At 65.0% G+C, this 57,194-nt stretch carries 52 protein-coding genes and 4 pseudogenes (2 of these 56 only partly in view); 36 read left to right on the forward strand and 20 right to left on the reverse strand.

The window, feature by feature from the left end; translation table 11 throughout:
• The 3 genes from CKO40_RS07185 to CKO40_RS07195 all read right to left on the reverse strand — a co-directional run.
• Positions 1-571 carry the 5' portion of a hypothetical protein gene (locus tag CKO40_RS07185; protein ID WP_200345521.1) on the reverse strand. The gene continues 710 nt to the left of window position 1, outside the view, so 571 of the gene's 1,281 nt are visible here — the first part of the coding sequence; it begins with the start codon at positions 569-571; its stop codon lies beyond the left edge, outside the window.
• Between the two features lie 76 nt (positions 572-647).
• Positions 648-1,913 carry an arginine deiminase gene (locus tag CKO40_RS07190; protein WP_200345522.1) on the reverse strand — a complete coding sequence of 422 codons (1,266 nt, stop codon included), beginning with the start codon at positions 1,911-1,913 and terminating at the stop codon, positions 648-650.
• A gap of 19 nt (positions 1,914-1,932) precedes the next feature.
• Positions 1,933-3,363 carry a basic amino acid/polyamine antiporter gene (locus CKO40_RS07195; protein ID WP_200345523.1) on the reverse strand — a complete coding sequence of 477 codons (1,431 nt, stop codon included), beginning with the start codon at positions 3,361-3,363 and terminating at the stop codon, positions 1,933-1,935.
• A gap of 258 nt (positions 3,364-3,621) precedes the next feature.
• Here CKO40_RS07195 and CKO40_RS07200 point away from each other — a divergent pair, with 258 nt between their 5' ends.
• Positions 3,622-4,419: a response regulator transcription factor gene (locus tag CKO40_RS07200; protein WP_200345524.1), complete on the forward strand. Its 798-nt coding sequence runs from the start codon at positions 3,622-3,624 to the stop codon at positions 4,417-4,419.
• 328 nt (positions 4,420-4,747) lie between these two features.
• Here the strand turns inward: CKO40_RS07200 and CKO40_RS07205 are convergent, their stop codons facing one another.
• The 3 genes from CKO40_RS07205 to CKO40_RS07210 form a co-directional block, all read right to left on the reverse strand.
• Positions 4,748-5,695: a YihY/virulence factor BrkB family protein gene (locus CKO40_RS07205; protein WP_200345525.1), complete on the reverse strand. Its 948-nt coding sequence runs from the start codon at positions 5,693-5,695 to the stop codon at positions 4,748-4,750.
• Entirely contained in the window at positions 5,695-5,826 is a 132-nt protein-coding gene (locus CKO40_RS24880) for a hypothetical protein (RefSeq protein ID WP_276570793.1), read from the reverse strand. Before CKO40_RS24880 ends, CKO40_RS07205 begins: the two co-directional genes overlap by 1 nt.
• A 119-nt stretch (positions 5,827-5,945) precedes the next feature.
• Positions 5,946-6,632: an urease subunit gamma gene (locus CKO40_RS07210; protein ID WP_338074138.1), complete on the reverse strand. Its 687-nt coding sequence runs from the start codon at positions 6,630-6,632 to the stop codon at positions 5,946-5,948.
• 331 nt (positions 6,633-6,963) lie between these two features.
• Here CKO40_RS07210 and CKO40_RS07215 point away from each other — a divergent pair, with 331 nt between their 5' ends.
• The 14 genes from CKO40_RS07215 (at position 6,964) to CKO40_RS07280 (ending at position 26,387) form a co-directional block, all read left to right on the forward strand.
• Positions 6,964-8,952, forward strand: coding sequence for a DUF1576 domain-containing protein (locus CKO40_RS07215; RefSeq protein WP_242476888.1), 1,989 nt, complete (start codon positions 6,964-6,966; stop codon positions 8,950-8,952).
• Positions 8,949-9,344 (forward strand): monovalent cation/H+ antiporter complex subunit F, encoded by a 396-nt coding sequence (locus tag CKO40_RS07220; protein ID WP_200345528.1) that lies wholly within the window; start codon positions 8,949-8,951, stop codon positions 9,342-9,344. Before CKO40_RS07215 ends, CKO40_RS07220 begins: the two co-directional genes overlap by 4 nt.
• A 30-nt stretch (positions 9,345-9,374) precedes the next feature.
• Positions 9,375-9,758: a monovalent cation/H(+) antiporter subunit G gene (locus CKO40_RS07225; RefSeq protein ID WP_200345570.1), complete on the forward strand. Its 384-nt coding sequence runs from the start codon at positions 9,375-9,377 to the stop codon at positions 9,756-9,758.
• Positions 9,755-10,729: a hydrogenase subunit MbhD domain-containing protein gene (locus tag CKO40_RS07230; protein ID WP_200345529.1), complete on the forward strand. Its 975-nt coding sequence runs from the start codon at positions 9,755-9,757 to the stop codon at positions 10,727-10,729. Before CKO40_RS07225 ends, CKO40_RS07230 begins: the two co-directional genes overlap by 4 nt.
• Positions 10,726-11,211, forward strand: a complete 486-nt coding sequence (locus CKO40_RS07235) for an NADH-quinone oxidoreductase subunit K (protein WP_200345530.1) — start codon at positions 10,726-10,728, stop codon at positions 11,209-11,211. Before CKO40_RS07230 ends, CKO40_RS07235 begins: the two co-directional genes overlap by 4 nt.
• The gene (locus tag CKO40_RS07240) at positions 11,208-13,100 is read left to right on the forward strand and encodes a complex I subunit 5 family protein (RefSeq protein ID WP_200345531.1); all 1,893 of its coding nucleotides are present in this window, start codon (positions 11,208-11,210) and stop codon (positions 13,098-13,100) included. The genes CKO40_RS07235 and CKO40_RS07240 overlap by 4 nt, the downstream gene beginning before the upstream one ends.
• Positions 13,097-14,797 (forward strand): complex I subunit 5 family protein, encoded by a 1,701-nt coding sequence (locus CKO40_RS07245; protein ID WP_200345532.1) that lies wholly within the window; start codon positions 13,097-13,099, stop codon positions 14,795-14,797. The genes CKO40_RS07240 and CKO40_RS07245 overlap by 4 nt, the downstream gene beginning before the upstream one ends.
• A 256-nt stretch (positions 14,798-15,053) precedes the next feature.
• The gene (locus CKO40_RS07250) at positions 15,054-16,187 is read left to right on the forward strand and encodes an efflux RND transporter periplasmic adaptor subunit (RefSeq protein ID WP_200345533.1); all 1,134 of its coding nucleotides are present in this window, start codon (positions 15,054-15,056) and stop codon (positions 16,185-16,187) included.
• A 5-nt stretch (positions 16,188-16,192) separates the two neighbouring features.
• Complete coding sequence (locus CKO40_RS07255; protein WP_200345534.1) at positions 16,193-19,351, forward strand: efflux RND transporter permease subunit; 3,159 nt, start codon at positions 16,193-16,195, stop codon at positions 19,349-19,351.
• Positions 19,352-19,673: 322 nt separating this feature from the next.
• Entirely contained in the window at positions 19,674-20,276 is a 603-nt protein-coding gene (locus CKO40_RS07260; RefSeq protein WP_200345535.1) for a DUF3611 family protein, read from the forward strand.
• Between the two features lie 207 nt (positions 20,277-20,483).
• Positions 20,484-21,566 (forward strand): esterase/lipase family protein, encoded by a 1,083-nt coding sequence (locus tag CKO40_RS07265; protein ID WP_338074139.1) that lies wholly within the window; start codon positions 20,484-20,486, stop codon positions 21,564-21,566.
• Between the two features lie 540 nt (positions 21,567-22,106).
• Complete coding sequence (locus CKO40_RS07270; protein ID WP_200345537.1) at positions 22,107-22,616, forward strand: DUF1269 domain-containing protein; 510 nt, start codon at positions 22,107-22,109, stop codon at positions 22,614-22,616.
• Entirely contained in the window at positions 22,613-23,101 is a 489-nt protein-coding gene (locus CKO40_RS07275; RefSeq protein ID WP_200345538.1) for a hypothetical protein, read from the forward strand. Before CKO40_RS07270 ends, CKO40_RS07275 begins: the two co-directional genes overlap by 4 nt.
• A gap of 406 nt (positions 23,102-23,507) precedes the next feature.
• Positions 23,508-26,387, forward strand: a complete 2,880-nt coding sequence (locus CKO40_RS07280; RefSeq protein ID WP_200345539.1) for a mechanosensitive ion channel domain-containing protein — start codon at positions 23,508-23,510, stop codon at positions 26,385-26,387.
• 734 nt (positions 26,388-27,121) lie between these two features.
• On the opposite strand, the pseudogene CKO40_RS25300 reads toward CKO40_RS07280, so the two are convergent.
• From CKO40_RS25300 to CKO40_RS07300, 6 genes and pseudogenes are all read right to left on the reverse strand, one after another.
• Positions 27,122-27,313: pseudogene (locus CKO40_RS25300) on the reverse strand (hypothetical protein); the annotation flags it as partial.
• A 166-nt stretch (positions 27,314-27,479) separates the two neighbouring features.
• A complete protein-coding gene (locus CKO40_RS07285) occupies positions 27,480-28,082 on the reverse strand; it encodes a DedA family protein (RefSeq protein ID WP_338074140.1) in 603 nt (200 codons plus the stop codon).
• A 486-nt stretch (positions 28,083-28,568) separates the two neighbouring features.
• Positions 28,569-29,678 carry an AI-2E family transporter gene (locus tag CKO40_RS07290; protein ID WP_200345541.1) on the reverse strand — a complete coding sequence of 370 codons (1,110 nt, stop codon included), beginning with the start codon at positions 29,676-29,678 and terminating at the stop codon, positions 28,569-28,571.
• 542 nt (positions 29,679-30,220) lie between these two features.
• Positions 30,221-30,481 carry a cupin domain-containing protein gene (locus tag CKO40_RS24230; RefSeq protein ID WP_420827371.1) on the reverse strand — a complete coding sequence of 87 codons (261 nt, stop codon included), beginning with the start codon at positions 30,479-30,481 and terminating at the stop codon, positions 30,221-30,223.
• An 18-nt stretch (positions 30,482-30,499) separates the two neighbouring features.
• A pseudogene (locus CKO40_RS24235) lies at positions 30,500-30,933 on the reverse strand (cupin domain-containing protein).
• A 332-nt stretch (positions 30,934-31,265) separates the two neighbouring features.
• Positions 31,266-31,484 carry a hypothetical protein gene (locus CKO40_RS07300; protein ID WP_200345542.1) on the reverse strand — a complete coding sequence of 73 codons (219 nt, stop codon included), beginning with the start codon at positions 31,482-31,484 and terminating at the stop codon, positions 31,266-31,268.
• A 718-nt stretch (positions 31,485-32,202) separates the two neighbouring features.
• Here CKO40_RS07300 and CKO40_RS07305 point away from each other — a divergent pair.
• Both CKO40_RS07305 and CKO40_RS07310 read left to right on the forward strand, forming a co-directional pair.
• Complete coding sequence (locus tag CKO40_RS07305; protein WP_200345543.1) at positions 32,203-32,652, forward strand: hypothetical protein; 450 nt, start codon at positions 32,203-32,205, stop codon at positions 32,650-32,652.
• 1,113 nt (positions 32,653-33,765) lie between these two features.
• Entirely contained in the window at positions 33,766-33,954 is a 189-nt protein-coding gene (locus CKO40_RS07310) for a hypothetical protein (protein WP_242476891.1), read from the forward strand.
• 320 nt (positions 33,955-34,274) lie between these two features.
• Here CKO40_RS07310 and CKO40_RS07315 read toward each other — a convergent pair whose 3' ends face one another.
• The gene (locus CKO40_RS07315; protein WP_200345544.1) at positions 34,275-34,691 is read right to left on the reverse strand and encodes a hypothetical protein; all 417 of its coding nucleotides are present in this window, start codon (positions 34,689-34,691) and stop codon (positions 34,275-34,277) included.
• A 554-nt stretch (positions 34,692-35,245) separates the two neighbouring features.
• On the opposite strand from CKO40_RS07315, the gene CKO40_RS07320 reads away from it, so the two are divergent.
• Positions 35,246-35,524, forward strand: coding sequence for a hypothetical protein (locus tag CKO40_RS07320; protein WP_200345545.1), 279 nt, complete (start codon positions 35,246-35,248; stop codon positions 35,522-35,524).
• Positions 35,525-35,908: 384 nt separating this feature from the next.
• Here the strand turns inward: CKO40_RS07320 and CKO40_RS07325 are convergent, their stop codons facing one another.
• The 3 genes and pseudogenes from CKO40_RS07325 to CKO40_RS07335 form a co-directional block, all read right to left on the reverse strand.
• Positions 35,909-36,394, reverse strand: coding sequence for an AI-2E family transporter (locus CKO40_RS07325; protein ID WP_200345546.1), 486 nt, complete (start codon positions 36,392-36,394; stop codon positions 35,909-35,911).
• Between the two features lie 477 nt (positions 36,395-36,871).
• Positions 36,872-37,066: pseudogene (locus CKO40_RS24240) on the reverse strand (transposase); the annotation flags it as partial.
• A gap of 397 nt (positions 37,067-37,463) precedes the next feature.
• Positions 37,464-37,850, reverse strand: coding sequence for a hypothetical protein (locus tag CKO40_RS07335; protein ID WP_207173472.1), 387 nt, complete (start codon positions 37,848-37,850; stop codon positions 37,464-37,466).
• A gap of 207 nt (positions 37,851-38,057) precedes the next feature.
• Here CKO40_RS07335 and cas6 point away from each other — a divergent pair, with 207 nt between their 5' ends.
• From cas6 to CKO40_RS07385, 10 genes and pseudogenes are all read left to right on the forward strand, one after another.
• Positions 38,058-39,056 (forward strand): CRISPR system precrRNA processing endoribonuclease RAMP protein Cas6, encoded by a 999-nt coding sequence (gene cas6, locus CKO40_RS07340; RefSeq protein ID WP_200345549.1) that lies wholly within the window; start codon positions 38,058-38,060, stop codon positions 39,054-39,056.
• A gap of 343 nt (positions 39,057-39,399) precedes the next feature.
• Positions 39,400-40,635: a CRISPR-associated ring nuclease Csm6 gene (gene csm6, locus CKO40_RS07345; protein ID WP_200345550.1), complete on the forward strand. Its 1,236-nt coding sequence runs from the start codon at positions 39,400-39,402 to the stop codon at positions 40,633-40,635.
• Positions 40,636-40,649: 14 nt separating this feature from the next.
• Positions 40,650-41,831 carry a Card1-like endonuclease domain-containing protein gene (locus CKO40_RS07350; RefSeq protein WP_200345551.1) on the forward strand — a complete coding sequence of 394 codons (1,182 nt, stop codon included), beginning with the start codon at positions 40,650-40,652 and terminating at the stop codon, positions 41,829-41,831.
• Positions 41,832-41,950: 119 nt separating this feature from the next.
• Complete coding sequence (gene cas10, locus CKO40_RS07355; protein WP_200345552.1) at positions 41,951-44,665, forward strand: type III-A CRISPR-associated protein Cas10/Csm1; 2,715 nt, start codon at positions 41,951-41,953, stop codon at positions 44,663-44,665.
• Between the two features lie 12 nt (positions 44,666-44,677).
• Complete coding sequence (gene csm2 / locus CKO40_RS07360) at positions 44,678-45,172, forward strand: type III-A CRISPR-associated protein Csm2 (protein ID WP_200345553.1); 495 nt, start codon at positions 44,678-44,680, stop codon at positions 45,170-45,172.
• Positions 45,173-45,197: 25 nt separating this feature from the next.
• On the forward strand, positions 45,198-45,908 hold the full coding sequence (csm3, locus tag CKO40_RS07365; RefSeq protein ID WP_200345554.1) for a type III-A CRISPR-associated RAMP protein Csm3: 711 nt from the start codon (positions 45,198-45,200) through the stop codon (positions 45,906-45,908).
• A gap of 12 nt (positions 45,909-45,920) precedes the next feature.
• Complete coding sequence (gene csm4 / locus CKO40_RS07370; protein ID WP_200345555.1) at positions 45,921-46,916, forward strand: type III-A CRISPR-associated RAMP protein Csm4; 996 nt, start codon at positions 45,921-45,923, stop codon at positions 46,914-46,916.
• Positions 46,913-48,580, forward strand: a complete 1,668-nt coding sequence (locus CKO40_RS07375; RefSeq protein ID WP_200345556.1) for an RAMP superfamily CRISPR-associated protein — start codon at positions 46,913-46,915, stop codon at positions 48,578-48,580. Before csm4 ends, CKO40_RS07375 begins: the two co-directional genes overlap by 4 nt.
• Before the next feature lie 97 nt (positions 48,581-48,677).
• Positions 48,678-48,914 (forward strand): hypothetical protein, encoded by a 237-nt coding sequence (locus CKO40_RS07380; RefSeq protein ID WP_200345557.1) that lies wholly within the window; start codon positions 48,678-48,680, stop codon positions 48,912-48,914.
• 143 nt (positions 48,915-49,057) lie between these two features.
• Positions 49,058-50,267: pseudogene (locus CKO40_RS07385) on the forward strand (ISNCY family transposase); the annotation flags it as partial.
• Positions 50,268-50,456: 189 nt separating this feature from the next.
• Here the strand turns inward: CKO40_RS07385 and CKO40_RS07390 are convergent.
• Both CKO40_RS07390 and CKO40_RS07395 read right to left on the reverse strand, forming a co-directional pair.
• Complete coding sequence (locus CKO40_RS07390; RefSeq protein WP_200345558.1) at positions 50,457-50,897, reverse strand: putative toxin-antitoxin system toxin component, PIN family; 441 nt, start codon at positions 50,895-50,897, stop codon at positions 50,457-50,459.
• Entirely contained in the window at positions 50,894-51,130 is a 237-nt protein-coding gene (locus tag CKO40_RS07395) for a ribbon-helix-helix protein, CopG family (protein ID WP_200345559.1), read from the reverse strand. Before CKO40_RS07395 ends, CKO40_RS07390 begins: the two co-directional genes overlap by 4 nt.
• A gap of 102 nt (positions 51,131-51,232) precedes the next feature.
• Between CKO40_RS07395 and CKO40_RS07400 the strand changes: the two genes are divergently transcribed.
• From CKO40_RS07400 to CKO40_RS07410, 3 genes are all read left to right on the forward strand, one after another.
• The gene (locus CKO40_RS07400; RefSeq protein WP_200345560.1) at positions 51,233-52,057 is read left to right on the forward strand and encodes a hypothetical protein; all 825 of its coding nucleotides are present in this window, start codon (positions 51,233-51,235) and stop codon (positions 52,055-52,057) included.
• Between the two features lie 10 nt (positions 52,058-52,067).
• A complete protein-coding gene (locus CKO40_RS07405; protein ID WP_200345561.1) occupies positions 52,068-52,274 on the forward strand; it encodes a hypothetical protein in 207 nt (68 codons plus the stop codon).
• A 592-nt stretch (positions 52,275-52,866) separates the two neighbouring features.
• Positions 52,867-53,091 (forward strand): type III-B CRISPR module-associated Cmr3 family protein, encoded by a 225-nt coding sequence (locus CKO40_RS07410; RefSeq protein ID WP_338074141.1) that lies wholly within the window; start codon positions 52,867-52,869, stop codon positions 53,089-53,091.
• Between the two features lie 2 nt (positions 53,092-53,093).
• On the opposite strand, the gene CKO40_RS07415 is transcribed toward CKO40_RS07410, so the two are convergent.
• The gene (locus CKO40_RS07415; protein WP_200345562.1) at positions 53,094-53,555 is read right to left on the reverse strand and encodes a type II toxin-antitoxin system VapC family toxin; all 462 of its coding nucleotides are present in this window, start codon (positions 53,553-53,555) and stop codon (positions 53,094-53,096) included.
• Positions 53,542-53,763 carry a DUF2281 domain-containing protein gene (locus CKO40_RS07420; protein WP_200345563.1) on the reverse strand — a complete coding sequence of 74 codons (222 nt, stop codon included), beginning with the start codon at positions 53,761-53,763 and terminating at the stop codon, positions 53,542-53,544. Before CKO40_RS07420 ends, CKO40_RS07415 begins: the two co-directional genes overlap by 14 nt.
• Before the next feature lie 346 nt (positions 53,764-54,109).
• Here CKO40_RS07420 and CKO40_RS25305 point away from each other — a divergent pair, with 346 nt between their 5' ends.
• From CKO40_RS25305 to CKO40_RS07440, 5 genes are all read left to right on the forward strand, one after another.
• Positions 54,110-54,538, forward strand: a complete 429-nt coding sequence (locus tag CKO40_RS25305; RefSeq protein ID WP_420827368.1) for a hypothetical protein — start codon at positions 54,110-54,112, stop codon at positions 54,536-54,538.
• Positions 54,539-54,622: 84 nt separating this feature from the next.
• Positions 54,623-55,405 (forward strand): TIGR02710 family CRISPR-associated CARF protein, encoded by a 783-nt coding sequence (locus tag CKO40_RS25310; protein ID WP_420827369.1) that lies wholly within the window; start codon positions 54,623-54,625, stop codon positions 55,403-55,405.
• Positions 55,406-55,472: 67 nt separating this feature from the next.
• Positions 55,473-55,757: a CRISPR-associated endonuclease Cas2 gene (gene cas2, locus CKO40_RS07430; protein WP_200345564.1), complete on the forward strand. Its 285-nt coding sequence runs from the start codon at positions 55,473-55,475 to the stop codon at positions 55,755-55,757.
• A gap of 8 nt (positions 55,758-55,765) precedes the next feature.
• Positions 55,766-56,746 (forward strand): CRISPR-associated endonuclease Cas1, encoded by a 981-nt coding sequence (gene cas1 / locus CKO40_RS07435; protein ID WP_200345565.1) that lies wholly within the window; start codon positions 55,766-55,768, stop codon positions 56,744-56,746.
• On the forward strand, positions 56,743-57,194 hold the 5' portion of the coding sequence (locus tag CKO40_RS07440) for a CRISPR-associated endonuclease Cas1 (RefSeq protein WP_200345566.1). Its footprint extends 400 nt past the window's final position; the window shows 452 of its 852 coding nt (coding positions 1-452); the start codon lies at positions 56,743-56,745; its stop codon lies beyond the right edge, outside the window. Before cas1 ends, CKO40_RS07440 begins: the two co-directional genes overlap by 4 nt.

A 57,194-nucleotide genomic window follows, 5' to 3' on the forward strand; every position in this document is an offset into this window, starting at 1 on the left:
CGAGATCGTCCGTCGCGATGTAGCCCAATCCGCCGCCGATCCGTGCATTCCAGAACCAGTCACGGGCGGGGTCACCGCCCAGCGCGTTGGTGGTGCGGGTGACGTTCTCGCGGTAGAAGCCGGCGCCGGTCTCGGCATAGCCAAAGACGCTCAGGCGTTCGCCTCGCTTGTAGTTCTGCCCTGCCCGGGAGTAGACCTCGGCCTGCTCGCGCAGGTCCGGCGGCAGGTTGTCGAAACGCAGAACCTGCTCGAACTCGAGCACCGCCTTGGCGTACTCGCCCTTCTCCAGATAGGCCTGGCCACGCTCGAGATGGCTGTCGATTGGATCAGCCTCATCAGCGAGCGATGGGTTGAGCTCAGGGCTCGATGCCAATCGCGATTCCCTGTTCAGTGGTGCGACCGGCGCGCCGTCGGTGGCGCGACTGTCGGCCCGACTGATGGTTGCCGGAACCATCAACAATGCCGTGATGCCGGCGATTGCAAGCCACTGGATCAGCAGCTGACCATCATCATGCGGACCCACATTCGGAACCGCGGGCCGCAGGTCAGCGCCCTTGCGCTCTAGAGCCATTGAACCTCCAAGATCAAGCTTGCGAGCATCGCGCGCGGCGAGGTGCTCGAGGATCATGGGCAGGGCAGAGGCCAGGTCAGAAGTCGACCGCGTCGCGAATCAACGGACAGGTCATGCAGTGACCGCCGCCGCGCCCGCGCCCGAGCTCAGCGCCGACGATGGTGATGACCTCGACCCCGGCCTTGCGCAGCTCGGTGTTGGTCCAGGTGTTGCGGTCGTAGGCGACGACGACGCCGGGTGAGAGCGCGACGAGGTTGTTGCCGCTGTCCCACTGCGCTCGCTCCGATGCGTAGTGGTCACCGCCGGTCTCGATCACCCTGAGCTTCTTGAAGTTCAACGCCTCGGCGACGACGTCACAGAACGGGTCTTTCTCCAGGGTCGCCTCCAACCCATCGGCATTGTCGCTGGGCCTGAGCGAGATCGTGTGTACTTGATCCATGATCGGTCGATAGAGGGTGACCAGATCGCGATCAGCGAAGGTGAAGACGGTGTCCAGGTGCATTGCCGAGCGTAGCTTCGGCATGGCGGCAACGATGACGCGCTCGGCGGCGCCGTTCGCGAACAGCGCCTGCGCGACCTGTGAGATGCCCTGACGGGAGGTACGCTCGCTCATACCGATCAGCACCACACCATTGCCGACCGGCATTACATCGCCGCCCTCGACTGTCGAGCGCCCGAAGTTCTGATCGGGATCGCCCCACCAGACCTGGATATCGGCGTTGGCGAAGCTCGGATGGAACCTGTAGATGGCCGAGGTCAGCAGCGTCTCCTCCCTGCGCACCGGCCAATACATCGGATTCAGCGTGACGCCACCGTAGATCCAGCAGGTGGTGTCGCGCGTATAGAGCGTGTTTGGCAGTGGCGGCAGCAGATACTCGGTTACCCCGTGTGCCTCGCGAACAAGCTCCAGGTAGTCGGAGGTCGCGAAACGCTCTGGCACGTCCACCACCGACACGCCACCGATCAAGAAATCTGCGAGCGGCTTCGGTGGCAAGCTCTCCAGGAATGCTCGCGTATCATCGATCAGCCCCAGTCCGACGCTGTTCCGGGTGACCTTGCGATCGAGCAGCCAAGCCTTGGCCTCGGGGATGGCGACGGTCTCGGCGAGCAGCTCGTGCATCTCGACCACCTCGACGCCGCGCTCACGCATCTTGATCATGAAGTCGTAATGGTCGCGTTTGGCGTTGGTGACCCAAAGCAGATCATCGAACAGCAGGTCATCGTTGTTGGTCGGTGTCAGCCGGGTGTGCGCAAGCCCGGGTGCGCAGACCATCACCTTGCGTAGGGTTCCGACCTCAGAATGCACGCCGTAGACGGGTGCGGAATCGTTGGCTTGACTCATGGTGGACGCTCCTGTGGTTCTAGATGGTGATCATGCCGGTAGCAAGGCCGTAGACGCCGGCAGCGGCGCCGGCGACGAAGACGCCGAGTAACGCGAGCTCCCAGGCACCGAACAGCCGCTGTTTCTGCTCGCGCCTGGAGAGCACGAAGAGGATGGTCCCCGGCGCGAGCAAGATGCAGGCGAGCACCAGATGCTTGAGTCCACCCGAAAGCAGCATGAAGATCGTGTAAACGGTCGCGATCAGCGCCCAGGTCATATCCGTGCCCCAGCCCTGGCCGTCCGGGTGATAGGTCTCGCGCGTCAACACCAGCTTCAGCGCATAGCCGGCGACCAGGGTGTAGGGGATCAGCGTCAGGGCGCTGGTCATCTCGAGCGACAGGTCGAAGGCGTACTGCGAGAAGATCGAAACGATCAGGAACAGCTGCACCAGGATGTTGGTGATCCAGAGCGCGGCCGAGGGCACCTGGTGCTTGTTCTCGTGGGCAAAGACCTTGGGTACCAAGCCGTATTTGGCGGCCGAGTAGAGCACCTCGGCAGCGAGCAGCGACCAAGCCAGGAAGGCGCCGAGCACGGAGACGATGAGACCAGCGCTGACGAACTTGAGCCCCCAATCACCGACGACCGCTTGCAGAGCGCCGGCCATCGACGGCTGGCGCAGCTCGGCCAGCGCTGGGCGTTCGAGCACGCCATAGGGCAACAACGTGACGAGCACCAAAAGGCAGAGGACGCCGACAAAGCCCATCACCGTTGCCCAGCCGACGTCCTCGCGTCGCTTCGCGTAGCGCGAGTAGACGCTCGCGCCCTCGATGCCGATGAAGACGAAGACGGTCACCAGCATGGTGCTGCGGACCTGATCGAAGACCTGAGCGCTGCTGTAGTCGCCGCCGCCCCAGAAGCTGGAGGCGAACAGGTCGTAGTCGAAGGCGAAGGCCATGAACGCAATGAAGACGAAGATCGGGAGGATCTTCGCAACGGTCACGACCTTGTTGATGAAGGCGGCCTCCTTGATGCCACGCAAGATCATGAAGTGGAAAGACCAGAGTACGATCGACGAGACGATCACCGCCTGTGGCGTGTTGCCATCGCCGAAGATCGGGAAGAAGGCCCCAAGCGTCGACTTGATCAGCACGAAATAGGTGGTGTTCCCGAGGCAGGTCCCGATCCAGAAACCGAAGGCCGCGGCAAAGCCCAGGTAGTTGCCGAACCCCTCCTTGGCGTAGGCGAAGATACCCGCATCAATCTCCGGCTTGCGCACCGCCAGAGACTGGAACACGAAGGCCAGCATCAGCATGCCGCCACCGGCGATGATCCAGGCGACGATGGCGCCGAAGGGGCCGGTCGCTGCGCCGAAGCGGGCCGGAAGGGAGAAGATGCCTGCCCCGACCATGGAGCCGACGACCATCGCCGTTAGCGTGAGCCGGGAGAATTTTTGCGCGTCTGCATCTGCCATGCGAGTACCCCCTGTTGACCAAGATCCGCTCGCAGCCATGATCAACGAGGCAGTGACGCAGAAGTAGGCTAATGCGCACGAAAACTGTGCATGGAACGATGCTTGATGTGGCGCACCAAGAGGATGATAGGGGCCGAGTGCGTATGGGCTGGGCTGACCGGAGGTGGGAGACTTTGCAGCCTCAGCATAAGACTGTGCCGCGAGCCGCAGTCCGCTGCGATTGCCGGTTTCGCTCGGTTAACATCGACCGCAGTTTCGATGGCTGCAGAGTCCATGAGCATGGCCGACAACCTGGCGCGTATCTTGATCGTCGATGATCAGCCGGCATCGATCGGTCTGCTGATCGCCTATCTGCAGGGGCGCGATATCGACCTCCTCGTCGCGCAGACCGGCGAAGACGGTTTGCGGATCGCCGCTGAGGGTCAGCCCGATCTGATCCTGCTCGACGTGCGCATGCAAGGGTTGGATGGCTTTAGCGTTTGCCGACGCCTCAAGGCCTCGCCGAGCACCCGCTCGATCCCGGTGATCTTCCTTTCCTCGGCGATCGAAACCGAGGATAAGCTGCGCGGATTCGCCGCCGGCGGTGCGGATTACATCACCAAGCCGTTCTCTGAGCAGGAGGTGCTGGCGCGGGTCTATCTGCAGATCGGTGGGCCTGAGCAGCTGAGTGCGCTGAGCAGTCAGGCGCTCGATGAGCTGGAGGACATCCCGCTGTCGGCCTCGGCGAATCGGCTCGATCAGCGTCTGTTCACGGATGCTGTCGCGGTGCTGACCAAGCGGCTCGTCGACCCGCCGAGCGCGGTTGAACTGGCGCATCAGGTCGGCACCAATCAACAGCGGCTGACGCGCATCTTTCGTGAGCAGGTGGGGATGAGCGCCTACGAATATCTGCAGGAGATGCGCCTGGAGCGGGGGCGGAGTCTGTTGCTGGAGACCGATCTTCAGGTCCAGTTGATCGCCGATCGGGTCGGCTACCGCAATGCCGGGGATTTCACCCGCGCCTTTCGCCGTCATTTTGGAGTGACGCCACGGCAATACCGGCAGGGTCGATTGTAGCCCGATGACGTTGATGACCAGGGCCTCGCCACGCGCATGCCGGCGATGCGGCAGGAGCATCTGATCCTCTACGATAAGTAAGATCAATGGATTCCCGCGGGGCATCTCGAGCGCATCGCCGAGCGTCTTCCGAATGCCCGACTCGAACGCTTCGCCGAGGTTGGCCACTCGATGAACCTAGAGCAGCCCGAGCGCTTCGCGCGGATCTCCGCGGACTATTTCAGCCAGCTTTGAGCGGCAGGTCGTATTCCTCTGCCCGCCACGTTGCAGAGGCCAACGCAGCGAGCAGGGTGCGTCGCGGTCCCCCGATAGCCGCGAATGACACCGGTCAGACGACCTGTTGCTGAACCACCCTCACCGCCGATGGACGCGGCACGATGTCCCGATTGCGGGCGCTCAGCTCGGCCCGAGTCAACGCCACGCCGAGCAACAGCAACAAGGCAGAGAAGTAGACCCAGAACAGGATGACCAGCAGCGAGGCCGCTGCACCATAGGTCGAAGCAATGGCCGTCTCGGCGAGATAGGCAGCGATGCCATAGCGGCCGAGGGTCAGCAGCAGCGCTGTGACCAACGCCCCGGGCAGAACGTCACGCCATGATAAGAGCACGTCGGGCAACACTCTGAACAACGCGGCGATAAACAGTACCGTGATCAGCACTGCTATTCCGCCGCGTGCGGCGCTGGAAAGCAGATCCGGCTGCAGGACCTGCAGCAGGCCGATGGGGTGGAGGGCGGCGACCAGGGCCTGGATCGCGATGACAGCGATGAAATAGAGCAGCAGACCCAGGCCGATCAGCAATACGACAAGCAGCGCCAGCAGCCGGGTGCGCATCATCTGCCAGAAGGGTTCAAGCCGAGTCCGGCCGGGCCTCGGGCGCACTCCCCAGAGTAGATTCATCGAGTAGCGCAGTTGACCGAACACCACGGTCGCCCCGATCAGGATGGCGCCGATGCCGATCAGTGTCGGCATCAGCCCGGCCTCCTCGGGCCGCGACCTCAGGATTGCCTGCTCGATGGCGGCGGCTGCCTCGGCACCCAGCGTATCCTGCAGCTGGGCGACGATCTCGCCCTGCGCCGCCCCCTCGCCGAGGACGACGCCGATCAGTGTTACCGCGATGATCAGGGTCGGCGCGAGCGAGAAGATCGTGAAGAAGGCCAACGCGCCCGCCTGCATGAACGGATTGTGCTCAAGCCAGAGGTTGAAGCCCCTGACCGCGATGGTTAGCAGCTGGCGTAGAGACCTTAATGCAGGCCCAAGGAACCGCTCTCTCGTCATTACAACGGCGCCGGATCAGCGGTGAAGGTGATGGTGAGCCAGCGGTCCGGGCCGACGCCTCCGGTCGCATGGCCGATCTCATCGCGCAAGGCGTCGATCTCGGTCAGCGTCAGCGCTCGATCCGCTGGCACCAGGACCGAGATCTCGATGAAGCGCGCGCGTCCGGCCTTGGCGAGATAGCTGCGATAGTCAAGAAGCGGCGACCTTCTCGGCCAACGCGGTATTGATGAATTGGTTCAGACTGACGCCGTCACGTGCCGCAGCGCGACGTGCGGCCGCGAGGATGCTCTCGGGCGCTTTCAGGGGGTAGTTGCTCTTGCTCATAGATGCCCCGGCTGCACTCATGATGCCGGCGGCAACGACATCGGTGTCGAGTGTCAACAACATATGGCATAGCATATCCCATAGAGCGAAGGTTGCAACAGGACAAGCTGTGGGGGAGGCAGGTTGCTGTCGGTGGAGAGAGTTTGGCGCCGATCGCCTCTTCGCGAACGATAGCCCTGCACTCGTGCAGCTTGGCCTTGACTTGGGCTGTTTCGTGCGCAAGCACCTTGATGATCAGCCCGGCCTCGTTCGGTAGCCGGCAGGCGCCGAAGGCCAGGCCGCTGACCTGGTCGACGGCGGCGCCGAGGCGGGCATCGACGCGCTCGGCGACCGCGGGCGCTGTCAGCAGGACCAGGTTGCCGAAGACGTCGAACCTATCCATGACCCCGGTGTCGAGCGCGACCGAGGAGACCCGTGCGACGGCCTCTGGTTGGTTGAGCTTGATGCCCTTGTCTCGGCGCTTCTGGGAAACGTCGGCCATCATATATGGAACAAGAGCTTGTCGAATTCCGGTGGCGTTAGGTGCATCGCGCCTCCTCGTCGGGCAATGAACGGGCCAAGTGGGGCACATGCAGGCGCAGCAAGGTCTAGCCCTTGATTCGATGTCCGTCATTATCGTCTGAGCAGCTCCGGAAAATGAGCAGGAAGGAGGTCATTCTTAGCTTGATGATGGCGTCGACGATCTCGTTGCCAGGCCATTCCTGTTTATTCGTTTGCGCATTCCGAGCGACACCACTAGACTTGCCGGTCGCGCGTCCTGTTATTCCTGGTTCGAAAAAGGTGATTCGAAAAAGGGCGCTCCAATCACGCCAAGCTGAGTGACGGCGCGAAGAGTCTTTCGGTGGACAATGAGGCGGGAGTGAGGTGTGATCGAGATGCCCAGCGATTATCGGACGCCAGTAGAGCGCAGCCCACCTAGGCCGCTCGCGGATAGACAGATCCTAATGATCGTCGCCGCTTACGCGCTGTCGTTCGTGGCCTTCGGGTTCCTTGTCGACAGTCCAGCCGAGATTTGGCACGGGCTCGGAGCGATCCTGATCTCGCGCGATAGTCTGCTCACCGACTACATGGGCCTCGGGGGTGTCGGTGCGGCCCTGGTAAGCGCCGGATTGCTGACGCTGAGTGCCTGTCTCGTTTACTACCTTGCGCGCGCCAAGATCAACGGTACTGCTGTTGCCGCCTTATTCCTAGTGCTGGGTTTCGGGCTGTTCGGAAAAAACCTGATCAATGTCTGGTTTATTGTCCTAGGCGTGGCGCTTTACTCGCGCTATCGCGGGCAGGCGTTTGCGGTCAACATCAATACGGCTTTCTTCGGGATTGCGCTCTCGCCTGTCGTGAGCGAGATACTATTCAGCTCTTCGCTGCCGATTGAATTTCGCGTGCCGCTTGCGGTTGGGACCGGCCTACTGATGGGGTTTGTCTTGCCGCCGGCCGCGGCTCAACTGTTCAAAGCGCACATGGGCTTCGCGCTCTACAACATGGGATTCACGGCAGGGCTGGTGGGAACCCTGATCGTCGCACTGTACAAGTCGTATGGCTTCGTTCCAGACCCCGTCTTTATCTGGACCAGTGGCAATAACCTTCTACTCGGGTCCTTTCTGTCGACGCTGTTCGTGTCGATGCTGATCTTGGGGTTCGCGCTCGACCGTCATGCCTTCTCGCGGTTCCTGCGGTTGACGCGCGAGTCGGGACAGGCGCCTAGCGATTTCATTGCCATTGCGGGGCTTGGCGCGACCCTGATCAATATGGCCCTCAGCGGCACGGTCGGGATGCTGTATATCCTGGCTATTGGCGGCGACCTAAACGGACCGACGATTGGTGCGTTGCTGTCCATCGTCGGTTTCGCAGCCTTTGGCAAGCATCCGAGGAACATCATTCCCATCATGCTCGGCGTCTTCATCGGCTCGCTCGCAAAGCCCTGGGGCGCCGCCGACCCCTCGATCCTGCTCGCGGCGTTATTCGCGACCAACCTCGCGCCGATCGCGGGCCACTTCGGCTGGCATTGGGGCATCGTGGCCGGGTTCATCCACTCGTCGGCCGCGCTCAGCGTTGGTACGGTGCACGGTGGCATGAATCTCTATAACAACGGCTTCGCCGCCGGTATCGTCGCCTCGATCCTGGTGCCGGTCATCCTCGCGATCCGTGCTGGCCGCGGCGATGCCGGCGTCGACGCCAAGGCGCAGCAATCCGGCCAAGGGCCTGCTGGCTCTGCTCGGCCTGCAGCCGACAATCAGGCTCGCCTGTCCTCTGCCAGGGTTTCAGGTGCGGTCGTCGAGACGCCCAGTGGAACTCGCGTTGGTGTTGGCCCTGAGACTGAGAGACCTCACTCAGCTCAGCTCACTCGAGGGCGATGGGTCGGTGCGGTGCTGGGACGGGGCCTGCTCTTCGTTGGGTTCTGGTTGTTGCTCTCGGCGCCCGACTTCGATGCACTCGCTATCGACCCGCTAAGCGCCAGCGCTGATCTCGGCATCGCGCTGGCCGCGACCCTGCTCGCGACCTGGGCGAGCATGCGGCTGTGGCCGCCGGGCCCGAAGGCACCGAGGATCGGCGCCATGCTTGGACTGATCTGGCGCTTTCTCGTGCAATCGGTTCTCGCTGGCGTCGATATCGCACGCCGGGTCTTCGACCCGCGCCTGCCGCTTAAACCGGGCTTCCTCGCGTTCCCGGGACGCATCCGGACGCAGCCGCGCCTTGGGGTCTTTGCGACCTTGAGCAGCGCGACACCGGGCACGATGGCGGCTGGGCGCAATGCCGATGGCCATCTCGTCTACCACTGCCTGGATACTCGGTTGCCGGTGGTCGACGGACTGGCGGAGGATGAACGACAGCTGCTACGGGTGCTCGGCGAAGAGCGTCTGGAGGCCGGCTCGGATCAGGGCAGAGACCAACAGCGCGAGGCGGGGGCCGCGGGTCTGCGAGGGGGCGTGACGTGATAACGACCTTTCTTCTGGTTGCCGCGGTGCTCTTGCTCGTCATCGTGACGATCGCCTTGGGCCGGTTGCTGCTCAGCGCCCAAGCCGTCGACTGGGTCATGGCTGGTCAGGTGCTGGGTACAGGAGGGATTGCAGTGCTGCTGCTGTTCGGGGTCGCGAGCGCGAGTCCAGGCGTCATCGACATGGCGCTGCTGCTGGCGTTGCTGGCCGCCTTTGCGACGGTCGCCTTTGCGGCTCGCCTTGGCCTTGACCGCAGGCGCTCGGATCAGCCCTGCGCAGGGGCGCCGGCAATCCAGCCCAGGACAATCCGGCCCACGGTGGACGCTGTGGACGCGGTCAACGCTGGCCGCGAAGCGTCCCGGGCGCCTGGCAGCCATGCGCCCGGCCGGTAAGTGGCCTGGCACAGGGAAGGCGCGATGAGCCTGCTCTGGAACCTCTTCACCCTTGTCTTCGTCTCGCTCGGGCTGGTCTTCTTTGTCGCCGGGGTCGTCGGATTGATCCGCTTCCCTGATCCGCTCTCTCGGCTGCATGCCCTGAGCAAGGCCGATAATCTCGGGCTCGGTCTGGTCATCCTCGGGCTCTTGCCGCAGGCGACTGGTCTGCTCGGTGTCTTGAAGCTGATCGCGCTCTGGGTGTTGGTGGTGATCGGCGGCAGTATTGCTGGGCAGCTGCTCGCGGCAACCCAATACGCGGCCGATGAGCAGACAGATGGCCAGCCTGATCCCAAGCCCGGCCGGCAGCTGGGGCGTCAGACCCTGGGCAGGTCCGACGAAGGGATGACCGCCGGCGAGGCGCCGCGAGCATGAATGCCGTTGCAATCCTTGGGCTCTTGACCGATCTGGTCCTTGCCGTCTCGGTATTGATGCTGTCGATCTGGATCGTGCTGACCCCTGATCGCCTGCGTGCGGTGGTCGGCTTCTTGGCGAACGGAATCCTGATTGCGCTGGTTTGGATGCGCCTCGGTGCGCCAGACGTCGCGCTGACCGAGGCGATTATCGGCGGCGGGTTGGTGACGCTGCTGTTGCTGGGGGCGAGTGCGAGAGTGCCGCCAGAGTCCGCGCGAAACGCCTTCGCCGACCGTGATCGCTGGCCGCTGCATCTGCTCGCGGCCCTGCTTGCAGCGGTCGTAGCGGTTGGCTTGGCGCTGGTCGTGTTGAACCTGCCAGAGCCAGCTCCTTCACTGGCGTCTGCGGTCGCCACCGAGCTGCCGGCGACTGCTGTCGATAATCCGGTCACTGCCGTGCTGATGGCCTTTCGTGCTGTCGATACCTTGTTTGAGACCGTCGTACTGGTCGTGGCTCTGATCGCTTTCTGGTCCCTGATACCAGAGGGCGCTTGGTTTCAGCGCGCTGGCTGGCTGCCGCTGCGGGAGCCGGCACCAGCGCTGGTGCTCTTGGGGCGTGTGTTGCCGCCGTTCGGCATCCTGACCGCCGTGCACCTGTTCTGGATCGGCACCACGCTGCCGGGCGGGAAATTTCAGGCTGGCGCGCTGTTGGCAGCGATCTGGGCGCTCGTCCTGATTGCCGGTCTCAGCCAGCCAATGGCGGCGGCGCAGCGCCTGCCGCGGCTTCTTGTGGTCATGGGGCCGACGGTCTTCTTCGCCGTTGGCCTGGCCGGCTTCTGGCTGGCCGGGGACTTCCTCGCTTATCCAAGCGGCCTTGAGAAGCCGCTGATCCTGATCATCGAGGCCGTGCTGATGCTCTCGGTCGCCGCAGCGCTAGGCTTGATCTTGGCCGGGCTGCCTCCGGCGCCTGGCTCGCTGGAGCAGAGGCGATGACCGCGGTCGATCTGTTCGGTCTCCTTGGGTCGCTGCTGGTCGGCATCGGCCTCTACGGCCTGATCACCGGTGCCTGCGCGCTGCGCAAGATCGTCGCCTTCAATCTACTTGGCGCCGGCGTGTTCCTTGTGTTTGGCGTGATCGCTCGGCGTGGCGCCGGCGCTGGTTTTCCCGGCGACCCGGTACCCCAGGCCTTGGTCATCACCGGCCTGGTCGTCGCCTTTGCCGCAACAGCCCTCGCTGTCGGCTTGCTGGTGCGCTTGGCGGAGAGCGCTGGGGTCGGTGATGTCGACGACCAATTGCTGCCCGCACCGAAGATAACCCTTGGCCCGATGCCGGAGCCTCCGTCAGGCACTGAAGAACGGCCTGCCTCGCCGGGAGCCGTCGCGCTCGGCGAGCATGCTCAGTCGCGAGTCGTGGCGGTTGTGCCGCCCGCGGATCGAGACCCTGATGATCAAACGATCGCGGGGTCGTGCGCATGACCCCGCTGTTGATCGAGAACGGTGATCTGCTGGCTGGGCTCGGCGTTTGGTCGGACGAGCTGTTGGTGTCGCTGCTCGTGCTACCGGTACTGGCCATGCTGCTCGGCTTCGTGCTCGGCGGACGTGCGGCCGAACGCATCACGCTCTTGACCCTCCCGCTCGGGCTGGCGCTGGCAATCGCCGTGGCCGTGTTGATGCTCCATCAAGGCACACCGCTGAGCTATGACATCGGCGGTTGGGAACCGCCGCTCGGGGTCGCGCTGCGCGTTGATGGCCTCTCGGCGCTCTTGCTGCTCACCACAGCGCTGGTGATCACTGGGGTTGGGCTCTATGCCTGTGCCGATTTCGCGACCTCGGCTGATGTCAAAGAGGCGCGCGCGCCGTTGGCGTTCTGGACCCTGCTCCTTGGGCTCTGGGCGGCGCTGAACGCGGTCTTCATTGGCCAGGATCTGTTCAATCTCTACGTCGCCATCGAGCTGCTGACCTTCACCGCGGTGCCCCTGGTCTGCCTCAAGGGCAGCGCTGAGACATTGCAGGCCGCGCTGCGCTATCTGTTGTTCGCGCTGCTCGGCTCGGTGCTCTATCTGCTGGGGGCGGCCCTGCTCTATGGTGCTTATGGCACGCTCGATATCGGCCAGCTTGCAGCGGCGATGGGCAGTTCAGCGGAGCCGGCAGCGATCGCTGCGGTGGTGCTGATGACGGCTGGGCTCCTGGCCAAGACCGCACTGGTGCCGCTGCATCTCTGGCTGCCGCCGGCGCATGCCGGCGCGCCCGCGGCGGCGAGCGCGGTGCTCTCGGCGCTCGTGGTCAAGGGCTCCTTCTATCTGGTCTTCCGGCTTTGGATCGACCTGATGCCGCTGGCCTACACCCAGCAGATCGCGCAGGGGCTGGCGACGCTCGGCGCCGTGGCGATCCTGCTCGGCGGCATCATGGCGATTCGTCAGGCGCGGCTGAAGATGCTGATCGCCTATTCGACCCTGGCCCAGCTCGGTTATCTATTCCTGATCTTCCCGCTGCTGGTCAGTCCGGTGATGGTGCCGGCGCTGGCCGATGGCAGCACGCCGGCGGCCTGGACCGGCGGCATCTTGCAGCTGGTCTCGCATGCGTTCGCCAAGGCCTCAATGTTCATGGGGGCGGGGCTGATCATGATCGCGCTCGGGCATGACCGCATTGCCGATCTAGGCGGTCTCGGTCGGCTGCTACCGATTACGCTCGTCGCCTTCGCGCTGTCCGGGCTGTCGTTGATGGGGCTGCCGCCGAGCGGGGGCTTTGCGGCCAAATGGCTGCTGCTGCGTGCTGCGATCGAGACCGGTCAATGGTGGTGGATGCTGGTGATCCTGTTAGGCGGCGTGCTCACCGGGGTCTATCTCTATCGAGTACTGGTGTCGGCGAGCTTTGGTGGCGCTGGAGCTGTTGTTGAAGCAGGGCCGACATCTGACCGGCAGTCTGCATCAGTGCCTGAGCTGGCCCCTGAAGCGTTGCCTGAATTGGCGTCTGCCCCATCGCCTGAGCCCGCTTCTGCCCCATCGCCGCGATCGTCGTCCGAGCGTCCGGGGCAAACAGGTCAGGCCCAATCGGTTCAGGGGCAACCGCGGCTGCAGCGTCCGGTTGCGCGTTCGCGTGAGCTGATCGTGTTGACGCTGGCATTGATCGCGATTGCGCTTGGGATGGTGCCGCTGACCTCGTTCGAGATCCTGCAGATTGGTCGCGGTGGTGAGGCGATGGCGATGTTAGAGCCCTTGGCCGAGCCAGTTGGACTCAGTGCGGTTGAGCTGCCGCCAAGCGGCTTGACGCCGGTCCCAAGCGTTGCGGGGTCTCTGGTAGCGGAGATGGAGCCCCTGCCAGGCGTTGCGGGCTCCCTGCCAAGCGCGGCGGAGCCACTGCCATGATCGCCTCGCTGCCGATGGCCGAGCTGCTGGTTGGCGTTGGGCTGGCGACGCCGGCCCTGGCTCTAGTTGCCTGTTTTTCGCAGCTAGTCCGCGAACGCATTTGGCTGCTGCTGGCGCTGATCCCGCTTCCTGCGTTGGCGGCGGCGATCGTCGCGCTGCTGGTGCTCGGCCAAGGCGATATCGCCAACGGAGAGGTTGCCGCGATCGCCCTGCTGTTCGACCCCAACGGCCTCGCGATCGGCCTCGTCATCGACCGGCCCGGGGCCGCAATGCTCGGCGTTACCGCGCTGCTCTGGGCCGCCGCCGGCCTCTATGCCGCGCCAATGCTGCAGGCGTCATCGCATCGGAGTCGCTTCACGCTGTTCTGGCTGCTGACCCTGACCGGTAGTCTCGGCGTGTTCATCGCCGCCGATCTGGTCAGCTTCTACCTGTTCTATGGGCTGGTCAGCCTGGCCGCGTTCGGTCTGATCGCGCACGATGGCACTGTCTTTGCCCGCCGCGCCACCGGGCTCTACCTGTTACTCGCGATCCTCGGCGAGATCGCCTTGCTGCTGGCCTTTGCACTGCTCTCGGCGGCGAGTCCGGAGCCGAGTCTGGCGATCAGCAGCCTGGTTGCGGGGCTCTCAGGGTCACCTTGGGCGGGGCCCAGTATGGCGCTGCTGTTGCTCGGCTTCGCGCTCAAGATCGCACTGGTGCCGGGACACGTCTGGATGCCGTTGGCCTATACCGCGGCACCGTTCCCGGCGGCCGCGGTGCTCAGCGGTGCCGCGGTCAAGGCCGGCGTGATCGGCCTGATCCGCTTCTTGCCGTTCGAGGCCGGGGCACCGGCCTGGGGTGAACTGTTGGTCGTGCTGGGATTGAGCAGCGCCTTCTATGGCGTCGCGATCGGCATCACCCAGCGCAACGCGAAGACCGTGCTGGCCTATTCGAGCATCAGTCAGATGGGGCTGATCGCGGCGGCGACCGGCTCAGCATTGCGTGCCGGGGAATCGGCCGCAGTGCTCTTGCTGACCCTCTACGCGGCGCATCATCTGCTCGCCAAGGGCGCGCTCTTTCTCGGGCTGGGCGTGGTGGCTGATGGCGTGACCCGACGACGCTGGCTCGTGCTGATGCCGGCGGTGCTGGTCGGGCTCGGCATCGCCGGCCTCCCTCTAACCGGCGGCGCTGCAGGGAAACTGGCGCTGAAGCCGCTCTTTGATACCGCTTTGCTTGGCCTGCTCAGTGCGCTCTCAGCGGCGGGGTCGACCCTGTTGATGCTGCATTTTCTGCGCCGCCTTTGGGTCAGTGGTGACGCTATCGAGCCTTGTGCGAGCGGTGTCTTCCGTCGGTTGCTGCCTTGGTGGCTGATGGCGCTCGCGGCACTGCTCTTGCCCTGGCTGCTCCTGCCCTGGCTCGGGCTCGGTGCCGCCCAGACCTGGTTGGCGCTCTCGCTCAGTCCAGCTGACCTTTGGAAGGCGGTTTGGCCGGTGCTGCTCGGGGCGCTCGCGATGCTGGCGCTCTGGCGCTGGGGTGAGCGGCTGCCGCGGGTGCCGCCAGGTGACATGCTGATCCTGGGTGCACCTCTGACCCGCCTGATGAGCGCGGTCGGTGCCGGTATCGAGGCGCTCGATCGCGGCCTGCGGCAGTGGCCAGTGGCTGGCCTGTCCTTGTTGATCCTCTCGTTGCTGATTTGGGGCGGGGCGCTGAATGCATACTGACAGCGACCGGTCCGTTTCATCCAGCAATCCAATTCATCGAGCAGATCGACTCGGGATCGAGTACTGTTCTGTGGATCAATCAGGCCTCGGCTCAAGCGCCGTTAAAGCGATGGTCTTGATATCCGGGATTCTCTCGTCATCGACGCGTCTCACTCAGGCGCGTTCTAAGTGGGTGTTGACCAAGTCTCGTCTTGCTGCCAGCTCGCGCGCTTCGCGTTTTCGTTCATCTACTTCACCGAATCATCACGGAGTCCTCATGCGGCGAATCCTGGGTCTCTTCTTTCTGTCGAGCGCGATCCTGTCGAGTGCGATCGGGCTGGTCGCCTGCGAGCTTGGCGATCAACCAGCCGTTACCAGTGCGCCTCCGCCACCGCCGGCGGTTGGCGTTGCGCCCGTGGTCGAGCGCGAGATCACACCGCAGATGGAGTTCGTCGGCCGAGTCGAGGCGATCGACGCCGTTGACCTGGTCGCGCGGGTCAACGGCTTCCTCACCGAGCGCAGCTTCGAGGAGGGCGCGCGGGTCGAGGCCGGCGATCTGCTGTTCCGCATCGAGCGCGAGCCGTTCGAGGCCAATGTGGTCGCGCGTCGCGCTGATGTCGAGCGCGCCACCGCGACGCTGACCAATGCGCGGCTGCAGCGCGAGCGGATCGAGCCCCTGATTGAGCGCGGCGGTGCGACTCGGGCTCAGCTCGATGCCGCGGTGGCCGCCGAGCAAGAGGCCCGGGCCGCGCGTGATGCGGCGCAAGCGGCGCTGCAACGCGCCGAGATCGAGCTCAGCTATACCGAGATCCATGCTCCGTTCGACGGTCGCATCGGTCGCGTCTCCTTCGCCGAAGGTGCGGTGGTCGGCCCCGACTCGGGTTCTTTAGCGCGGCTGGTGCGCATCGACCCGGTCTTCGTCAACATCCCGGTCAATGATCGCACCATGCTCGCGGTGCGGCGGATGCGCGAAGACGCCGAGTTCCTGCCCTACGTCCGCCTGGCCGACGATTCGATGCTCGAAGAACCGGGTCGGTTCGAGTTCTTCGACCCCGAGGTCGACCAGACCACCGACACGGTGCGGGTGCGCGCCAGCTTCGATAATGCGAGCGAGGTGCTGTTGCCGGGGCAGTTCGTGACCGTGGTGGCGAAGGCGGCCCAACCCGAGATGGCGATGGTGGTGCCGCAGATCGCGGTGCAGCAAGACCAGGCCGGGCGTCTGGTGCTGGTGGTCACTGCCGATAATGAGGTCCAGCTCGCGCGCGTCGAGCTGGGCGCGCGGGTCGATACCGACTGGGTCGTCACCTCTGGGCTGCAGGTCGGTCAGCATGTGATCGTCGAGGGCGTGCAGAAGGCGCGCCCCGGCATGCGGGTGCAGCCGAGCCCGGCAACCCTGTACGACGAGGGCTGAGCGCGATGTTCTCCGCCTTCTTCATCAATCGCGCCCGCTTCGCGATGGTGATCTCGCTGGTGATCATCATCACCGGCACCATCGCCATTCAGGTCCTGCCAGTCGCGCAATTCCCGGACATCGTGCCGCCACAGGTCTCGGTACAGGGCCGTTACCCCGGCGCCAATGCCGAGGTCGTTGCCGAGACCGTCGCGGCGCCGATCGAGGCCGAGGTCAACGGCGTCGACGACATGTTGTATATGACCTCGACCAGCGACAACACTGGCAGCTACCGGCTCGATGTGACCTTCGCGCTCGGCACCGATCCGGACATCGCCGCGGTCAACGTGCAGAACCGGGTCGCGCTCGCCACGCCGACGCTGCCCGCTGAGGTGGTCCAGCAGGGCGTCTCGGTGCGTAAGCAGTCGACCAATATGCTGCTGACCATCAACCTGTTGTCGCCGAACCGCTCCTATGACCGGTTGTTCCTCTCCAACTACATGGAGATCAATATCCGCGATGCCTTGGCGCGTATCCCGGGTGTTGGCGAGGCGAGCCAGTTCGGGCCGCTCGATTATGCGATGCGCATCTGGCTCGACCCACAGGTGATGACGGCGCTCGGTGTCAGCGAGGCCGAGGTCGTGGATGCCATCCGCCGCCAGAACCTGCAGGCCGCCGTCGGCCGGCTCGGCGCGCCGCCGGGCAATGAGGGCCGCGCCTTTACCTACAGCCTGCAGGCGCAAGGGCGGCTGACCGAGGTCTCGGAGTTCGAGGAGATCCTGGTCCGCTCCAACCCAGACGGCTCAACGATCCGCCTCGGTGATGTCGCGCGCATCGAGCTCGGCGCCCAGACCTACGACGCCAATGCCTGGATCGATGGGGCCCCCACCGCCGCACTCGGCATCTATCTCTCGCCCGGAGCCAACGCGCTCGAGACCGCCGATCAGGTCTACAAGACGCTCGATCAGCTCGCCGAGCGCTTTCCAGATGATCTGGAATACGCGATCTACTACGACACCACCGACTTCGTGCGCATCAGCATGCGCAACGTGGTCATCACGCTGTTCCAGGCGCTGGGGCTGGTCATCCTGGTGACCTATCTGTTCCTCGGTGACTGGCGCTCGACCCTGGTGCCGGTGCTGGCGATCCCGGTCTCGATCATCGGCGCCTTCGCGATCCTGCTCGCCGCCGGGCTGTCGATCAATACAGTGTCGATGTTCGCGATCATCCTCGCCATCGGCATCGTCGTCGACGATGCGATCGTCGTGGTCGAGAACACCCAGCGCCTGATCGATGACGAGGGTCTCAACGCTAAGGAGGCCGCCAAGCGCGCGATGGTCCAGGTGAGCGGGCCGATCATTGCTACGACCTTGGTGCTCTACGCGGTGTTCGTGCCGACCGCCTTCCTGCCCGGCATCACCGGTCAGCTCTACCTGCAGTTCGCGGTGACCATCTCGGTGGCAGTGACGCTCTCGTCCTTGGTCGCCTTGACCCTCAGTCCGGCGCTCTGCGGCCTGTTGCTGCGTCCGTCGCGCGCGCCGCGTGGACCGCTGCGCTGGTTCAACAACGCGCTCGACCGGACGCGCAAGGGCTACACCGCACTGGTCACGAGCCTCGGCAAGCGCTCCATCATCGCGCTGTTGGTGATCATCGCCAGCGGCGTCGGTGCCGGCTGGCTGTTCAACAAGGTGCCGACCGGCTTCATCCCCAGCGAGGACACCGGCTACTTCTTCATCGATGTCTCGCTGCCCGACGCCTCGTCGGTCGATCGCACCGGGGCGGTGCTGGATCAGGTCCAGCAGACGCTAGCGGCGCAGGAGGAGGTTGATCACGTGCTCACCGTCGCCGGTTTCAGTCTGCTGGCTGGGGTGCGCTCGAGCGGTGGTCTGGCGATCGCGATCCTGAAGGATTGGGATGAGCGCCCGGCGCCTGAGAATAGCGCTGACGCGGTGCTGGCGCGGGTGCAGCCACAGTTGCTCTCGATCCCGCAGGCGACGGTGTTTGCCTTCGCGGCGCCGCCGATCCAGGGGCTTGGCACCGCCGGCGGCATCGAGATGGAGCTGCTCGATCTGACCGGGCGCTCACCGGAAGAGCTGGCGGGGGCCCTGCAGGGCTTCATCATCAACACCAACGGCAATCCTGAGATCCAGCGCGCCTTTTCGACCTTCAGCGCGCGCACGCCACAGCTGTTCCTAGATATCGACCGCCAGCGCGCCGAGGCCATGGGGGTGCGGGTCTCGGATCTGTTCCTAACCTTGCAGGCGAATCTCGGCTCGCTCTACGTCAACGACTTCAATCTCTTCGGCCGCACCTTCCGCGTCTTCCTGCAGGCCGACGCGCCGTTTCGGATGAGCCCTGAGAACATCGCCAAGCTGCATGTGCGCAATGCCCGCGGGCAGATGGTGCCGCTGGCCTCGCTGGTCAGCGTGGAGCCGGTGCTGGGGCCGGAGAGCACGCGGCGCTTCAACATGTTCCGCGCGGCCAGCGTCAACGTCACGCCGGTCGGCAGCACTGGCGAGGGCATTGAGGCGTTGCGCCAGATCGAGCGCAATGATCTGCCGGACGGCTTCGCGATCGACTGGAGCGGGACCACCTTCCAGGAGGTCCAGGCCGGGGGCGAGGCGGCGATCGTGCTGGCGCTGGCGCTGTTGTTCGTCTACCTGTTCCTGGTCGCCCAGTACGAGAGCTGGACGGTGCCGACCTCGGTCATCCTGTCGGTGGTGATTGCCGCGGTTGGGGGCCTGGCAGCGACCTGGGCGGTGGGACTCGACAACAATGTCTATACCCAGATCGGGCTGGTCATGCTGATCGGTCTGGCGAGTAAGAACGCGATCCTGATCGTCGAGTTCGCCAAGCAACTGCGCGAGGAGGGCTTGCCGATCCAGCAGGCGGCGGCCGACGCCGCGCGCATCCGCTTCCGCGCGGTGCTGATGACCGCGTTCAGCTTCATCTTGGGCATGCTGCCGCTGGTGCTGGCGACCGGCGCCGGCGCCGCGAGTCAGGTCTCGCTCGGCGTCGTGGTGCTCGGCGGCATGATCGCAGCGACGGTATTCGGCATCATCGTGATACCGCCGCTCTATGTGCTCGTCCAGACGCTGCGCGAGCGGGTCAAGGGCGCCGAGGGTGCAAACGAGACCGGCACAAGCGTCAAAGCCGAGACCGCGTCGACACCGTCGCAGGGCTGATCGGAGGTGGTCTGGTCGGCAGCACGCTCGGAAGCGTTCGACCCTGAAAGGTGTCGCGCTCCGATCGCGTTGCCCCAGGTCCATCAGGGGGCTATGCTTATCCATTCCGTGATTAGGGTTTTGGGTTTCGGTCATCTGTGCGGCAAAAGAGGATCGAGGCCGAGTGAATCGTGTGGCGTTTGAGGCTTGATCGCGTTGATTTGACTGTTGGTGTTCGACCGGTGGGATTCGACCGCTGGGATTCGACCGCTGGGATTCGACCGCTGGGATTTGATCGCTTACTTCTTTTTCAATCAGTCGCCCTGGGCGAATGAGGTCAACCATGCTGAATAAACTCGTCAATGATCTTCACGGCTCGAAGGTCGATGGTCTTGCCAAGACCTTCCAGCGCACCGGCCGTGTCGGATTCTGGGTCCAGGTCGTCATGGGCGCCTTCCCGGTCATCTTGATGCTCTATGTGTTCACCTTCTCCGGCAGTTTGACCGGTCCGCGCCATGGCTTGCCGATCGTCAGCTACCTGACCGCCATCAACCTGCTGCTGCTGGTCTTCGTGGTGTTCTGGTTCTCGCGCTATCCGGGGGTCGGACGCAAGATCGCTGACCCGGCGACGCGCCCAAGCGAGGGCAATGTGACGCGCACGGTTTGGACCGGCCTCATTGCCAGCAGCCTGGGAATCGTGTTCTCGATGCTGGTGATGCTGATCGAGGTCTCTCAGCTACTGTTCTACTTCCTGGCCGCCCCGCAGGGTGGTGTGCCGACCATCCAGACCACGCCGACCTCAATGGGTGGGTCCTGGGTCTCGGCGGTGGATTTCGCCAGCCTGATGGCGTTGGTGCTGGTGCTGGCCGCTGAGGTGTTGGCGACCATCTTCGGCCTCTGGCTGCTGTTTCGCACGACCCACACCTACGAGTCGCTCGAGGACTGAGCCGCGGGACGTATGCCGTCGCGTCTATCGTCGGATCGCTCTGGGACCTCTGCAGCAGGTCGAGCCCCGGAACGATCCTCCGGGTATCACCCTGGCCCTCGTTCGGCTGACGGCCTCGAGCCGAGACAAGACTCAGCAGCCGGTTCGGGCTCTCGCCCGGGCCGGCCCCTGCGCCGGCGTTTTCTCCAAGCGGCTGGCGCCATCCTTGTGCTGGTCGGCGTCTGGACCGGCTGGGCCGAGCTGAACCCAAGCGACGAGCGCGCATTGCGCACGCTGGTCCATGACCGGCTCGACGATTGGTTCCCCGAGCTGATGAGCCCGGCTGGAGATGGCCACGGGCTGCGTCTGCGCCAAGCCGCTGAGCCAAGCCCCGCCGCGCCCATTGGCACCCCCAAGGATGCGATGGACTCCGCTGACAACACGGATGAGCTGAGCACCACTGAACCCCTGATCCGTGACCAGGAAGCGCGCCCGCGTGTGCTGTTGATCCATGGGCTGGACGAGCCGGGCATCATCTGGGACGACCTGGCGCCGGTTGCTGCCGCAGCCGGCTTCGAGGTCTGGGAACTGCGCTATCCGAACGATCAGGGCATCGATCGCAGCGCGGGCTTCCTCGCCGAGCAGTGGGGTGCACTCCCTGACGACCGCCCAGTGATCCTGATCGGCCACAGCATGGGCGGCCTGGTGGCGCGAGAATTCGTGACCGGCTGGCGGCAGCCGGTGGGCAAGCCGGCGCGGGTAGCGGGCGCCCCAGTCGGCGGCGTGATCATGGTCGGCACCCCGAATCAGGGGTCCGCCTGGGCGCGGCTCAGGATCTGGCTCGAGCTACGCGAGCATTTCGAAGACGCCCAGCGCCGACGCTTCTCGCTGTTCGCCGGTCTGCGCGATGGGCTCGGCGAGGCCAAGATCGACCTGCGCCCCGGCAGCGATTTCCTGGAGGCATTGAATGCGCGCCCTTGGCCCGAATCGGTGCCGCGCGCGATCATTGGCGCGCGCTTGATCGAGCCGCCGAAACGGCTGATCGCGAGCCTCGATGCCGCAGCGGCCGAGGTCGGCTCCGAGCCGCTGCGCGAGGAGCTGCACGCCTGGTTCAACGATCTCGGCGAGGGGCTCGGCGACGGTGCGGTCAGCGTCGAATCGCTCCGTCTCGAGGGTGCGCCGGACCCCGTCATCGTCAACGGCGCCCACCGCACCATGCTGCGCCGGCTGTTCGTCGATGATCCGACGCCGCCGGCGATCGAGCCGATCATGGAGCAGCTCGAGGCCTGGACAGGTGTTCAAGATCCGTGATCGGCGTTCCTGGTGTCGAACCAATTCACTTGCGTTGCAACCTAGAAACGGCAGTTGAACGGACGTCAGGGGGCGTTTTCTTAGTCGTACGGGAAAGCGGTCAGCTGCCGTTTCTAGGTTAGCGATGTGACGCCTGGAAGCGACGAAATAGAGCAGGGGCGCCATTTCTGGATCTCGTGGCTTGATGCTTGATCTTGGCTCGACGATATCGCATGGGGGCGAAATGATCCGTCATGTCTCATGGCAGGTTGATCGCTTGCAAATGCATCGGCAAGGTCGGCGATCTCGTTCGTTCATGCGGATCGCAACGCGGCATCTCCGGTCGCTATGCGACAACCGCTTTCTAGCTGTCACGACCTTTTTCTTCGCCGATGCGACACGTTCGAGCTCGCGCTGCGAAAACCAGTTGCTGGGTGGCCAGCCGACTGATACTGTCCGACCGCGGTCGGCCTATTGCGCCAAAGCCGAATCCCTTTGTGCGATGGACGCGTCGGTCACCAAGTCTTGTCTCACAGCATAGAAATGTAATGGGAGAGTACAATGAGCGATTTGATTGCGGTTGCGTTTCAAGAGCAGGAGCTCGCTTTCGAGCTGCGTGCGGAGCTAGCCAAGATGCAAAAGGCCTATCTGATCGATATCGAGGACATCGTCGTCGCAACACGCGACGAGAAAGGCAAGGTTAAACTGCATCAGGCGGTGAATCTCACCAGCGCCGGTGCCGTGGGCGGTGGGTTCTGGGGAATGCTGATCGGGATCTTGTTCCTGAATCCGCTGCTCGGTGCTGCGATTGGCGCAGGGGCCGGTGCGCTGTCGGGGCGCTTCAGCGATATCGGTATCAACGACGAGTTCATGAAAGGGCTGGCGCAAAACTTCAAACCGGGCTGCGCAGCGGTCTTCATCCTGGTGCGCAAGGTGACGGCGGATAAGGTCCTAGAGGGTCTTTCGAGCTTCCGCGGCAAGGGCAAGGTGCTGCAGACCTCGCTCGAGAAGGATCGTGAAGACACACTGCGCGAGTTTCTCGAGGCGCAGGCACAGGAGGGGCCGGCTTGAGGTGCTTCAATGGCCTAGGCCATCCCCACCTGCTTCTGCTGTTGCCGGTGGCGGTTGCGCTAATCGCTGGTTGTGCTGCATCCCCGGTCGACGAGTCCGAAGCGACTCAAGGCGAGCGTCTGGTGCGTCAGACAGCACTGCCTGCGCGTCCAACAGTTGCGTCGCAAGGCGCTGACCGCCTATTCGAGGCACCACGCATTCGCGTCTCGCTTGCCCCCGCAGGTGCCTGGTCGCTGCGCACAGAGGTCACGCATCCTCGGCTGCGCTGTGGCAGCTATGCGACCCGAGTGCGCTTCGGCACTGGCAACGCCGATTGCTCGCGGGTCGAGTGGCTGACCCCGGTGAGCATCGGCCCGGCGCGCCGGCAGTGCAATGGGGCCACGCTGGTCCATTCCGACAGTGGCTCGCTGTCGCTCGTGCCGGAGCAGATGCGGCGGCTGAACTGTGCGGAGGTTGCGGTCCAATGCACTGGCGCCTGCGGTTGACCTTGACTGATTGACCCGAAACCGCTGAAGCCCCCGGCGATTCATCGTCCGGGGCGGTGCTGCACCGTGCAGCCTGCGAGCATCCGGCTGGCTCGCGGACTGCTCCGCTGATCGAGCCTCTGCCGTGTCGAGTCTTCGGTCGTTCGAGCCCGTTCAGCGCACCTCAGCGCATCACGGACGATCGATCGGCCGCCGTGGCCGAGGCAAGAGGCTGATCTCGCGAAATAGCCAGTCGCGCTTTCGAGGTTGTTTTGAGCAGTGCGGCGGTTAGCCTGCCACCGACCTACCCCGGTTGCGACGCCTTTCAACAGAGCGATAGACTGGAACCGCTGCTCTCAGGGCAAGTTTCTTGCCCTCTCGCCCGCTCCGTCTCCTGCCTCCAACCTCTGGAATCCTCGTTGTAATCATGGCATCCCCCTGGTTCTGTGCGGTCACGCGCGTCGGTCTCTTGCTTCTGCTGCTGCCGCTGAGTGCGCTGGCGCAACCGGATGCCGCTTCGGGGTCGGAGGTCGGCGACAGCGATGCAGCTGCATCGGAACAGACGGCCAGTACGAGCGCTGTTCCCAACCAGCCCGAGCCAACGCAGAACGAGTCGAGCCCTGAGGAACCCCGAGGCACGCCGTTCGATCCCGCTTTAGTCGGGCTCCCTGAACTGCCTCAACCGATGCAGACGGAAGATCAGTTCCAGGCGGCGCTCGAGCTGATCGATGCGCGGATCGCCGAGAAGCAGGCTGCGCGAGAGGCGGCTGAGGCGGCGGTTGCCGACAGGCAGGCGGCGCTCGAAGCCGCTGCTGCCAACGTCGGGGAGCAGAGCGATGTAATGGAGGGTTCCGAAGGTAAGGCCGGTGCTGAAGAAGGTGCTGAAAAAGGTGCTGAGCCCGAGGCCAAGACCAACGCGGATGCAGAGCCGGAGGCCGCTGCGAGTCCGGATGCCGCCACCCTCGAGACAGCCGAGACCGATCAAGACCGACAGGCACTGGAAGCCGCCGCATCGACGCTTGCACAGCAGATCGCGGTGCTGCAAGAGCTGCGGGTCACGGTCCAACGTCGGGCGACGCTCGCGGGGCGTATCCGTGAGATCAATACAGAGCTTGCCTCGCAGCGTGATCGGCTCGAGACGGTTGAGCGTGAAGGTGTGGCCCTGGAGCCTCCCTATCTGGTCTCGTTGTTGGATCAGGCGAGGGCAAAGCTGGCCTTGGACAAGGCGTTGGAAGAGGTCGCCGAGACCCGGATCGAGACCGCCATGCGGCGCAGGGAAGCGGCTGAGAGGGGCCTCGCCAGTGCCGTGCGCGAGCGGCGAGCGTCACGCGACCGCTTGAGTGCGAACGAGGACCTCTCTGCGGCCCAGCTTGAGGTGCGGGACCAGGCATTGGAGCTGGCCCGTCTCAATGAGCTGCTTGCTCGCCAGCAATTGGCTGCGGCCGAGAGCGCCCTCGAGAAGGCACGCAGCGAGGACAGCCTCGCCGAAGCCGAACAAGCGCTGCTTCAGACACGCATCCGTTTCCTCGAGGATCGCGTCGAGCTGCCGCGCGACGCGCTGGAGCAGCGGCTCGAGGAGCTGAATGTGGCTGAGGAGGCCATGCAGGCGCAGATCAAGGCGCTGGAGCTGACGGGCGATCAGGCAGAGGCGGCGCTCTATCAGGCGCGACAGAACCTCGAGGAGGCCGGCCCCGATGCTGATCATGCGACCTTGGAGGAATGGGTTCAGACGCGCCAGGCGGAGCTGCAGGCGGCACGCTCCAGCGTCGATTCCCTTCTAGCCGCGATCGCGAACCTGACGCAGATACGCGTGCTCTGGGAGCAGCGCTATCAGATCATGAGCCAACCGGATGCGGTGGATCTAGCCGCGTTGCTGCAGCAGGTTATCACGAGCGCCGCGACTGCCCGCGCCGAGAAGGACGATCTCGAGCAACGGCTCAACTCACTGCGCGCGATCCAGCTCGCGCAAACCCGGCGCCTGCGCGATTCGACTCTCAGCGAGGGGATACGCGAAGCCATGGCCGTGCGCAGCAGGGCGCAAGACCTCGCCGAACGCTATGGCCGCGAGCTGCTCGAAACCCAGGACCAGCTCATCGCATTGCTGGAAGGGATGCGCAGTCAGCTCGAGCCCATGGTGCAGGAGCAGACCCTGTCGCTACAGCTACTGCAGGCCCAAGAGGCCTTGGCAAACTGGTGGGACGCCGAGCTGATCGTGATCGACGATCAGAGCATCCGCGCGCGCGAGCTGGCGACGGCACTGGTGATGTTCATCGTGGTGTTGTTCGCCGTTTCATTGATTCGGGTGGGAGCGCGCCGCGCCCTGAATCGGCGCAGGGCCAGGAGCCCGACCGCGAACTATGGCGATCTGCGTCTGGCGCTGTCGGCCGTCGCTGGAAATACCAACCAGCTCTTCGTCCTGATTGCGGCCTTCTATGTCGCGATGACCGTCTCCGGGCTCGCTAGCCCGACGGTCCAGAGCTGGCTCTGGACCGCGCTGGTGATCGCCTTTTATGCCCAGCTCGGGATCTGGGCGAACGCGGCAATGGTCGATTACTTCAACCGTCGGCGCACCCGCCAGGAGATGCGTGATCCGTCCACGGTGACCGGTTACGGCCTGCTGACCTTCTTCCTCCGTGTCGGCATTTGGATCACGGTCGTCGTCTCGCTGTTGGCCTACTTCAAGTACCCGGTCGCAGGGCTGGTCGGCGCGCTCGGCGTCGGCAGCTTGGCGATCGCGTTCGCGGTACAGAACATCCTGGGCGATGTCTTCAGCTCGATGGCGATCATCCTCGATAAGCCGTTTCGCGTCGGTGACTTCGTCAAGGCCGGTGAAACCCTCGGCACGATCGAGCATATCGGGGTCAAGACCACCCGCATCCGCAGTCTCTCAGGCGAGCAGGTGGTCACATCGAATAGCGATCTGCTCAATAGTCGCATCCACAACTACAAGCATTTCCGGGAACGCCGCATTGCGTTTCGGATCGGCGTCGTCTATCAGACGCCGCGCGAGCTGTTAGAGCGGATTCCTGGAATGCTCCGTGAGGCGGTCGAGGAGCAGCCGAATGCACGGTTCGATCGCGCCCATTTCGTCGAGTACGGCGACTTCGCGCTAATCTTTGAGATCGTCTACTACGTACTGAGCCCAGACTACACCCTCTACATGGACATCCAGCAGGGGATCAATCTCGGCATCCACCGCCGCTTCGAGCAGGCGGGCGTCTCCTTTGCGTATCCGACGCAGGAGCTGATCCTGCGTCGCGGTCCGGCCCTGACGGTGGGCAATGAGGCGGGCTCGGCCGCAGGTTGATGGGGTCGCGCTGGACTTGATCCGACCGCTGCGCTCTGCATGTTGAAACGCAGCGGTCGGCCACAAGGCATCGTTCACCACTCGTAACCAAGTCTTCAGCCGCAGGGTCTCGTCGGAGGTCTTGGCGTTCTCAGCGGGTGCGCTGTCATCATCGATCTCGTATTCGAGACTGCTGACGAACCCGCCCACTCGCCCCCCAACGGGTGATCATCTTCCCGCCGCGCCACCTTTTCGTGAGACGGTCGCCGTTTTGAACGATGACAGCGTCGGCAACGGCACTGCGTTTCCGCATGATGCCGAGCGCGGCATCGATCGGAAGGTGGCGCAGCACTGGTTGGGAACCGGGCATGAGAAGAAGTCGTATGGACGGGAGGGATAGCGTCGAAAAGCATGCCACCAATGGTTGGGTGGCTGAACGGCAAACATTGATCCGGCCCGAGTCGCGCTTGGTATTGCGGCCTGATATGTTCGAACAGGGAGCTGTCGCGGACGAATGATGTCGGCACATCGCATTGGCTCAGCTGACGCTAGGAGAGGGCCTAGCGGTCATCTTGGTGCTGGCGCCATTCATGCGCGAAGGCTTGGCTTCGCCTAACGTTGATTTTACTAGCACCGATGCCCTGGCACGGATACTATTGGGTGCTGATTCTTGAGGTCTGTTGATCGGAATCCTGTTTCTGGCCGAATCGTGCCCTTGGTCTCGGCCTTCTTCATTGATCTGACCAACGCGCTGATCATCCCGTTCTTCTTGAACACCTTCGGTTGATTCCGATCAGACCAGCGCGATGCGTCGACAACAGAAACAGCGTTGCCGGCCCGAGGAAGATGAAAAACCCACCGGAATCGGTTAGGGCGGTGATCGTCACCGAGCTGCCGAGCGCGGGGTCTCGGCCCAGGGCTTGACGCACCAACGGAAAGTGCAGACCCGGTGCTTAGGCGATTTCTGTCAAAGCTTATACCGCCTTGCTGGTCTTTTCGCTCGCCTTCTTCGTCGCGCCGCCGGTCACATAGCCCGGCTATGCTCCCGGCGACGCTCCTCGAAGGCAAACGAAAATCCTGCGCAATTCGGTACGAGCTTTTCCGGCAATCGCCTTAGATGTCGGGTTTGCCCTGGCCCCGCCGGCGAACCACGGCGATCAGCGCAAAGACGAGCAATGCGATCAGGCCGACCGCCGTTAGCCCAGCGATCCAGGGGTTGAGGTGACGCAGTGCGGTGACGATAGCATCGAGGTGCAGGTCGAGATAATAGACGCCGAGCGCCCAGAAGCTCGCCCATAGGACGGCGCCACTGAGGTTGAGGAGCATGAAGCGGCCCCAGTGCATCGCGAGGATGCCGGAGAAGAGTCCGATCAGTTGGCGCGGGCCATCGACGAAGCGACCAAAAAACACCAACCAGCCCCCATGCCGATTAAAGCCCCGCTCGATCTTCTCAAGGCTATGCGCTGGTATCGGCATGCGATTCAGCACTGCGCGCCCGCCTAATCGGCCGATCAGGTAACCGATGGTTTGACCGAGCGAGGTCGCCAGGATGGTGACAAACACCAGCAATACGATATTCAGCCTGCTATTGGGAACAGCGGCGACCAGCGCGCCTGCTTCCAACAGCGTTTGACCGGGCGCAGGGATGCCGATGCCTTCGATCCCGACCGCCGCGAACACCGCCCAGTAGCCGTAGCGCTCGAGATAAGGCTCCACGCGCTCGATATCGGCTGCGATCGACTTTGCGATTCGGTGTGCTCGCGCGTCAATCTTCTGCGCGCTGCTTGGATGCTGCGTCAGGCTGGGCGGCGTGGATTGGGCAGCCGGCTGCGCAAGCGCAGTGCCGCTGCCAGGCGGGGAGAGGATGGATATCAGCAGGACCAGAAACGCCGCTGCCGTACGGCGGCGGTCGACACCCTTCCGAGACGTCCTTTCTGTGCGCATCGTTAAACCTAGAAAGAGCAGTTGAACGCTCTACAGCAAAGGCAAGTGTCTGTTTGACTGAGAATGACAACCCACATCTGAGCTTCCCTGTCGGGTGCAGGGCGCGACATCCCGAGTGCACGCCCCGCGCGGCCCCTGGCTTCGTTACACCTGGTTGGAAAGGAACACCCATTCCGCCTCGCTGTGCCTCGCCAGCAGCCACGAGGGACGCACCTTCGTGCTCGGTAGCGCGTCCTCGCTTGCGCCGGGTTGCTGGGGCTAGTCAGTGTGCTCTGTTGATTCGTCCAATGCGACGGCATCCAGCACCGATTGGTTGACCTGCTCGGGAGGGGGCATCTTCTCGACCTCTGGTCCGAGCAGGATGGCGATTGGACGGGTGGTCGCGCTCGCATCCAATGCGATCACAAGGGTCACCGTCAGCGGGACCGCAAGGAACATCCCGACGCCTCCGAACAGCCAGCCCCAGAACAACAGGGCAAGGAACACCGCCAGGGTCGAGATGCCGAGTCCCTTACCCATGATACGGGGCTCGATGATATTGCCGATGGCGGTGTTGATGACCAGATAGCCGATGATGACCATCAGCGCCGTCGACAGGTCGGCCTGAACCAATGCCAGCAGCGCCGGCGGGATCATCATGACGATGTTGCCCACCACTGGGATGAAGTTCAGGAAGAATGCCAGGATGGCCCAGAAGATCGCGAAGTCGATCCCTAGGAACCAGAGAAGGATATAGGCACAGACGCCCGTGGCAAAGCTGGTCGCGGCCTTGATCTGCATGTAGCGGTTGATCGAGCCGAACAGTCGGCGGATACGCTCCTCGCCGTCCTGGCTCAGGGCGAAGGCTGCATGCAGCTTGGCCCAAAGCGTTGGGGCCTCGAGCAGAATGAAGATCACCGTCAGCAGCACCAGCAAACCGGTGGCGAAGATGCCGCTGGCGTTCGACAACAACAGGCGCACGCCCGCCATGAGCTTGCTCGGGTCGAGCAGGTTTGGCACCGCATCGCCCGAGTGATCCATGCCAGCCGCCTCCAGCCAGGCCCCGAACTGACCCGCAAGCAGGGTCAGGCGCTCCTGATAGGTTGGGATGCTGTCGCGAAAGCCCTCCACGGCCCCGGAGATGACCAGCGCCAGCAGGCTGCCGATATCGAGCAGCACGAACGCGATCACGACTAGGGCGGCCCATTTCGGGACGCCCTTGCGGCGCATCCAGTTCAGCCCTGGGGTCACGACGATGGCGATGAACACAGCCAGCAGGATCGGAGCCAGGAGCGACGAGGCCGTCTTGAGGACGGTGATGACCAGGGCCAAGGCAGCTGCGACGATCAGACCGCGCGCCGGGGCGCTGAAATCGGAAAGGGCGTTCATGGCCGGCGGATTCCTCTTGCAGGGGACAGGATGGACTATGGATTCAAACCCTCACCCTGCGCACAAGAAGGGCTGCCTGGCGACGTTACACCACCTGACTCGGTAGCAACCCGGGCAGCTCTTGCTGCATCGGGTTCAACCCTTCTGAGAGCCGAGCCGGCATCGCGCAGAGCACGCCGTCAGGGGTACCGTGCCCCGCGTTACATGAGCCGCTGGGAGGAACAGCCTTTGGGGTACTGCTGCGGCCAAAGAGGAACCGGTGACGGGCATGGCGCGAGCTAATCCTAACCTCATCCAGACCTTCTCCGCCATCGGCTGCCACCTTCGCGACCCGCGCTCGGCGATGTACGACTGACCGACATCATCGATTCACTCGTGCTGATGACCCGCTTCACCGGCGGGTGCCCCGTTGTTCCCGTCCAGCGTTGACTAGAGCGTTGAGACTAGCGCTCGCTCCATCTGACCGCTCTGATACCGCCGGAGCTGCGCCCGAGGGGCTGCTGAACCTTGCCGCGCCGATGCGCGTGCACGGCATTGTCTGGTTACTCGGCCAACCCATCGACACGGACATAGATCAGGCAGCCCGTCTCAGAGAACGGCTGATGACGGCTGCCATGCGGACTCCGGAGCCAGGTGCCCCGAGGATAGCGCCCATGCTCGTCTTCGAGCTCGCCCTCGAGAACGAAGATCTCCTCGCCACCCCAATGTGTATGCGCCTGACAGCGTGTGCCAGGCGCCCAGCGCACCAGCGTGACGTTCTCCGGATGCGCCGACTGGCTGTAGAGCGGCCTGACGCTAAGCACCTCGACCAAGCCGGGACGTCAGCGCTGTGGTATGAGGGTGTCCTCGAAGAGCCGAGGGCGATCGCTCCCCGGGGACTGACGCAGGCGGACCAGAAGGGTGCAGCCGCACTCGGAGCGCGGGGAGTGGCGGCTGCCGTCCGGGTTCATCAAAAAGGTTGCGGTCGGATACTCGCCGTGCTCGTCGGAAAACACCCCGTCGAGCACCAGGATCTCCCCGCCCTCGGAATGTGAATGCTCGCAGAACGCTCCGCCGCGTATCGGACCAGGCTCGTTACGGGTCCGAACTCGCCGCCGGTTCGGTACAGCGGCTTCCGCCATACCGTTCCGCTCGGGCTCGGCTCCCAGTCCATGCCGGCCGTGTCAATCACGACACGCTGTGTGAGGTCGGCGTGGACATCCGGCAGGTCCTTCGGTGGTCTGGTGGTCGCGGAAGTCGGCGTCTTCTCTAGCATCGGGGATGTCTAAAGTTCAGCAGCAGTGGGTTTGAGCAATGATTGTTCCCATTAAGCTGCGATCAACTCCGGCGTGGTCCGCATAACAGGAAGTGCTGGGGGCGCAATCGGGACGCACGGGCTTCGCCCTAGGGTGCGACTCGCCGCCCAGCACTGGCCAGTCCGATCACCACCTCGCCTCGCTTGCTTCGGTAAAGAATGGCGTTAGCACGCTGGAGCCAGGGATCAACCCAAGCCGTCCGACAAAGGTGTTGCGCCGCCTCAGAAATGGCTTCCGTTTCAATGTACTAGCGGTGGTTTGCCAGGGGAGGAAAAGTTTCTCCGGCGAGAGCCTAGTAACTATCTGCAAAATAAAGAGTTTTGCCCTCTCGGTGGTGAGCAGCAACACCTTTGTCGGACGCCTTGGGATCAACCGAGCCTTCGCTGTTGTCGTCAGCCACTCCGACTCTAAAGCCCACCATGAGCCATGAACCGGCGTCATCGGTCGGACGCTCCTGGATCTCGGCGTGGACGCGCTCCAGCAACACCACCGCATCGGTTGGCTCGATCAAGGTCACTAGCGCTGAAAACACTTGACGCTGAAAAGGATGACCGAACTGACCGTTAGGTGACGGAACCATGACGAAAAATGGCGTGTTTGAGCCCGCCCGGGACGCAATGCACAAGGTTATCCACAGGCGCGGTGGATAAGCGGGGGCTCGATAATCGGGGGCGTCATCGTTCGGGAGATGAGACCTGCTGACGCCTACGTGCTTGTTCGGGCTCTCGCACTGACCATTGACTGGTCCGAGGGGGCGGTGCGTAAGGCGTGGTCTTAATGACCAGTCGCGACGCTCGTCGGCGTCTCTACAATCCGGGTTTGCACAAGCCCGCGAATCGATGGCCTCAGACCGGATCGGCGCAGTACCCGCGTAGCAGCGCGTCGGTGCTAACACTCTGAACGCTGGCTCTCGGGTGCCGCTGAGACCCGGCCGTGCACCACAGTCAAAGGGCTGGACCCGACCCAGACCGGTCTTCCAGCTCGATGTCAGGCAGCGACGCTAGTATCGTGATCTCAATCTCCATTGCTCGTATAGAGGCACCGCCTTTATGATTGTGATCGAATTAACCTGCGGTCGGCCTTGGTCGTATCATGAGGCCACTGCCAAAGGTCGCTCTGTAGCGGTTGTTCTGGAGGACGACGTCGGTAACGCCAGATAGCGATCGCGATCAAGAAAAACCGATATTGAACGAAGTTATAAACCCTGAAGCAACAATAGGAGGGACGGAGTGATTGATGAGAAAGACCGCGCTGCTGCGCGTAACGGGATGCCGGGTACATCGTTTAGTGATGGAGGGTTGGGTTACGTGCTCGGCTCAAACGAGCGAGATGCCGAGCGACGAAGGAATCAGGTAGCTTATGGCGGCCCATCGGAATCGTCTAATCTGCCACTATTGATCTTGGCCGTCTGTACGGGCGTACCAATGTTGATCGCTGCCGAAGCCGAGTGGCTTCCGGTGCCTTGGTGGGGATGGTGGCTGTTTTTTTTCGCTGGGACCTACGGCCTCCAATACATCCTCCAGCTACTGCCTAACTGGCTGAGCGGTAGCATCATGGGGCTGCTACTAGGCGGTTTGGCCGCATTCCTCGGATGGCATTCCGGGGGGCTGTTCTGGTCCGCCGGCGCCGGGCTGGGCACTGCAATAGTTATGTATTTCTTATTCAGCCGTCTGGAGTAACGGCTTAGAAAGCTGGCCGCTCTCAACACTACCTGACCCAGGCGCTGGGCTGAGCCGCTGTTCTCGACTGCAAGAAGACCGCGCTATAGCGGCAACTAACTTTAGGTCCGTGTTTGGCCGCAAACTGCTTTATGAGAGATCCGCCGCTGCCCAAGTTCTGTGAACGCAATAACGCTCTGCTTCGTTGGCGAAGCCGCGATAACGAGCATGCAGGGGTAGTGGCACCCCAGAAGAGGAAAGACGCTGCCCGGGAGACCCCGCAGCAAGATCGGTCAAGTGTTTGGCGGCTCGATCCTTTTCGCTAAACGGTAGCAGGCGCACGCTCAGCTTTCAGGTACTGCTTTGTGCTTTCGCGCCTGTCACCAAGCTAGGGGAAGTGGTATCGACCAAGTCGCGATCGGGGCGCATCGACCACAGCCCGAATTTAGCAGCGGCGGCAGCACTGCCCGAGCGGCGCCGCGTGGCGCAATGGCTGAAAGTTCGTCGAAGGCTGTGGGCTGCGGATTGATCTGCACTTTGGCGGAATCGCGGGCCACGTCGAACACACGCAGTTTCTCCGCCCGATACAGTAGGCTCGAGGTGCAGACGCTGGGCAGGCGATCGTGGATCGCTTCCGGTTCCGTGGCCTGCTCTCAGGCAGACGCCAGACCACCGCCGGACGCAGAGGTCCGCCCAATGGCTGGAGCAGGGCGGGGCGATGCGCTGTCCGTCCGCACTCGCTATTGTTGGTGCTGGCGGATACGGGCGCTCGCAGTCGATACAACGCTGGGCCGTGATCAGATTGATCGCGGCCGTCAGTGCGCGCCTTGGCACGCCAGCAATAAATGGTGTCCTTGGGAACGCGCGAAGCCTGCGCGAATTTCGGCACTGGGACGTCATTCGGCGGCAGCATCGTGGCTAGCAGGTTGGCTTTGAACTCGGGGGACTAGCTTCTCTCGCCGTCGCGATGGGAGTCTCCAGCTCAGGAACTCGGGTGCCGGCGCGCGGTGAGCGCACCCCGAGGTCGCTTCCCCCGCTCCACGAATGCCTCTGCCTACACAAAACTCCCCAAGCGGAGGCGACAACTAGCCTGACCCAGGGGACCGCGAAAACCGAGAACCTGGTGCTCAAAACTTGCGAGCGATCCGCGGCACCCTTACCGATTACGGCGAGCGCTTAGACCGGAACGAGCTGCATCTATACTCCCTAGGCCAACAGGTCGGCGCACTAACCACCGTCGTCTATACCGGCAAGAGCGAGACCGACGCCCTACGGCGGCGCGTCGAGCGCATCGAGCAACGCCTGAACCTGAGAGACGCCTGAGCGGTATAGACGCCCTGACCAACAACGCCCACAACCTGCTAACGACCCTCGAGCGACTGCTGGCCCTGGACGACTCAGACCTTGAAGAGCGCGGCGAGCTTCCCCGAGACGCGACCGCGGAAGGCGAACGCAGTACTTCGAAGAGGTGCGCGCGGTGGCACCAAAGCCCGCCAAGTTAGTCGAGGATACCCTTCTCAACGACCTGTGGCGGGACTGCAGAGACGCTCAGTAACAAGAAGCGGCGACGATTAATGCAAGTTGTGATAGGAAAATCAAGATAACCTCATGAAGAATGTTTGGTCTTCCTAGAGCAGACGCGGTCAGTTGTCGGAATCCGAAGGCGCTTTGCCGTCTTTGGGTTGAATGACCTCCAGCTTCTCAACGAGGAATCCCACGTCGCTGATCTTGCCGCTCGTGCTATCGCGCAGCAACAGGTGTCCGCCTGTCTGAAGGCCCTGAACCGGCGCCCGGATATCGAATGCTTCGGCTCTAACCCTTCTTGGTAGCTCGACGCCGTCGAAGAGTGACGCCGTGGTATCCGCAAGATTCATGTCCATCTGAAACGGTGGTAGGTCGTCGATCGCAGGACCGACGAGCGGGGGTCCGCAGGTAAGGGTATAAGCGTCGACTTTCCCGCCAAAACGCGTACTGTCGTTCAGTACACCGATGGTGCCTGTCTCGGCCCGATAGGCTGCATCCCCTACCGACAACTCGAAGTCCAGCACCGCTTCGTACAACCCGAGTGCGCTATCCGCTGGGTTAAAATCCTGCGTCGTCGGGTCAAAGCGGTATCGGCCGCTTACGATAGTACCGACCGGAACTGAGGACGCACCCTCCACCTCGACGACCCGGCCTGAAAAGTGGACATCAATGGGTTGCTTTGGAGAATCGGTCCCGCCGCGGACAAGAGGTACAGTACAGCAGAGAAGGAAAAGTAGAGCAGACCGGCTCGGCCTCGTGTTTGGAACCATCGTTCGCTCCGGTGAGTTGATAGCAGTACCCGGAGTCTAAGACGGCAAACCTCTCGCAGTCGACCTAGCGCAACACTCTGCGCGTCCGTACCAATCGATCTCAGGCAACGGATGCTAGGGCTATCCGATACCGTCACCTATACGGACAGCAGCAAAGGACAAATGGTCAGTTCCGTCGAAGGGATGCCATCTCACCCTCGCCGCGGCTAGATCTTGGACACATTCCCACTATGATTGAATTGCTTGCTATTTGTAGAGCAGGCCGATCCGAACAGCGTCTGTCTTATCAGCGGCGCGGCAACCCGCTAACACGGTCGGCGATGCCAGGCGCCGAGGCCTGGGCCGTCCAAGGCAGCGACGGGTTGCCTGATCTCGGCGAATGGTCAGACCTTGGGTACGACGCACAGTTGGGGCGAGGGATCGATGAATGCCGCGTAGCGTTCCGGGCCTACATCGAGCTGGCCGACGACGACCGCGCTACGGTCGAAGGCTTCCAGCAGCTTCACAGCGGCGACGAGTACCTCGATCGTGGCGAGCTGGCCGACGAGTTCTCAAAGACAACCGGCGAGCTATGGGAACGTTATGTGCCGTTATTCTGATAGATCCTTTGATGACCGAAATCAGCTCAGGCGTCGGGCGTGGACCGCTCTCGATGCTCAGCCGCGGAGCTAGGGCTCGGCAGCGTCGGGGTGCATCCGAGGCTCTAGCTGACATCGTTGCAGTCTTTCGCGACTATCGGATTGCGGCTGCAATCTCCATAACTCAGCCGCCGTAACGCGGGGTTGTGACGGCGTTGTCGGGGCGCTCCCTGAAACGTGGTGCCCAGCTAGCGGTCACCATTCCAGCGCGTCAAGACTGGTCGATGATCGGTGCCGTTCCAGCGTTTGCCTGCAAGGGCGGGGTCGTCGCCACTGAGAAGCCGGCGCCTTGTGGCCCGGCGAGCAGGATATGGTCGATGGCGCCACCTGGAAACGGGGCAGGACTTAGGTGGAGTCGAGTGCGCCCGAAAGCAGCCGCGCGCTGGGGTCGATGCCGAGCAGAAGCACGATGCTGTCGTCATAGCCGTCGCGGCCGCCCGGGCCGCAGATGCCTTCGCAATCACCATTAGTCGGGGCACAGTCCTCGGCTGCTTCGAGCCAGGCCCCGAACTGACCCGCAAGCAGGGTCAGGCGCTCCTGATAGGTTGGGATGCTGTCGCGAAAGCCCTCCACGGCCCCGGAGATGACCAGCGCCAGCAGGCTGCCGATATCGAGCAGCACGAACGCGATCACAACTAGGGCGGCCCATTTCGGGACGCCCTTGCGGCGCATCCAGTTCAGCCCTGGGGTCACGACGATGGCGATGAACACAGCCAGAAGGATCGGGGCCAGGAGCGACGAGGCCGTCTTGAGGACGGTGATGACCAGGGCCAAGGCAGCTGCGACGATCAGACCGCGCGCCGGGGCGCTGAAATCGGAAAGGGCGTTCATGGCCGGCGAATTCCTCTTGCAGGGGACAGGATGGACTATGGATTCAAACCCTCACCCTGCGCACAAGAAGGGCTGCCTGGCGACGTTACACCACCTGACTCGGTAGCAACACGGGCAGCTCTTGCTGCATCGGGTTCAACCCTTCTGAGAGCCGAGCCGGCATCGCGCAGAGCACGCCGTCAGGGGTACCGCGCCCCGCGTTACATGAGCCGCTGGGAGGAACAGCCTTTGGGGTACTGCTGCGGCCAAAGAGGAACCGGTGACGGGCCTGGCGCGAGCCAATCCTAACCTCATCCAGACCTTCTCCGCCATCGGCTGCCACCTTCGCGACCCGCGCTCGGCGATGTACGACTGACCGACATCATCGATTCACTCGTGCTGATGACCCGCTTCACCGGCGGGTGCCCCGTTGTTCCCGTCCAGCGTTGACTAGTAGGCTGTTATTTTTCACGAAAACGCGCGATTCTGCTCCCGTTCTTAGGCTTTAAGCGCAAAAAGGCGCTTGAGGTTCCGCCCCACACACACCAACGCCCACTCACCCTGCACGGCATTCAGGCCACGCAGCAGAAACTGCCGGAACCCTTGCACGTGCTTGATGATGCCGAAGACGGTTTCGACCGCAGACTTGCGCTGGGCGTAGCGGGCCTTGCCCGCGCGCGTGCGCAGCCGGTGCGCATTGAGCGCGGCCGGTGTGGGCTGATCTGCGGGCGCTGCTTCTCCTCCTCGAGCTTGCGGGCGACTTCCAGATCGAGTTGTTGGGCGCGCTCCTCTTAGGCGATTTCTGTCAAAGCTCATACCGCCTTGCTGGTCTTTTCGCTCGCCTTGTTCGTCGCGCCGCCGGTCACATAGCCCGGCTATGCTCACGGCGACGCTCCTCGAAGGCAAACGAACATCCTGCGCAATTCGGTACGAGCTTTTCCGGCAATCGCCTTAAAGAATGATGAGCACTCAGTCGGGTGGCCGGGTTGACCAACGCCCTCATCGCCGAGCGCGTTGACTGCTGACTGCGCTCGCAAGCGTGTGCCTGATCGGTTGCAGGGCATCGGCGCGCAGGGCGTCCTCTGGCTAGCTAGCCCGCTGTCAGCGCCTCGGCGAACCCGCAGTCCTTGCGGATCGCCGCCGCCTGCAGCGCCTCGTACTCGCCCTTGAGCCGGGCCAGCTCCTCCTTCTGATCGTCGCCGGCGAGGAAGAACAGCGCCGGCCAGAACACCACCAGCCCGACGCCCATGGCCACGGCATCCTTGTTGGCCTCCTTCTGCTGCGCGCCGGTGACCTGCACCAGTTGGCGCTGCACGCGCTGCAGCTCCCCATTGAGCTGCGCGCAGGAGTAGTCGGCGTACTGCATCGGCGAGACGTAGCTCGCCGACACCTTATCCGGCGGTGTGGCGCAGCCGGCGATCAGGCCGAGCGCGAGCACGGCGGTGGCGGCAGGGATCAGCATCGTGCCTCGGGTCATGGACAGCTCCTGGATTCAGTCGGGCAATGAACCGCCGCCGGTCGCGGCGTGATGAGCACCGCGGCACCGAGGGGCGCCGCGATCTGGGGCACAGACTGCCGTCGCCCTGGCGCCGGCGCCGCGTCCGCAACCTTGCGGCCGGTGCCGATTCGTGCTGCGCTGGCGTACACAGCAAGGCACCCGCGTGCCGTTTCGTCTGCATTCGCCATGGACCCCACGACCGCTTCACTGCCCGCCAACCCGCTCCCGGCCCCGGCGCTGCGCCTCACGCGCCTGCGTTTCGACTGCGACGCCCTTGAGCCCATCCACCTGCCGGCCTACAGCGGCTCGGCCTGGCGCGGGCTGATCGGGCGCAGCCTGCGCCACAGCGTCTGCGTCACCCGCCAGCCGACCTGCGACGGGTGCCTGCTGCGCAGCCAGTGCGCCTACTCGACCTTCTTCGAATCACCGCCCGCCTCGCCGGAGACGGCCGCGCGCTACAGCGCGCTGCCGCACCCGTTCGTGCTCGAGCCCGGCCCGCCCGGTCGGCGCACCCTCGAGCCCGGCGCGCCGCTCAGCGTCGGCCTGACCCTGATCGGCCCGGCCGGGGCGCTCACCCCGTATCTGATCCATGCCCTGCAGCGCGCTGGCGCGCGGGGGCTCGGTCGCCAGGGCGGGCGCTTCCGGCTCGTGGCCGTGCAGCAGGAGACGCGGCTCGGCAGTGACCAGTGGCAGGCGATCTACCGCGCCGAGACCGCCACCCTGCAGCCCGCCGCGACCCAGCTCCCGGCGCCGGGCGCGGCTCCCGATCAGGTCCGGCTCGCGCTGCACACCCCGGTGCGCCTCAAGCGCCAGGGGCGCTACCTCGGCCCCCGCGACCTCGATGCCCGCGCGCTGCTCGGCACCCTCTCCACCCGCATCGCCCTGCTCGCCGAGCTCTACGGCGACGGGCCGCCGGCGTTCGAACGCGCGCCGCTGCATGCCGCCATCGACCGGATCACGCTCACGCCCGCGCAGCTGCACTGGGTCGAGTGGACCCGCTACTCCTCGCGCCAGGGCACGCGCATGCAGCTCGGCGGCGTGCTCGGGACCCTTCAGCTGCACGGCCCCGGCCTCACCGCGCTCTGGCCGCTGCTCACCCTTGGGCAATGGCTGCATGTGGGCAAGGCGACCAGTTTCGGGCTCGGCGGCTATCGGCTCCAACCCGCGGCATCGCCTGACCCCTGAGCGCTCGCGCCGCAAGCTTGCCGGCCCGGCCGCCACCCGGCGATCAGGCGAAGCTCGGCGCTGTCGTCGGTCACGGCCGCCGGAGCAGGCGGCCAGGGAAGGGACAGCAGGGAGGCGGCCGGCGACGCCATGCGCTCGCAAGCCTGCCGGCCCGGCCGCTCACGGCAACCCGGTGCATCCTGCTGACCGTCGTCGCGACAGGCCGCAGGAGGCGCCGCCAAGGAGCCGGAGGCCGGGAGGCCGCGGCGAGCCATCGCTGACAGGCGTCGTCATCCTGCGGTAGCCTTCGCACCGAAGGGGCCGGATCGGCGACGGATCACCCCCCAGCAGGAGACCCCCACTCATGGCAGAACCCGGAACCGGCGCCCGCGACGGCGCTCACAGCGAGGGGCGCAGGCCGTCGCCTCCCCATCACTACCCGCGCCGCGTGCTGCTCGCCGTGGCCGGGCTCTCGCCGCAGATCCTCACCGAGACCCTCTACGCGCTGGCCGTCGTCGGTGAGCCGGCCTTCGTCCCGACCGAGATCCAGCTGCTCACCACCGCCGAGGGGGCCGAGCGCGCGCGCCTGAGCCTGCTCTCCGATGATCCCGGCTGGTTCGCCCGCCTGCGCGCGGACTATGCGCTGCCGCCGATCACCTTCGGCCCGGAACAGATCGTGATCCTGCGCGATGCGCACGGGCAGCCGCTCGCCGACATCCGCGAGCTCGCCGACAACGCCTGCGTCGCCGACCGCCTGGTCGAGACCGTGCGCGCGCTCACCGCCGACCCCGACTGCGCGCTGCACGTCTCGCTCGCCGGCGGGCGCAAGACCATGGGCTACTACGCCGGCTATGCGCTCTCGCTGTTCGGCCGCCCGCAGGACCGGCTCAGCCATGTGCTGGTCAGCGCGCCGTTCGAGCAGAGCTGGAACTTCTTCTATCCGACCCCGTATTCGCGCGTGATCGAGACCAACGACAAGCGGCTCGCCGACACCCGCGATGCACGCGTGACCCTCGCCGAGGTGCCGTTCGTGCGCCTGCGCGACGGGCTTCCGGAGCGCCTGCTGCAGGGCGGGGCCACCTTCGGCGCGACCATCGCCGCCGCGCAGCGCGCGCTGCAGCCGCCCGCGCTGGTCATCGATCTGGCCCACCAGCGCGTGCAGGCCGGCGGCGAGGTCATCCCCCTGGCCGCTGCGCCGCTGGCCTTCTACAGCCTGTTCGCCCGCCGCGCCCAGGCGGGTGAGCCGGCGCTGAGCTGGCGCGAGCCGGGCCTGGCTGCAGCCTACCTGGCCGAGTACGCCGCTCTGGTCGGCGACGCCTCGGGCGATTACGAGCGCGCCGAGACCGCGCTGGCCGAGGGCATGAGCGATGAGTACTTCGACCAGGCCAAGGCGCGCACCAACCGCGCGCTGCGCGACGCCCTCGGTGCGCCGCTGGCCGCGCCCTACCTGATCCAGACCCAGGGCCGGCGCCCGCACAGCCAGTCCAGCCTGCGGCTGGAGCCGGAGGCGGTCCGGTTCGCGTCGATCGCGCCCGCGCACGGCAAGCTTGCCGACGCGGCGCCGGACCCGGATGACCCGGACACTGGGACTCCGTCCTGAAGGAGCCCCGAGCCATGCCCGTCCACGTCCTCCTCGTCTCCGAGCAAGTCCTGCAGAACCTGATCCCGGTGCTGATGGAACGCCCGCAGCAGGTGTTCCTGGTCGTCACCGCCGAGATGGCCCGCCGGCGCGCCGATCAGCGCCTGCGCCGGCTGCTGCGCCAGAGCGGTGCCGAGGTGATCGACTGCAATGACGGCCCGGACGGCGACTTCGCCGCGCTCCAGGCGTTCGCCCACCAGGTCGCCGAGCGGGTGCTCAATGCCGGTGCCGACGCCGAGATCGTGCTCAACGCCACCGGTGGCACCAAGCTGATGTCGATCGCCTTCGTCGAGGCCTTCCGCGGCATCGCCACCCGAATCCTCTACACCGACACCGCCCACCGGCGCATCGAGTACCTGCCGGCCGCGCGCGACACGCAGGCGCCGGCACCGACGCCGATGCGCGATGTGCTCGACGTGCCCGGCTACCTGCGCGCGCAAGGCTTCCAGTACCGCGGCGCCGTCTCCGCGAGCGCCGACTGGCCACCGCGTGCCGGTGCGCGCAAGGCCGCCTGCAAGTTCCTCGGCAGGCACATCGGGGAGGCGCACCTGCAGCAGTTCGTCGGCAATCTCAATGCGCTCGCCGACAAGGCGCTCGAGCGGCTTCCGGACAGCCACGAGGAACGCCTCGCCGCCCCGGTGCAATCGTTCAGCCGCGCACCGCGCGGGCGCTGGGCCGAGGCGATGGACGCGCTGGCCCAGGCCGGGGTGTTGGACTGGACGCCGGGCTCGGAGTACCTGCGCTTCACCGACCTCGATGCGGCCCATTTCGCCCGCGGCGGCTGGCTCGAAGAGTACGCCTATCACGTCGTGCACGACGCCGGCGTGCATGATGCACGCCTTGGCGTCACCGGCGTCTGGGATGACGCACAGACGATGGCCAACGAGTTCGACGTGCTCGCCTGCCACGGCAACCAGCTGCTGTTCATCGAATGCAAGACGCTGCGCTACCGCGACGAGACCGACAATGCCATCGCCTACAAGCTCGACAGCCTCGGCGAGGACGCGCGCGGGCTGTTCGGGCGCACCTGGCTGCTCTCGGCACGCGCGCCCACCGACACCCTCATCGCCCGGGCCCGGCGCGCGCGCATCCGGCTCATCGGCCCCGCTGAGCTGCAGGATCTGCGCGCGTTGGTGCGGGCGTGGAAGGCGGGCTGAGCGATGGACCGGCTTACCACAACTGTGCCGGAAGGCGCGCTCTGGCGCGCCGTGTGCGCAGCCAACGCGACGCGATCCGGCATGGCTTTCGCCACCTTTGAGAGAAGGACACCATCACGATGACTTCCGAGGACCGCCTCGCCGCCTCCTGCCGCGTTGCGCTCGCAGGGCTGATCCATGACCTTGGCAAGTTCGCCGAGCGCGCCGGCATCGACCCCGGCACCGAGCTGTTGGAATCGAATCTGCACCAGTATTCCCGCCGCCAGCAGGCCGGCGGCCGCCAATGGTTCACGCACCGCCATGCCGCCTACACCGCAGTGGCCATCGATCTGCTCGAGCGCCACTTCCCGCGCCTGAAGGGAGAGGATGTCGCGCCCTTTGCCGCCTGGGATGCCCCGGACGTCGATGATTCACTGATCAATGCCGCGGCGCGCCATCACCAACCGGAGACGGCGCTGCAGTGGATCATCGCCACCGCCGACCGGGTCGCCTCCGGCTTCGAGCGCGAGACCTTCGACCGTTACAACGACGCCGAGGAAGGGACTGCCACCGGTGGCGACCACTTCTCGGCGCGGCAACTGACGCTGTTCGAGCAGATTCGCCTCGACGGCAAGCATGACGACAGGCGCCCGCTGCAGCAGCGCTATGCGTTGCAGCCGCTCTCGCCGCGGGCGGTCTTTCCGCAACCGGCCGAAGACTGCGAGCCGCCCAAGCGCGAGCGCGCACAGGCCAAGGCGCAATACCGCGCGCTCTGGGATCAGTTCACAAAGGCCCTGGAGGCGATCCCGGCCTCGCATCAGGAGCGGCTCGATCTGTGGCTGGACCACTTCGACACCCTGTTGGCGACCTTCGCCCACAGCATCCCGGCGGCGACCGCCTTCAACGTCAAGCCGGAGGTCTCGCTCTACGACCACAGCAAGGCGGTGGCGGCGCTCGCCACGGCGCTGTGGCGCTGGCATCAGGCCCAGGACCATGAGCCCGAGGCGATCGTCGCCGCCCATCAACAGCGCGCCGATTGGGATGCGCCTAAGCTGCTGCTGATCCAGGGCGATCTGTTCGGCATCCAGGACTTCATCTTCGCCGCCGGCGGCGAGACCCAGCGCCGCGCCGCCAAGCTGCTGCGCGGGCGTTCGTTCTACGTCGGCCTGCTCACCGAGTGTGCGGCCATGCGCGTGCTCGACGCCCTGGCGCTGCCGCCAACCAGCCAGATCATCAACGCGGCTGGCAAGTTCCTGATCGTCGCCCCCAACACCGAGGCCACGCGCGAGGCGCTGAGCGCGGTGCGCCGCGATCTCGACGCCTGGTTCCTCACGCACAGCTATGGCCAGGCCGGCGTCGGGCTGGCCTGGCTGGAGGCGCGCTGTAACGACTTCCTCTGCGCGCGTGGCGACCCGAAGGACGCCCATCAGGGCTTCGCCACCCTGATGAAGCGCCTGTTCGCGCAGCTGGAACGGGCCAAGGCGCAGCGCTTCGACCTCTGCGGCGACGCGCCGCCGGCGGCGGTCTTCGCGGGCTTCCTCGATCGCTTCGACAACCAGCTCGGCGCCTGCGCTATCGACGGCCGCTCACCGGCCGAACTGAGGCTCACGGTTGCCGAGCAGGATCGGGAGATCGCCCTGAGCCGGCTGGCCAAGGACCAGATCGACATCGGCAACTGGCTGACCGCCTTCGAGCGGCTGCTGGTCACGCGCGAGGGCATCGGCAAGCACACCCTCGGCGTCGATGTCTTCGGCTATCGGATCAGCTTTACCGGTGACGAGACCGACAGCGGGCGCTTCGGCCCGGCGGTGCGCGACGGCAACCTGGTGCGCGCCTGGGACTTCAGCCTGCCGCTCGACGATGACACCCACGCGCTCTGGAACGGCTACGCTCGGCGCTCCATCAACGGCTTCATCCCGCGCTTCAGCGGCGAGCCGCTCAGCGACTATGAGCAGGAGAAGTACCGGCGCTGCGATCCCGACAGCGAGGGCGAGTTTGCCCGGGATGAGCCCAAGACCCTGAACCACCTCGCCTGCGAAGACCAGCGCCTGGAAAAACGCCACCAACGCGACGCCTGGGTCGGCATCCGCGCCCTGACCACCCTCAAGGGTGACATCGACAACCTCGGGCTGATCTTCCAGCAGGGCCTGGCCGCGCCGACCTTCGCCAAGATGGCCGCGCTCTCGCGCCAGACCAACGCCTTCTTCGCCGTTTACCTGCCGTGGCTGTGCCGGACCCGGTATCCCAATACCTACACCGTGTTCGCCGGCGGCGATGACTTCTTCCTGATCGGCCCCTGGCATTCGCAGATGACGCTCGCGCGGCAACTGCGCGACGACTTTGCGCGCTATGTCGCCGGCAATCCCGACATTCACTTCTCGGCTGGGCTCTCCATCACCAAGCCCGGGCTGCCGATCCGCCAGCTGGCGGCGCTCGGCGAGCAGGCCCTCGAGGAGGCCAAGGGCCTGCGCCCGGAGAAGAACGCCGTGACCTGCTTCGGCGAGACCGTCTCCTGGGATGATTTCGAGGCGCTGGGCAAGGCTGGAAGCGAGCTCGAGCGATTGACCGAGGAGCTTGGGCTCAGCACCGGCTACGTCTACGGCCTGATCGCGCTGATCGAGAAGGCCGAGACGGTCCACACCCATCCCGAGCACGCGATCTGGCACAGCCAGTTCGCCTACCGCACCGCGCGCATGCTCGAGCGCCTGCCCGGGCTGCGCGATCGCGCCAAGAGCGATGAGCGCCGGCGCCTGCAGCAGCGCCTGGCCCAGGTCATCGCCCAGGAGGGCATCGCGCGCTTCGGCGGCCGCTACCGGATTCCCCTCTTCACCCATCTCTACCAGACACGCGACTAGGAGCACGCACGCATGGGCGAACCCAGACATCAGCAACAGCAACGCGCACGCGGCCAAGGCGGCGGCTATCGCGGCGGGGACCGCGGCGGACGGGGGCGCGAGCAGGCGTCACTGCCCGCGCTCAAGGTCGACGATATCCGCTTCAGCGGTGACCTCGATCCTGAGCTGTTCAACGGCATCGCGAAACGCTGCGCGGCCACGATCGGCGCTAACAAGAAGCGCAACAAACCGAGCCAGTTACGCCGCTTCTACGACGAGCTGGTGATGTGGCAGACCAAGGTCGGCACCGACGATGCGCGCTTTCAGCAGGTGCGCCCCTTCATCCTGATGCTCAACGCCAAGGCCGCCTATGCCGAGGGCCGGGAGCTGGTCGATAAGAACTTCGTCGCGCTGTTGGAGCGCTGCCTGCGCCAGGCCGAGGACGCCAGGACACTCGGCTACGCCAAGCTCTTCTTCGAGGCCTTTCTCGGCTTCTACAAGGAAGAGCGCCCCGGCGAGAACAAATGACGGCCGCCGAACCAAGGAGACCCGCATGCAACTGACCCACATCCGCAAGATCACCGCCACCCTGGAGCTGCTCAGCGGCCTGCACATCGGCGGCGGCAACACCGAGATGCACATCGGCGGCACCGACAACCCGGTGATCAAGAACCCGGTCACCAACCAACCCTACATCCCAGGCTCCAGCCTCAAGGGTAAGATGCGCAGCCTGCTCGAATGGCGCGCCGGTGTCGTCGGCCTCACCAACGGCAAACCGCTCGGCTTCCAGCACGTGCGCGAGCTCGCCGGCGCGCAGCAGGCGCACGCCAAGGTGCTGCTGAAGCTCTTCGGCGGTGCCCCAGAAGGTGACCCGGACGTGGCGCTGCTCAAGGAGATCGGCCCCACCCGGCTGGCGTTCTGGGACTGCAGTCTCGATCCCACCTGGGTTGCGGAGATGGAACAGAACCATCTGCTGCTCACCGAGCACAAGACCGAAAACGCGATCGACCGCATCGCCGGCGTCGCCGAACACCCACGCAACACCGAGCGGGTACCGGCGGGCGCCCGCTTCGCGTTCCAGCTCACGCTCAAGGTGCATGGTGAGGAGGACCTGCTCGAGGAGCTGCTGGTCGGCTTCAAGCTGCTCGAGCTCACCGGCCTCGGCGGCTCCGGCTCGCGCGGCTACGGCAAGATCCGCTTCGCGGGGCTGGCCATGCAGGGCGCGGATCTGCAGACCCGGCTGGATCAACTGAGCCTCGACTGAGGGGAGCCGCGCATGGAGACGCTCACCCTGCGCCTGCACCTGCAGGCCGCGTTCGGCTCGCCGCTGCTCGGCGATATGCTGTTCGGTCAGCTCTGCTGGGCGCTGCGCAATCGCCATGGTGACGCCGCGCTGCAGGAACGGCTGGAAGGCTACACCGACGGGCGCCCGTTCGCGGTCGTCGCCGATGCGATGCCGATCGGCTGGCTGCCGCGCCCGGCGGTGCCGCTGTCGCTGTTTGCGGAGTTGGCCGAGGTCGACCGCAAACAGATCAAGAAACGCCATTGGCTGCCGGTGGCGGCCCTGGCGCAGCCGCTGGCGGAATGGCTCGCGCTCTGTCGCAGCGATGCCGAGGTGCTGGCTGACGCCGAGGCGCCGAAGGGGACGGCGGCGCGCGCGCAGGACCGGCCAACCGCCTTGAGCACCCTGCACCCACAGCCGCACAACAGCATCAATCGCCTCACCGGCACCACCGGGCGCGGCGACTTCGCCCCCTACACGCAGATGCAGCGCTGGTATGCCGAGGGTGCCGATCTGTGCGTGCGGCTGCTATACGACCCCGCGCGCATCAGCGCCGCGATGCTCACCGAGCTGGTCGAGGACATCGGCACCGTCGGCTTCGGCCGCGATGCCAGCATCGGTCTGGGCAAGTTCGCCGTCGCGCCGCTGGTGGAGCCCTGGCCGGTGCAGGCTGATGCCAACGCCTGTCTGACGCTCGCGCCCTGCGCGCCGCAGGGGCTCGGCTGCGATGCCGCGCGCAGCTTCTACGAGGTCTTCACCCGCTTCGGCCGCCATGGCGATCAGGCCGTGCAGCAGGGCAATCCGTTCAAGGCCCCGGTGCTGCTCGCGCGCACCGGCGCGCTGCTCACGCCGCCGACGGTGCCGGCCGCTCCGATCATCGGCCAGGGCCTCGGTGGCCGGGGACAGCTCTCGAAGGTCATCCCCGAGACTGTGCAGCAGGGCTATGCGCCCTGTGTTGCCGTGCATCTGCCGGAGGAGTTCGCCGCATGAGCGAGCAACGACACGACGTCCATCAGTTGGCGCTCACCGCCCTCGCGCCACTGCACATCGGCACCGGCCAGGACCTGGAGCCGACCGGCTATGTGATCGACGGCGAGGACCTCTATCGCTTCAGCCCAGAGGCGGCCCTGCGCGCGCTGCCGGCGGCGGCCCGCGACGAGCTGACGCGGATTCTCAGCGCCGCGCCGACGGTGCAGCTGATCAAGCAGGTGCAGGCCTTCTTCCACCGCCACAGCGAGGCGCTGATCGCCGAGGCCGAGCAGGCGATGCCGGTGCTGCCGCGCATCGCCGAAGAATATCGCCAACGCGTCGGCAAGACCGCGCAGCAGGAGCAGGACCGCGAGATCATCAACCAGCTGCAGATCGCCCGGACCTACACCGACGCGCGCACTGGGCGCCCCATCCTGCCCGGCAGCAGCCTCAAGGGGGCGATTCGCACGGCGCTGTTAGACGTGGAGAACGCTGGTCAGCCCCCGCAGCGCGGCGAGCGCAACCGCGATCTGCAGCAACGGCTGTTTCACTACCGCCAATTCGATCTCGATCCGATGCGCCTGGTCCAGATCGGCGACGCGCGGGATGAAAGTCCCACTGAGACCTACGCCACCGAGGTGCGCTACGCGGTCAACCGCAAGCGCGAAGCGGTGTTCAAGGAGGGTCGCGAGCTGACCGCACAGGCCGAGCGGCTGCGTCAGGTGCTCGAATGCGTGCCGCCGCTGCGCCCGCAGGCGTTTACTGGACTCTTCGGTGTGCAGGATGTCAGCGCCATCGCGAGCCGCAAGCTGCCCGACCCCAGCCTGCGCTGGACCTTCGAGGACATCGCGCACGCCTGCAATCGCTTCTATCAGCCAATCCTGAAGCGCGAGATCAAGGAGCTGGGCAACCGCGGTTATGTCGCACGAGACTGGAGCGCAACCATCCTGCAGCTGCTGCTCGCCAAACAGCCTCAGATGGAAGACGGACGGGCCTTTCTGCTGCGCGTCGGTCGACACAGCGGCGCTGAGTCGGTCACCTTGAATGGCGTGCGGAGTATCCGGATTAACATGGGTAAAGATCCGGAGACCAAGCGGACACGCTACCAGAATATGTCTTCAGCCAAGACCGTCTGGCTGGCTGCGGGTGACATCCAGCAGCGAACAGAAATGCTCCCATTCGGCTGGGTGCTCGTGGAAGCGGCGCCGATCGGCGATGCACTGCCAAGCTGGCCGCAGGGGCTGCTCGATGCGGTCGCTTCGCTGGACGGCGAGCAGGCACACACCTGGTCGCAGCGGGTCACCGAACGGCGCAACGCACTGCGCGAGGCCGCCGCCGCGCGCCGCGCGCGCGAGCAGCAATGTGCCGAAGAAGCGGCGCGGAAAGAACAAGAAGCCGCCGAGAAGGCCGCCCGGCGGGCCAACCTGAGCGACGAAGCACGCGAGCTCGAGGATCTGCGTGACCGGTTCGCCCAGGACCAAGCCGCCGGGCGCAACGAGAAGGGTGGTGAGCTGGCGAATCAGCTCGTGGCCTTGCTGGCCGAGGCCGAGCAGAATTGGTCCGGCCCGGTCTGCGGTGAGCTGGCGGACCTGGCCGAAGCGATCTACGCCTTCATCGGCTGGCCGGCCAAGAAGAAGAAACAGGCGCGCAAGGAGCAGATCGCCGCGATCCGGGCCAAGGCTTGAGTACCGCCATGGTGGTGCATGATGTGCCTGAGCAACGTCGGGCATTGGGCGATCATCCCGCCTGGCGTCGGACCTTAACGATACGAGATGTCAAATGATGCAAGCCGTACGTTTGAATGCCGTCCTGAAAGACGATCATCGCCTTCAGCTTGAGGTGCCCGAGGAGATTGCTGTTGGACCCGTTGAGGTGATCGTGTTGTCCGAAAGGGGCGCCGACTCCAAGCCCGAGCAAAGCCTCGGCGCCCTCTTCGAGGCCATCGATCAGATGCCTGGCAGCAGACACAGCCGAGACGAGATCGACCGCGCGATCGCCGACGAATCGGGCAAGCTGTGAGGTGGACCAGTCAACTACCCCGGCCTGAAGGCAGCAGTTTCAAATTTAAGGCCATGGTGTTATGAAGGACTCTTCAGAACCTACTGGAGATTGCCTTGATCCTCAAGCCGAAGTGCACGCCCGTCAACTGGACCCTAACGACGCTGGTTGCCACAATTCGGGAGGCGGTGTGCGCCCTGCCGGATGCACGCAAGGGCGGTCACAACCAGCGCTACACGATAGGCGATGCCGGCCTGGGGGCGTTCTCGGTATTCTTCATGCATAGCCCGTCGTTTCTCGATTTTCAGGTGCGGATGCAGAAGGCGCGGGGGCGGAACAATGCCAGCTCGTTGTTCGGGATTGAGCAGATCCCGAGCATGCAGCAGATTCGCAACCTGCTCGATCCGGTTTCGCCCGCCCATGTCGCGCCGGTGTTCCTGGACCTGATAGAGCCGATCGTGGCCGACGGTGGATTGGCACTCGCACCGAGTGCTCGACGGGCGGCTGCTGGTGGCACTCGACGGTACCGAGCACCATTGTTCGGAGGCGATTCACTGCCCGCAGTGCTCCACGCGCACGTTGGCCAATGGCAAGACACAGTACTACCACACGGCGCTCACGCCGGTGATCGTCGCCCCTGGGCAAAAGACGGTCCTGCCCTTGGCCCCGGCGTTCGTGGTGCCGCAGGACTGACAGGCCAAACAGGACTGCGAGCTCAACGCAGGCACGCGTTGGCTGCAACGCTGGGGTGCGCAGCTGAACGCTTGGCGCACCACCGTACTGGGCGATGATCTGTACTGCCATCAGCCGTTCTGCGAGCAGGTCTTGGCGCAGGGCTGTGAGTTCCTCTTCGTCTGTCAGCCGGGCTCCCATCCGCTGCTCTATGAGTGGGTGGCCGATTTCGAGCGCACCGGCGAGGTCGCCACCCGGGTCAAGACCCGTTGCAACGGCAAGCAGCGTTTGACCGATACGTATCGCTGGCTCAACGATCTGCCGCTGCGCGACGGCGACGATGCCTTGCGCGTCGGTTGGTGCGAACTGACCACGACCGATGCCGAGGGCAGCGTGCTCTACAGCAACGCCTGGGCCAGCTCCGTGCCGATCACGCGGGAAAACGTCGTCGCGATGGTCGCCGCGGGGCGCAGCCGCTGGAAGATCGAGAACGAACACAACAATACGCTCAAAACCAAGGGCTATCGCTTCGAGCACAACGACGGCCACGGCAAACAGCATCTGGCCAACCTGCTCGCGAGCCTCATCCTCTTGGCGTTTCTCGCCCACACGCTGCTCGATCTGTACGATCCGCGCTACCGCCACGTGCGCGACAACCTCTCCTCGCGGCGCACCTTCTTCGAACACCTGCGTGCACTGACGTTCTACTTCTCATTCGATACTTGGGAGCACCTGTTCGACTCCATGATCGAGGCCCTGCAATCCGCACAACCACAACCACGTCGCAGCGTTGGCAAACGGTAGGGACAAATTTGGAATCGCTGAGCCGGAGCTGGGCGCGGCGGATGACGATGAATCGTGAAAGAGCGAACAGATCGCCGCGTCAGCGGCTCAGTGAGCCGGAAAGTTCTCGGTGAAGCGTTCGATGTAGGTCCGGGGCGAGATGACCGAGGCCCTATCCGGCGGATGCTCGATGAGCAGGCGATCGCCTGTGATCAAGACGCTGTTCGGGTGACTTCCCAGCAGGGCCCAAAGGTGATCGTCGCCAGGATCGGGCGACGGTTGAACCGATCCCGGCTCTCGCCAGATCGCGTTGGCGACCAAGTCGGTCAGGAGCCCGTCGATCTCTCCCTCGATCAGGCCATGCCGGGTGCTGAGTCTTGGTCGGAGCAGAACGACCCGGTACTCATCAAGCAAGGCCGGAGACAAGAGATAGATAATCGAGCCCGACAGCATGCGGTCGATGATCCGCGCCACGGGGCTCCTTGCGTCTCGCGTCATCAGCCCCGCGGCGAGAACGTTCGTGTCGACGACGAAGATCGGCGGCGTCATCGTCCGCGCACGGCGCGCGTCTCCTCGACCGCTAGCCCCAGGGCGGCATCGGCGTCGAGATCCGAGCGTGAGCGCGCTTGGTCGACCAGTGATCGGGCACTCGCCTGGTCGCGAATGCCACGAAGCCGCAGGCTTTCCTCGATGATCGAGGCTATGGAACGCTGCTGCCGGGCCGCGGTTTCCTTCAGGGCGCGGTGCAGATCGTCGTTCAACGTGATGGTCAGGCGACTCATGACAGCGATCCGTTGGTGAGGACACGAGTCACATTAGCACCAAGCCACCACTCGCGCCAGCCACCCGTCGACTCTCATTCAGGACTCAGTACCGTTGCCGCCATGTCCAAGGCGACGGCAGCGCTGCGCAAGCGCTTCCCCTTCGATCGGTTGCAGATCGGGGAGGAGCCAACACCGGCCCGGGACCCGGGCCTGCGCCTGTGGTTTGCGCTGAGCGACGACGATCCTGGCGCCACGCTGGTCATTGTCGATGAGGCCTCGATGCTCGGCGATCATGAGGATCAGCAAGACCAGCTGCGGTTCGGCTCTGGTCGGCTGCTCGCGGATCTCATCGCCTACAGCCGCGTCCAGCAGCGTCTGCCCGCTGCGCGGGCCACGGGTGCCAAGCTGCTGTTCGTCGGCGATCCCTCGCAGCTACCGCCGGTCGGCGAGAACCAGTCGCCGGCACTGTCGGCGGATTACTTGAGCGAACACGATCAGCTCGATTGTCGATCCTTCGGGCTGATCGAGGTCCTGCGCCAGGCGGCGGGCAGCGCCATCCTCGCGCGCGCTCGCGAACTGCGCGACGCCTTGCAGCAGCGCGCCCTCAATCGGTTCGCGCTCCCGCCGGAAGGGGCGGCCATCCGCGACGAGCAGCCGGTGCCGCTGCGCTTCTGCAAGGCGAAGGTCGGCCTGCGGCAAGCCGACGGGACCCTGACGGCGATCGATTGCCTTCTGCTTGAGACCCTCCTGGATTCGCCCGAGCGCCCGCTCTCGGCGCTGCAGCAGCTCGCCGACTCGGAGTGGTATCGACGCTTCGCCGACGCCGCGGACCTGCCTCCGGAACCGGACGTGCGCCACGGCCGAGCCGACCCTAACCAGACGTGCTCAGATGGCGTGGGGTGTCAATCGAGGATTATCATCATCAGTGGTCGCAGAAGATCGTGACGGGGCTGCCATGTACGCTGTCGAGTTTGAGGCCGATATCCGCAATGGGGTGGTGAAGATCCCGGACGAGTTCGTTCGCCTAAAGAACACCCACGCCCGGGTGGTGGTGTTGGTCGAGGAGGCGGATGCCAACTCAGACACCCATGCGCTCTCCGACCACTCCGCGAGTACGATCGGTGACCGGCGAGCGCCCGACGAGGATGACGTATGGACTTAGCGCCGGGTGACCTGGTGCTGTGCGAGTTCTACTTCTCGGATTAGCGAACGCATAAGCGCCGGCCAGTGATCGTGCTCAAGGCCGGTTTGCCGTTCCATGATTTCGTGGGTCTCCCAGTTAGGCGATTGCCGGAAAAGCTCGTACCGAATTGCGCAGGATGTTCGTTTGCCTTCGAGGAGCGTCGCCGGGGGAGCATAGCCGGGCTATGTGACCGGCGGCGCGACGAAGAAGGCGAGCGAAAAGACCAGCAAGGCGGTATGAGCTTTGACAGAAATCGCCTTAGCAGCCAGACGGCGAAGCTGCATGACGACGAGTCCATTCTGGAGCCGTCCGATCTCGCGGCTGGGATACTTCCGAAGCGCTCGAAGGTCCTGGTTAGAAAGCCCTTCGTCACCGCCAAGATGGCCCGCCGGCGCGCCGACGCGGGGCGCGGCGCGGACACGACCGACGCGCGGCACGCCGCATTGCGGCTCGACAAGGGTTGCGCGTGGCTCGACGGCCGGCTGTTTCGCCGACGGATGGCGTCTGCCCGGCGTCGAGGCCGACGGCCGCTTCGAGCTGGGCGGCGTGCGCGCGCCTGGTCAGTGCCGCGGTGCCGCGCGCCCAGGTGGTCTCCGGTTGGGATCTGGCCAACTGGCGGCCCAAACCGGCCCAACGTGCTGCACCGAGCGGCAGCGTCTATTGGCTCGACGCGCTCGAGGCCACCCCTCAAGCGCTCGGCAAGCTTGCCGCCGAGGGCCTGTGGCCCGATCCCTGCGACGCGCCGCAACGCCGGCCCGAGGGCTTCAACCGCTTCACCTTCGCCGTCTGGCCTTGAGTTCAGCGCCCCATGCAACGGAGAGAATCGATCCGTTCGATCCTGATCACCTTCCCGAAGCGCTCGAAATCCTTAACGTTGTGGGTCAGCAGCTTAGGAATGCCGTAGGCGAGCATGGTGGCGACGACGTTAGCGTCGTGAACCTGCTTGCCGCCGACCTGGAACTCACCCATCAGCTTGAGCAGCTGAGCGGAGACCGCAGCGGTATCGTCCGCCACCTGGAATCGCTCGACGAAGCGATCGACCTGCTCGAGGATCATGCCACGGGGCAGGTTCTCGAACGCTTGGGGCCGGGTCATGGTGACCAGATACTCGCGAACGATCTGGCGGCTGATCCACATCGTCCGGCCTGCCTGATATGCAGCATTGATCGCTGCCAGCGCCGACGCATGCAGCGGTGTCTCGATGACGTTGGCATAGACCAAGACGTTGGTGTCGACGAACAGCGCCTTATCTTCCATCATCGCCGTAGATTTCTTCGCGGCGCAGGCTCAGCCCTTCGGGCCACTGGCCGACACTGATAACCGGAAACTCTCGTGCTGCGGGTGGAGCATGTGGCTTGGCTTGCGCGCGCTGCTTCAGGAAATCTACAAAATCCTCTACCTCGGCGATGCGCTCAGGCGGCAGCGAGCGGATCTTCTCCACCAGGGCCTGCATGAGCTGGGTCTGCATACTCATCCTCCACCTCTTAACCAGCGGCAGCTTTGGGATTGGCGCGCTCCTGGAAGCCGTGTTTCAGGGGCAGCAACTCAATGAAACACATGTCTGCAGGCTACGCTAGCCGATCCGCGTTCTATGAGCCAGCGGCAAGGTCTTGACCGTCGCGGAAATGCGCGGCCTCACCCGGTTCCGCCTTGCTTCGGAGCCCCACGGACGGATCTCGCCACGGAGCGCCGACAAACCTACCGTCTGAGTTGCACTTGCCGCAGAGGGCCGTCTTCGCGTTTTATCGGTCGACAATCTGACATAGAGGGGGTGCTATCGGTGCACCCAGGAACCAGAGAGCTATTGAATCGCCATGACTGAAACCGTCCTCCTCTGCACCGTCGGCGGCTCGCACCAGCCGATCCTGACCGCCATCCAGGAGCTCGCTCCCACGTTCGTGCTGTTCTTCGCCACCGGGCGTGATCCGGCGACCGGCCGGGCCGGATCGATCGAGACCATCACCGGCAAGGGTCACCCCATTGAGATGCGCCGCGGCGGGGAAGTGCTCGAGCGGCTGCCCAATATCCCGACCCAGGCCGGGCTCGCCGAAGACCGCTTCGAGGTCGTCGAGGTGCCGACCGACGATCTCGATGGGGCGGTCGCGGCGATGACCGCGGCCACCGCCGCGCTGCGCCAACGCTTCCCGGCGGCGGCGTTCGTGGCCGACTACACCGGCGGTACCAAGACCATGACCGCCGCGTTGGTGATGACCGCGCTCGAGGCCGAGGACATCCAGCTGTAGCTGATCACCGGCGACCGCGCCGATCTGGTCAAGGTCCACGACGGGAGTCAGGCGGGCCTTGCGGTCAGTGCCGAAGGGATTCGCTTGCGGCGTGGCATGCAGCCGTTCATTGCCGCCTGGCGGCGGTTCGCCTATGGCGAGGCGGCCGAGGGACTCGACCGGCTCGCGCGCCCGCGCGATGCAGGCTTGCGTGCCGAGCTGCAGATCGCGCGCGGGCTGAGTCAGGCCTTCGATGCCTGGGATCGCTTCGATCACGCCGCGGCCTGCGAGCAGCTGGAGCGCTACCGACCGCGCCTCGGCAAGGAGGCCGGTGCCGTCGTTGGCCCGCTGTTTACGGCGCTCAAGCATCTCAGTGACGAGCCGGAGAGCCCCCGGCGCACTCCGGCGCGGCTCTGGGATCTGTGGCTCAATGCCCAGCGTCGCGCGGCCCAAGGGCGCTATGACGATGCCGTGGCGCGCGGCTATCGGCTGCTCGAATGGACCGCGCAATGGCTGTTGCAGACCCAGGGCGTGGACACTAGCGACCTGCGTCCGGAGCAGATCCCGGACAGCCTCGGCATCAATGCGAATCCGGACGGCAAGCGTCAGGCCGGCCTGCGCAATGCTTGGGAGCTGGCCGCCCATCATCTCGGCGGCGAGGTGCAGGCGTTCGTCGAGGCCGAGCGCAGCCACATGCTCGAGCAGCTGAAGAAGCGCAACTACTCGATCCTGGCGCATGGCGATCAGCCGATCGCGAAAGCCGATTGGGAGGCCTTCCACAGCTGGATCGACGCCGCGCTCATCCCGCTGCTGCAGGACCAGGCTGCCCGCGCCGGCCTGAAGCGCCTCGCCCCCCAGCTCCCGCAGCAGCCGATCTGGCAATCCTGACCATCCAACCTCGGCGACAACCTTGCCGCCCCGGCAGCGGCGGCGGACCGGCGCTAGCCTGGTCCGCATGCCGCAACGCCATCTGTTCATCGCCGCCTACGACGTCTCCGACGCCCAGCGCCTGCGCGACGCCCTGAAGGTTCTCAAGGGCTACGCCAGTGGCCGGCAGAAATCGGTGTTCGAGTGTTTCCTCACTCCCGCCGAGCGCCGCGCCCTGCTCAAGGAGATCGCCGACGTGCTCGACGCGGTCGAGGACCGCTTCATGCTGCTGCGCCTGGAGCCGCGCGGCAAGGTGCGCGTGCGCGGCAAGGGCGTTAAGCCCATCGATCCACCCTGGTTCTACGTCGGATAGGCCCTGCCATGACCACGCTGTATCTCGATCGCCGCGACACCCGCCTCAAGCTCGAGGGCCGCGCGCTCGCGCTCTACGCCGACGGCGAGCGCCGCGGCACCGTGCCGCTGACGCTGCTCGACGCGGTGGTGATGCGCAGTGCCGTGACCCTGGAGAGCAGCCTGCTCGCGCAGCTGGCCGAGGCCGGTGTCAGCGTGCTGGCCTTCGGCGGACGCAACGCCAGCAAGCTCGCGGTGGTGCACGGGCGCCATCATAACGACGGCGCGCGGCGCATCGGCCAACTGCGCCGCTTCGACGACCCTGCCTGGTGCCTTCGCTGGGCGAGGACCCTGGTGCGCGGAAAGCTCCGCAGGCAACAGCGGCTGTTGGTCGAGGGCGTTGCCGTGCGGCCCGATCAGCGCTACGCATTGACCAAGGGCTATCTTGCGATTGGTCGGGCCCGCACGCGCGCCGCCGCGCCCGAGCTGACCCAGATCGACTCCCTGCGCGGAATCGAAGGCGCCGCCGCGGCGGCGTACTTTCGCGCCTATGGTGGATTGTTCGCCGAGGAGTTCGGGTTCCACGGCCGCAATCGCCGCCCGCCGCGTGACCCGGTCAATGCCGCGCTCTCGCTCGGCTATACGCTGCTGCATCATGAGGCGGTGCGCGCCTGCTACGGTGCCGGACTCGATCCGATCATCGGCTACTACCACCAGCTCGACTTTGCGCGCGAATCGCTGGCCTCGGACCTGATCGAACCGCTGCGCCCGTTGGTCGACCAGTGGGTCTGGGCGCTGTTCCGCGAGCAGGTGCTGCGCGCCGATCATTTCCGCCAAGACGGCGACACCTGCCTGCTCGGCAAGGCCGGACGCCAACACTTCTATGCCCGCTGGGAGGGCTTCGTTCGCCCGCAGCGCCGGCTGCTGCGGCGCCTCACCCGCAAGCTTGCGGTCGGACTCGCCGACTACGCCAAAGCGACGACGGCCGCACCGAAGGAGATGGACGCATGATGGTCTCGACGCGCTACTCGCCACGTCAACGCGAGCCGGCCGCGCGTCTCCGGGACGAGGCCTGCCCGCTCTACACCGCCGCCGGCAGCGACACCCGCGTGCGCCTCGACGGCCGGGCGCTGAGCATCCAGCGCGAGGCGCGCGCCGAGCAGCTCTTCCCGCTGCAGCGCATCGCGCGCGTGCACAGCGGCACCCGCGTGCAGTGGAGCAGCGAGGCGCTGCTCGCCTGCGCCGCGCAAGGGATCAGCGTCGTCTTCGTCGACGACGAGGGCGCGATCGCCGCGCGCCTGCTGCCGCGCCCGGGTGAGCGCGATGAGCTGCTGCACCGCTTCCAGGATCTGCTGCTGCTGCCGCATGCGCTCGATCGCTATGGCCACTGGCTCGGCGTCAGCCGTGCGCGCATCGCCTACTGGGCCTGTACTCGGCTCGGCGCCCCGCCGGGGGCGCG

This window comes from Halochromatium glycolicum (assembly GCF_016584085.1).
Lineage (GTDB): Bacteria > Pseudomonadota > Gammaproteobacteria > Chromatiales > Chromatiaceae > Lamprobacter > Lamprobacter glycolicus.

Coding starts and splice junctions, on each gene's coding strand:
- cas2 (WP_200345564.1), top strand. CDS start 55,473: ATGCCGCAACGCCATCTGTTCATCGCCGCCTACGACGTCTCCGACGCC.
- CKO40_RS07375 (WP_200345556.1), top strand. CDS start 46,913: ATGAGCGAGCAACGACACGACGTCCATCAGTTGGCGCTCACCGCCCTC.
- CKO40_RS07400 (WP_200345560.1), top strand. CDS start 51,233: ATGTCCAAGGCGACGGCAGCGCTGCGCAAGCGCTTCCCCTTCGATCGG.
- CKO40_RS07245 (WP_200345532.1), top strand. CDS start 13,097: ATGATCGCCTCGCTGCCGATGGCCGAGCTGCTGGTTGGCGTTGGGCTG.
- CKO40_RS07215 (WP_242476888.1), top strand. CDS start 6,964: ATGATCGTCGCCGCTTACGCGCTGTCGTTCGTGGCCTTCGGGTTCCTT.
- csm6 (WP_200345550.1), top strand. CDS start 39,400: ATGGCAGAACCCGGAACCGGCGCCCGCGACGGCGCTCACAGCGAGGGG.
- CKO40_RS07350 (WP_200345551.1), top strand. CDS start 40,650: ATGCCCGTCCACGTCCTCCTCGTCTCCGAGCAAGTCCTGCAGAACCTG.
- CKO40_RS07260 (WP_200345535.1), top strand. CDS start 19,674: ATGCTGAATAAACTCGTCAATGATCTTCACGGCTCGAAGGTCGATGGT.
- CKO40_RS07195 (WP_200345523.1), bottom strand. CDS start 3,363: ATGGCAGATGCAGACGCGCAAAAATTCTCCCGGCTCACGCTAACGGCG.
- CKO40_RS07325 (WP_200345546.1), bottom strand. CDS start 36,394: ATGAACGCCCTTTCCGATTTCAGCGCCCCGGCGCGCGGTCTGATCGTC.
- CKO40_RS07190 (WP_200345522.1), bottom strand. CDS start 1,913: ATGAGTCAAGCCAACGATTCCGCACCCGTCTACGGCGTGCATTCTGAG.
- CKO40_RS07420 (WP_200345563.1), bottom strand. CDS start 53,763: ATGCAGACCCAGCTCATGCAGGCCCTGGTGGAGAAGATCCGCTCGCTG.
- CKO40_RS07210 (WP_338074138.1), bottom strand. CDS start 6,632: ATGACGGACATCGAATCAAGGGCTAGACCTTGCTGCGCCTGCATGTGC.
- cas10 (WP_200345552.1), top strand. CDS start 41,951: ATGACTTCCGAGGACCGCCTCGCCGCCTCCTGCCGCGTTGCGCTCGCA.
- CKO40_RS07415 (WP_200345562.1), bottom strand. CDS start 53,555: ATGATGGAAGATAAGGCGCTGTTCGTCGACACCAACGTCTTGGTCTAT.
- csm3 (WP_200345554.1), top strand. CDS start 45,198: ATGCAACTGACCCACATCCGCAAGATCACCGCCACCCTGGAGCTGCTC.
- CKO40_RS07290 (WP_200345541.1), bottom strand. CDS start 29,678: ATGAACGCCCTTTCCGATTTCAGCGCCCCGGCGCGCGGTCTGATCGTC.
- CKO40_RS07270 (WP_200345537.1), top strand. CDS start 22,107: ATGAGCGATTTGATTGCGGTTGCGTTTCAAGAGCAGGAGCTCGCTTTC.
- CKO40_RS07405 (WP_200345561.1), top strand. CDS start 52,068: ATGTACGCTGTCGAGTTTGAGGCCGATATCCGCAATGGGGTGGTGAAG.
- CKO40_RS07390 (WP_200345558.1), bottom strand. CDS start 50,897: ATGACGCCGCCGATCTTCGTCGTCGACACGAACGTTCTCGCCGCGGGG.
- CKO40_RS07230 (WP_200345529.1), top strand. CDS start 9,755: ATGAATGCCGTTGCAATCCTTGGGCTCTTGACCGATCTGGTCCTTGCC.
- CKO40_RS07235 (WP_200345530.1), top strand. CDS start 10,726: ATGACCGCGGTCGATCTGTTCGGTCTCCTTGGGTCGCTGCTGGTCGGC.
- CKO40_RS07320 (WP_200345545.1), top strand. CDS start 35,246: ATGCCAGGCGCCGAGGCCTGGGCCGTCCAAGGCAGCGACGGGTTGCCT.
- CKO40_RS07335 (WP_207173472.1), bottom strand. CDS start 37,850: ATGACCCGAGGCACGATGCTGATCCCTGCCGCCACCGCCGTGCTCGCG.
- csm2 (WP_200345553.1), top strand. CDS start 44,678: ATGGGCGAACCCAGACATCAGCAACAGCAACGCGCACGCGGCCAAGGC.
- CKO40_RS07395 (WP_200345559.1), bottom strand. CDS start 51,130: ATGAGTCGCCTGACCATCACGTTGAACGACGATCTGCACCGCGCCCTG.
- csm4 (WP_200345555.1), top strand. CDS start 45,921: ATGGAGACGCTCACCCTGCGCCTGCACCTGCAGGCCGCGTTCGGCTCG.
- CKO40_RS25305 (WP_420827368.1), top strand. CDS start 54,110: ATGACTGAAACCGTCCTCCTCTGCACCGTCGGCGGCTCGCACCAGCCG.
- CKO40_RS07205 (WP_200345525.1), bottom strand. CDS start 5,695: ATGACGAGAGAGCGGTTCCTTGGGCCTGCATTAAGGTCTCTACGCCAG.
- CKO40_RS07280 (WP_200345539.1), top strand. CDS start 23,508: ATGGCATCCCCCTGGTTCTGTGCGGTCACGCGCGTCGGTCTCTTGCTT.
- cas6 (WP_200345549.1), top strand. CDS start 38,058: ATGGACCCCACGACCGCTTCACTGCCCGCCAACCCGCTCCCGGCCCCG.
- CKO40_RS07250 (WP_200345533.1), top strand. CDS start 15,054: ATGCGGCGAATCCTGGGTCTCTTCTTTCTGTCGAGCGCGATCCTGTCG.
- cas1 (WP_200345565.1), top strand. CDS start 55,766: ATGACCACGCTGTATCTCGATCGCCGCGACACCCGCCTCAAGCTCGAG.
- CKO40_RS07380 (WP_200345557.1), top strand. CDS start 48,678: ATGCAAGCCGTACGTTTGAATGCCGTCCTGAAAGACGATCATCGCCTT.
- CKO40_RS07200 (WP_200345524.1), top strand. CDS start 3,622: ATGGCTGCAGAGTCCATGAGCATGGCCGACAACCTGGCGCGTATCTTG.
- CKO40_RS07240 (WP_200345531.1), top strand. CDS start 11,208: ATGACCCCGCTGTTGATCGAGAACGGTGATCTGCTGGCTGGGCTCGGC.
- CKO40_RS07255 (WP_200345534.1), top strand. CDS start 16,193: ATGTTCTCCGCCTTCTTCATCAATCGCGCCCGCTTCGCGATGGTGATC.